The sequence below is a fragment of the Palleniella muris genome, from assembly GCF_004792655.1.
Taxonomy (GTDB): Bacteria; Bacteroidota; Bacteroidia; order Bacteroidales; family Bacteroidaceae; genus Prevotella; species Prevotella muris_A.
The window spans coordinates 1-57,671 of record NZ_SRZC01000014.1 but is presented as its reverse complement, the minus strand read 5'-3'; the positions used below and the strand labels follow the sequence as shown (position 1 = coordinate 57,671).

General features: G+C 46.9%; 46 protein-coding genes and 1 tRNA gene. 31 read left to right on the top strand and 16 right to left on the bottom strand.

All coding sequences use genetic code 11. The annotated features are described in order from the left end of the window. The first annotated feature begins 292 nt into the window (after positions 1–292). Positions 293–1,009, top strand: coding sequence for an HAD family hydrolase (locus E5358_RS09350; protein ID WP_135939928.1), 717 nt, complete (start codon positions 293–295; stop codon positions 1,007–1,009). Between the two features lie 710 nt (positions 1,010–1,719). On the opposite strand, the gene rprY is transcribed toward E5358_RS09350, so the two are convergent. The 8 genes from rprY to E5358_RS09310 form a co-directional block, all read right to left on the bottom strand. Then, positions 1,720–2,418, bottom strand: a complete 699-nt coding sequence (gene rprY, locus E5358_RS09345) for a response regulator transcription factor RprY (protein WP_135939927.1) — start codon at positions 2,416–2,418, stop codon at positions 1,720–1,722. 136 nt (positions 2,419–2,554) lie between these two features. Further along, positions 2,555–4,048: a sensor histidine kinase gene (locus E5358_RS09340; protein ID WP_135939926.1), complete on the bottom strand. Its 1,494-nt coding sequence runs from the start codon at positions 4,046–4,048 to the stop codon at positions 2,555–2,557. 193 nt (positions 4,049–4,241) lie between these two features. Then, complete coding sequence (locus E5358_RS09335) at positions 4,242–5,906, bottom strand: dipeptidase (protein WP_422121072.1); 1,665 nt, start codon at positions 5,904–5,906, stop codon at positions 4,242–4,244. A 58-nt stretch (positions 5,907–5,964) separates the two neighbouring features. Further along, positions 5,965–6,450: a thioredoxin domain-containing protein gene (locus tag E5358_RS09330; RefSeq protein ID WP_135939924.1), complete on the bottom strand. Its 486-nt coding sequence runs from the start codon at positions 6,448–6,450 to the stop codon at positions 5,965–5,967. A 47-nt stretch (positions 6,451–6,497) separates the two neighbouring features. Continuing rightward, on the bottom strand, positions 6,498–8,036 hold the full coding sequence (locus tag E5358_RS09325) for a carbon starvation CstA family protein (protein ID WP_135939923.1): 1,539 nt from the start codon (positions 8,034–8,036) through the stop codon (positions 6,498–6,500). 94 nt (positions 8,037–8,130) lie between these two features. After that, entirely contained in the window at positions 8,131–9,450 is a 1,320-nt protein-coding gene (gene serS, locus E5358_RS09320; RefSeq protein WP_135939922.1) for a serine--tRNA ligase, read from the bottom strand. Positions 9,451–9,546: 96 nt separating this feature from the next. Next, the gene (gene secA / locus E5358_RS09315) at positions 9,547–12,948 is read right to left on the bottom strand and encodes a preprotein translocase subunit SecA (RefSeq protein ID WP_135939921.1); all 3,402 of its coding nucleotides are present in this window, start codon (positions 12,946–12,948) and stop codon (positions 9,547–9,549) included. Between the two features lie 432 nt (positions 12,949–13,380). Continuing rightward, positions 13,381–14,571 (bottom strand): Lnb N-terminal periplasmic domain-containing protein, encoded by a 1,191-nt coding sequence (locus tag E5358_RS09310; RefSeq protein ID WP_168354626.1) that lies wholly within the window; start codon positions 14,569–14,571, stop codon positions 13,381–13,383. 116 nt (positions 14,572–14,687) lie between these two features. On the opposite strand from E5358_RS09310, the gene bamG reads away from it, so the two are divergent. The 17 genes from bamG to E5358_RS09225 all read left to right on the top strand — a co-directional run bounded on the left by bamG (position 14,688) and on the right by E5358_RS09225 (position 32,132). Continuing rightward, positions 14,688–15,968, top strand: a complete 1,281-nt coding sequence (gene bamG / locus E5358_RS09305; RefSeq protein WP_135939919.1) for a BamG family beta-barrel-assembly machinery protein — start codon at positions 14,688–14,690, stop codon at positions 15,966–15,968. 40 nt (positions 15,969–16,008) lie between these two features. Then, entirely contained in the window at positions 16,009–16,668 is a 660-nt protein-coding gene (locus E5358_RS09300; protein ID WP_135939918.1) for an LPS export ABC transporter periplasmic protein LptC, read from the top strand. 54 nt (positions 16,669–16,722) lie between these two features. Continuing rightward, positions 16,723–17,997 (top strand): hemolysin family protein, encoded by a 1,275-nt coding sequence (locus E5358_RS09295; protein ID WP_135939917.1) that lies wholly within the window; start codon positions 16,723–16,725, stop codon positions 17,995–17,997. Positions 17,998–18,117: 120 nt separating this feature from the next. After that, positions 18,118–18,190, top strand: a tRNA-Thr gene (locus tag E5358_RS09290). Between the two features lie 24 nt (positions 18,191–18,214). Further along, the gene (gene mce / locus E5358_RS09285) at positions 18,215–18,619 is read left to right on the top strand and encodes a methylmalonyl-CoA epimerase (RefSeq protein WP_135939916.1); all 405 of its coding nucleotides are present in this window, start codon (positions 18,215–18,217) and stop codon (positions 18,617–18,619) included. Between the two features lie 111 nt (positions 18,620–18,730). Beyond that, positions 18,731–20,296 (top strand): acyl-CoA carboxylase subunit beta, encoded by a 1,566-nt coding sequence (locus tag E5358_RS09280; protein WP_135939915.1) that lies wholly within the window; start codon positions 18,731–18,733, stop codon positions 20,294–20,296. Positions 20,297–20,434: 138 nt separating this feature from the next. Then, the gene (locus tag E5358_RS09275; protein ID WP_422121071.1) at positions 20,435–20,848 is read left to right on the top strand and encodes a biotin/lipoyl-containing protein; all 414 of its coding nucleotides are present in this window, start codon (positions 20,435–20,437) and stop codon (positions 20,846–20,848) included. 274 nt (positions 20,849–21,122) lie between these two features. Further along, positions 21,123–21,923 carry a glycogen/starch synthase gene (locus E5358_RS09270; RefSeq protein WP_135939913.1) on the top strand — a complete coding sequence of 267 codons (801 nt, stop codon included), beginning with the start codon at positions 21,123–21,125 and terminating at the stop codon, positions 21,921–21,923. 107 nt (positions 21,924–22,030) lie between these two features. After that, on the top strand, positions 22,031–23,485 hold the full coding sequence (locus tag E5358_RS09265) for a DUF4270 domain-containing protein (RefSeq protein ID WP_135939912.1): 1,455 nt from the start codon (positions 22,031–22,033) through the stop codon (positions 23,483–23,485). Positions 23,486–23,494: 9 nt separating this feature from the next. Beyond that, a complete protein-coding gene (locus E5358_RS09260; protein ID WP_135939911.1) occupies positions 23,495–23,623 on the top strand; it encodes a dehydrogenase in 129 nt (42 codons plus the stop codon). Between the two features lie 286 nt (positions 23,624–23,909). Beyond that, positions 23,910–24,890: a chitobiase/beta-hexosaminidase C-terminal domain-containing protein gene (locus E5358_RS09255; RefSeq protein ID WP_135939910.1), complete on the top strand. Its 981-nt coding sequence runs from the start codon at positions 23,910–23,912 to the stop codon at positions 24,888–24,890. Positions 24,891–24,974: 84 nt separating this feature from the next. Next, positions 24,975–26,297 carry a DUF5123 domain-containing protein gene (locus tag E5358_RS09250; protein ID WP_135939909.1) on the top strand — a complete coding sequence of 441 codons (1,323 nt, stop codon included), beginning with the start codon at positions 24,975–24,977 and terminating at the stop codon, positions 26,295–26,297. A gap of 201 nt (positions 26,298–26,498) precedes the next feature. Then, the gene (locus E5358_RS09245; protein ID WP_135939908.1) at positions 26,499–27,488 is read left to right on the top strand and encodes a head GIN domain-containing protein; all 990 of its coding nucleotides are present in this window, start codon (positions 26,499–26,501) and stop codon (positions 27,486–27,488) included. A 70-nt stretch (positions 27,489–27,558) separates the two neighbouring features. After that, positions 27,559–28,092, top strand: a complete 534-nt coding sequence (locus E5358_RS09240; protein WP_135939907.1) for an RNA polymerase sigma factor — start codon at positions 27,559–27,561, stop codon at positions 28,090–28,092. Continuing rightward, the gene (locus E5358_RS09235) at positions 28,089–28,754 is read left to right on the top strand and encodes a hypothetical protein (RefSeq protein WP_135939906.1); all 666 of its coding nucleotides are present in this window, start codon (positions 28,089–28,091) and stop codon (positions 28,752–28,754) included. The genes E5358_RS09240 and E5358_RS09235 overlap by 4 nt, the downstream gene beginning before the upstream one ends. Positions 28,755–28,789: 35 nt before the next feature. Then, positions 28,790–29,722 (top strand): hypothetical protein, encoded by a 933-nt coding sequence (locus tag E5358_RS09230; RefSeq protein ID WP_135939905.1) that lies wholly within the window; start codon positions 28,790–28,792, stop codon positions 29,720–29,722. A gap of 199 nt (positions 29,723–29,921) precedes the next feature. Further along, positions 29,922–32,132: an outer membrane beta-barrel family protein gene (locus tag E5358_RS09225; protein WP_135939904.1), complete on the top strand. Its 2,211-nt coding sequence runs from the start codon at positions 29,922–29,924 to the stop codon at positions 32,130–32,132. 433 nt (positions 32,133–32,565) lie between these two features. Here the strand turns inward: E5358_RS09225 and E5358_RS09220 are convergent, their stop codons facing one another. Further along, the gene (locus tag E5358_RS09220; protein WP_135939903.1) at positions 32,566–34,035 is read right to left on the bottom strand and encodes an ATP-dependent DNA helicase; all 1,470 of its coding nucleotides are present in this window, start codon (positions 34,033–34,035) and stop codon (positions 32,566–32,568) included. Positions 34,036–34,126: 91 nt separating this feature from the next. On the opposite strand from E5358_RS09220, the gene E5358_RS09215 reads away from it, so the two are divergent. From E5358_RS09215 to E5358_RS09200, 4 genes are all read left to right on the top strand, one after another. Beyond that, on the top strand, positions 34,127–34,924 hold the full coding sequence (locus E5358_RS09215) for a DUF3822 family protein (protein WP_135939902.1): 798 nt from the start codon (positions 34,127–34,129) through the stop codon (positions 34,922–34,924). 12 nt (positions 34,925–34,936) lie between these two features. Next, positions 34,937–35,467 carry an RsmD family RNA methyltransferase gene (locus tag E5358_RS09210; RefSeq protein WP_135939901.1) on the top strand — a complete coding sequence of 177 codons (531 nt, stop codon included), beginning with the start codon at positions 34,937–34,939 and terminating at the stop codon, positions 35,465–35,467. Between the two features lie 72 nt (positions 35,468–35,539). Further along, a complete protein-coding gene (gene dnaG, locus E5358_RS09205) occupies positions 35,540–37,573 on the top strand; it encodes a DNA primase (RefSeq protein WP_135939900.1) in 2,034 nt (677 codons plus the stop codon). Between the two features lie 56 nt (positions 37,574–37,629). Next, positions 37,630–38,268, top strand: coding sequence for a DUF6621 family protein (locus tag E5358_RS09200; protein WP_135939899.1), 639 nt, complete (start codon positions 37,630–37,632; stop codon positions 38,266–38,268). A gap of 61 nt (positions 38,269–38,329) precedes the next feature. Here the strand turns inward: E5358_RS09200 and E5358_RS09195 are convergent, their stop codons facing one another. The 3 genes from E5358_RS09195 to E5358_RS09185 all read right to left on the bottom strand — a co-directional run bounded on the left by E5358_RS09195 (position 38,330) and on the right by E5358_RS09185 (position 40,208). Continuing rightward, entirely contained in the window at positions 38,330–38,887 is a 558-nt protein-coding gene (locus E5358_RS09195; protein ID WP_135939898.1) for an NADPH-dependent FMN reductase, read from the bottom strand. 53 nt (positions 38,888–38,940) lie between these two features. Beyond that, positions 38,941–39,240: a thioredoxin gene (gene trxA / locus E5358_RS09190; protein ID WP_135939897.1), complete on the bottom strand. Its 300-nt coding sequence runs from the start codon at positions 39,238–39,240 to the stop codon at positions 38,941–38,943. A gap of 242 nt (positions 39,241–39,482) precedes the next feature. Continuing rightward, positions 39,483–40,208, bottom strand: coding sequence for a DUF5020 family protein (locus E5358_RS09185; RefSeq protein ID WP_135939896.1), 726 nt, complete (start codon positions 40,206–40,208; stop codon positions 39,483–39,485). 256 nt (positions 40,209–40,464) lie between these two features. On the opposite strand from E5358_RS09185, the gene E5358_RS09180 reads away from it, so the two are divergent. The 5 genes from E5358_RS09180 to E5358_RS09160 all read left to right on the top strand — a co-directional run bounded on the left by E5358_RS09180 (position 40,465) and on the right by E5358_RS09160 (position 46,263). Continuing rightward, positions 40,465–41,412 (top strand): aldo/keto reductase, encoded by a 948-nt coding sequence (locus E5358_RS09180; RefSeq protein WP_135939895.1) that lies wholly within the window; start codon positions 40,465–40,467, stop codon positions 41,410–41,412. Between the two features lie 41 nt (positions 41,413–41,453). Continuing rightward, the gene (locus tag E5358_RS09175) at positions 41,454–42,374 is read left to right on the top strand and encodes an amidohydrolase family protein (protein ID WP_135939964.1); all 921 of its coding nucleotides are present in this window, start codon (positions 41,454–41,456) and stop codon (positions 42,372–42,374) included. 70 nt (positions 42,375–42,444) lie between these two features. Further along, positions 42,445–43,464 carry a zinc-binding alcohol dehydrogenase family protein gene (locus E5358_RS09170; RefSeq protein WP_135939894.1) on the top strand — a complete coding sequence of 340 codons (1,020 nt, stop codon included), beginning with the start codon at positions 42,445–42,447 and terminating at the stop codon, positions 43,462–43,464. A gap of 188 nt (positions 43,465–43,652) precedes the next feature. Then, positions 43,653–44,201 carry a hypothetical protein gene (locus E5358_RS09165; RefSeq protein ID WP_135939893.1) on the top strand — a complete coding sequence of 183 codons (549 nt, stop codon included), beginning with the start codon at positions 43,653–43,655 and terminating at the stop codon, positions 44,199–44,201. A 139-nt stretch (positions 44,202–44,340) separates the two neighbouring features. Beyond that, positions 44,341–46,263 (top strand): RelA/SpoT family protein, encoded by a 1,923-nt coding sequence (locus E5358_RS09160; RefSeq protein ID WP_135939892.1) that lies wholly within the window; start codon positions 44,341–44,343, stop codon positions 46,261–46,263. Positions 46,264–47,148: 885 nt separating this feature from the next. Here E5358_RS09160 and E5358_RS09155 read toward each other — a convergent pair. Together E5358_RS09155 and E5358_RS09150 are read right to left on the bottom strand one after the other, a co-directional pair. Further along, positions 47,149–48,129 carry an aldo/keto reductase gene (locus E5358_RS09155; protein ID WP_135939891.1) on the bottom strand — a complete coding sequence of 327 codons (981 nt, stop codon included), beginning with the start codon at positions 48,127–48,129 and terminating at the stop codon, positions 47,149–47,151. A gap of 60 nt (positions 48,130–48,189) precedes the next feature. Then, entirely contained in the window at positions 48,190–48,918 is a 729-nt protein-coding gene (locus E5358_RS09150; protein ID WP_135939890.1) for a WGR domain-containing protein, read from the bottom strand. A gap of 307 nt (positions 48,919–49,225) precedes the next feature. Between E5358_RS09150 and dnaK the strand changes: the two genes are divergently transcribed. Next, positions 49,226–51,136: a molecular chaperone DnaK gene (gene dnaK / locus E5358_RS09145; RefSeq protein WP_135939889.1), complete on the top strand. Its 1,911-nt coding sequence runs from the start codon at positions 49,226–49,228 to the stop codon at positions 51,134–51,136. Between the two features lie 112 nt (positions 51,137–51,248). On the opposite strand, the gene E5358_RS09140 is transcribed toward dnaK, so the two are convergent. Continuing rightward, on the bottom strand, positions 51,249–51,620 hold the full coding sequence (locus E5358_RS09140; protein ID WP_168354625.1) for a beta/alpha barrel domain-containing protein: 372 nt from the start codon (positions 51,618–51,620) through the stop codon (positions 51,249–51,251). Positions 51,621–51,667: 47 nt separating this feature from the next. Continuing rightward, positions 51,668–52,393 (bottom strand): tRNA1(Val) (adenine(37)-N6)-methyltransferase, encoded by a 726-nt coding sequence (locus E5358_RS09135; RefSeq protein ID WP_135939887.1) that lies wholly within the window; start codon positions 52,391–52,393, stop codon positions 51,668–51,670. A gap of 238 nt (positions 52,394–52,631) precedes the next feature. Here E5358_RS09135 and lon point away from each other — a divergent pair, with 238 nt between their 5' ends. From lon to E5358_RS09120, 3 genes are read left to right on the top strand one after another with little or no spacing between them, the layout of a single operon-like run. Further along, positions 52,632–55,127, top strand: a complete 2,496-nt coding sequence (lon, locus tag E5358_RS09130) for an endopeptidase La (RefSeq protein WP_135939886.1) — start codon at positions 52,632–52,634, stop codon at positions 55,125–55,127. A 36-nt stretch (positions 55,128–55,163) separates the two neighbouring features. Continuing rightward, on the top strand, positions 55,164–56,291 hold the full coding sequence (gene tgt / locus E5358_RS09125; RefSeq protein ID WP_135939885.1) for a tRNA guanosine(34) transglycosylase Tgt: 1,128 nt from the start codon (positions 55,164–55,166) through the stop codon (positions 56,289–56,291). Continuing rightward, the gene (locus E5358_RS09120) at positions 56,249–57,421 is read left to right on the top strand and encodes an LptF/LptG family permease (protein ID WP_135939884.1); all 1,173 of its coding nucleotides are present in this window, start codon (positions 56,249–56,251) and stop codon (positions 57,419–57,421) included. The genes tgt and E5358_RS09120 overlap by 43 nt, the downstream gene beginning before the upstream one ends. Positions 57,422–57,671 lie beyond the last annotated feature (250 nt).

Here is a 57,671-nt window from a genome sequence, read left to right as displayed (position 1 = left end):
CTAAAAACTAATTTCAATAAATACGGGATACAAAGGTAAGAATTATTGGTGACAAAACCAAACCTTTGTATGGCTTTTTAAATATTTTTCATTTCAAAGCCAATACTGTAGAGTATGACAGAAAGTGGGAAATTCGGAGTGTTCTTTTCAGTTTTTCATCCACATAGGGCTATAATTTCAGGATTTTTATGTAAATTTGCAGTGATATGGCTACATTACAGAAAAACCAGCCATATACCTGCAAAACATTTCTGAAAAACAAGAATTCAATACTTTCAAAAACAAATATGCTATGATTAAAGTTGTGATTTTTGACCTTGGTGGCGTCATTGCCAACCTGAAAACAAAAGAATCATTCATGAAATTTGCCGAAATGGGGCTTCCTTTGCCAAAGGAAATGCTCACTAAGGACGGACCGCTGAACGGTATTCCAAGCGAAATCCCACTCCTTGACTACATCCACAAAATGGACAAAGGCGAGATGACAGGCAAGGAATTCCTGCATGCCGTACAACAACAATGCAATCCCGGCACAAGCTACGAGCAGCTACTCCATGCCTACAACGACCTCATCGAGGTTCCCGTCAACAGACTTGCCTTCCTGAAAGAACTGAGGAAACGGCAGCTGCCATCCTCCACACAAGGCAATCCAACACAAACCTGCTGTGAAAACAACCATGGCACCCAGTCACTGCAAGTGTTCCTGCTCAGCAACATCGGCGACCTCCATTGGGAGGCTTTCAAAGAGATTTGCTCAGGGCTTGGCATGCCTGTAGAGGAATGCTTCGACCGCATGTACTGTTCCTATCAGTTAGGTATGGCAAAGCCTGACCCACGCATCTTCAGGCATCTCATCGAGGACTCCGGCATCAATCCCACCGAAGCCCTATACATCGATGACTTCACCGCCAACATTGAAGCAGGAAAAGCTGTCGGGCTACAGACTCTGCACATTGACGCAAACACTCTGGATGAACATATCGATGCGATACGCCAACGGCTGGAATAAGCAAAAAGACCGGTCATGAACATTAGCCGGTGGTTTTTATTCAGCATGTTGCCACTGCATTCTACCGCTAACATGGTAGTTGTGCGAGCACCCATTGTTTCCCGGAAGTCATCAATAATCACATGTTGTTTGACCCTAAAAACAGTATATTTTCACACAAAGAAATTGCATAAGTTTTCAAATGTTCTGTTTATCATAATCGGAAAAATATTGCTTCTCCTTGCAAAAAGCCATGCTGCGCAATATCAATAATAGCATTTTGCTGCGCGAGAAACAGCACTTTATATGGATAAAGATAACGTTTTACATAGCAAAAGCTAACACTTTGCTGTGTAAAACGTTACCATTTATACCATAAAAGGTAATGAAATGATGTGTTTTTTTGTATACGCAAGTACAACAAAGATAATAACATATTGATTTACAACATAGTAACAGAAATGGAAATCCATGCGTTTTTCCGGTTCTCCATTTTAAAAAGAATCTACACGCGATTCTCAGAGGGCAAAAACGCCTTGGGTTTCCTAATTTTTTCTTTTGCCATTGGGAAATAAGAACTGCCAAAAATCGCAGATGTCATCATCCATGCCGATTATATTAATCAGTGTTAAGGACAGTTCTACCGTACGACCAATAAAAAACAATGCTTCCCCTTGTCAACGACTTGGGAAAGCATTGTCTTATTCTTTTTAATCCGTGAAAATGGAAACTTAGTCCTCTGAAGGGATTATGAGTTTGTAGCCTTTGCCATGGATGTTGATGATTTCGATCTGTGGATCATCCTTCAAGTGCTTGCGGAGCTTGGTGATGTAGACATCCATTGAGCGTGCATTGAAATAGTTGTCGTCAATCCAGATTGTCTTCAAGGCAAAGTCACGCTGAAGAATCTCGTTTGCATGGCTGCAAAGCAATGCAAGCAGTTCGTTCTCCTTTGTGGTGAGCTTTGTCTGCTTCTCTCCTATCTGCAGAAGCTGCTTCTGGGTGTCGAAGGTGAAGTTTCCTAGTTTGTAGACAGAAGTGTCTTTGTTCTTCTTGCCACGTACACGGCGGAGGATAGCCTCAACGCGGAGCACAAGCTCTTCCATTGAGAATGGTTTCGGGATGTAGTCGTCAGCACCGATCTTGAAGCCCTCAATGATGTCTTCCTTCAACTGTTTTGCTGTCAAGAAGATGATAGGCACATCGACATTTGACTGGCGGATTTCCTGGGCAAGAGTGAATCCGTCTTTCTTAGGCATCATCACATCGAGGATGCAGATGTCAAACTTCTGCTTTGTGAAAGCGCGGTAGCCAGCCTCTCCGTCAGGATACAGTTCTGTAGTGAATCCCTTTGCCTGAAGATACTCACGAAGCAGCATACCGAGGTTCTCATCGTCCTCGCACAGCATAATTTTAATGTTCTCGTCCATAATGATTAAGTTTTATGTTAAACAATCTCTTATTAATTATTTCCTTATATTTGTTGTTTATCCGTCTGCTCTATGTTTGCAGAGTCTTTGACCGAAAGGAATGTATGACACATGCCATTGGGAATCACCCTGTTGGTTATTCATCGATAATCGGGAGCTGTATGACAAACGTTGTCCCTTCGCCAAGCACAGACTCTACGCTTATTTTGCCGTTATGGAGCTCCACAATCTTCTTCACATACGCCAGTCCGAGACCGAATCCTTTGACATCATGGCGGTTGCCGGTGTGGGCGCGGTAGAACTTGTCCCAGATTTTCCTCAGCACCTCTTTCTTCATTCCCAGACCTGTGTCACGGATTGAGAGGTAAAGATGATTCGCATCATTCCATGTGCGAAGATAGATGTAAAGTGGCTGGTCAGGCTTGGAATACTTCACAGCGTTGTCCATCAGGTTGAAGATGGCGTTAGTGAAATGTATTTCGTCGACAAGCAGTGCTGAATCTATTGCCTCAATCTCTGTGTAAATCTTGCCTCCTGTATGCTCAACGCGCAGTTGGAATGACTGTGCTGCGTTTTCAACCATCTCGTTAAGATCCAGTTCCTTTGGCTTGAAAATAGCTTTCTGGCGGTCGAACATTGACATTTGAAGCACTTTCTCAACAAGGAAACGCAGACGTTTTGATTCATCCTGCACCACCATTCCAAGATGAGCCATCATCTGTGGAGATTTCGTTACTGCCTCGTCTCCAAGCATTTGTGCTGCAAGGGAGATGCTGGATATAGGCGTTTTCAGCTCATGGGTCATATTGTTGATGAAATCATTCTTTATTTCTGTGAGTTTCTTTTGACGGAACACGATAAAGATTGTGAATATGAACGTTACGAGCAGGATGCAGGAGAATGCCAATGCCGGTATCATGAATCTCACGCTTGAGAAGATATAGCTGCCCATATTAGGGAAATGGATATGCACGACACCCATCTTCTGTTGTGGGTCGTTACGGAACAGAATCTGCGAGTAACTGTTTTCCTCACCATCATCTGTATAGTCAGAACAACGGTAGACCTCACGTCCGTCCTGTGTTGTAACACTGAAATGATACAGTATGTTTATGCCATTGTTCATCAATTCTGCTTTCAGATCCTGGTCAAGCAACTTGAAATTGATACGCTCGCGCAATGGTTTGTCAGACGCACTGTAGAGGAGTGAGTAGACGACTTCGTCAAGCAATGCCTTCTGATAGACATATCGGTTACGGACCATCTCCTGCATTGCCTTGGACGCCTGCGATATTGTTCCCTTGTCATTGCGGAGAATCATCGCCTTAGGCATCTGTGAAGGCTTTGTCGTCACGGTGCTCAACTCAAACGAAGAGAACGGTGTGACAGATGACAGTGAATCGCGGCGCGCCTTGCGCTCTATCTCGTTGATGTCCTTTTCCAAATAACGCAGAGTCTCATTGACTTCCAGATTACGCGATACCTGATAAAGGGCACGATTGACAGACTCGTCGAATTGCTCCTTCTTCATCTTGACCATCTCCTTCATATACATCACCTGTACGTAGATGAGTCCGAGAAACGAGATGCCCATTATTACGGCTATAATCCATATCGTTTTTTTCTTCATCGGTTTTCTTTCACATTTAGATGTATGTTTTATTTACGTCTGCAAAGATATGAATAAAAAACAAACGAGCGACAGATAAGTTAAATTATTTGTCGCTCATTTGAGATTATTAACAAGAAATACCACCTGTAGTTCTTATTTTGAAATTATAGACAATCTGCTTTAATTAATATTTTCATCAATATCAAACATATTATTTCTCTGTGTCCTTTGGTACGATATACCTTTCACCTGTCTGCTTTGCAATAGCCTTGCGTACAGACTCGGTATAGCCGGGACGCTTCACCGTGGCTCCGATACCATGAGGAGTAAGTTCAAACTTTCCGTCCTTTTCCGGCTTTACCGCCATGTCATTGTATTTGACAATAAGGTATATGGCAAGTTCACGCCATTGGCGCAACATGTCTTGCGCTTCACGCACACTGTAATCATTAAGATACTTTGCACATGCCTGCTCGCCTTTTTCTGTAAGGATTCTCTGTGCTTCATCCTCTATAGCTTTCTGCTGGGAGAGATATTTATTATCAAGACGGTCACGCAGTTCCTTGAGAGAGGGGAACATCATGGAGTAGCGAGGATAAACCATGTTGCTCACCCAATTGCATACCCAATAGGCATTGTCCATGGAGAAATGCAGCGCATCGGCACCAGGAGTGTTGTAACACTCTGGCTGTACCGTCATGGAGCAGTAGCAGGGAGTGAACGCAACCATATTCGCATCGTCATTGCCAAACCACAATATGCCGCCTATCTGACGCGGAAGCCAAGAACGCATCTGTGCAATAAAGGTGAAACCCGACTGCTGTGTGGAAATCGGACGCTCATTGAAATATGTCACACCGTCAACGTCATACGACAAAGGTGTAGGACGGTAAGGGGCAGAATACAGTCCCTGTCCCGGGTCATTGTCACAGTCAAGGCGCAAAGGCGTACCTTCATAATGGTCGCGCATTGACGCTTCAAGGTCTTCAACGCCAAGCTTTTGCTTTGCCTTTATCCACAACGGCATAGGTTTGGCATCCTTGTCCTTGCCGAGAGCCCAAGGAAGATACTCATCAAAACCTCCTTCTGCCCAACGGTTGAAGAAAGACCAGACACGTGCATCACAATATCTGCGGCCGCCAAAATCCGCCGGAGCATAGGCGTCTGCCCAAGAGAACTCACTGTCCTTGCCAGAGAACCACCCTTTTTCACGTGCGAATTTCACGACATCTTTTGAATACATCACATTCTTTTTGTCCTTCATGTCGAACTGGCGGATGCGGCTCTGGTTGGCATGTGCACAGATAGCATCGTCAGGAATGCGCTGGGCAACCCATACAACGCTCTTGGAACCCGGACCCTTGCCTTGCATTTCCATAATCCAAGCCTCATTCGGGTCACATATTGTGAATGTCTCTCCCTCAGAATTGAAGCCATATTTCTCAACAAGAGAGGTCATGACCTTTATAGCCTCGCGTGCTGTCTTGGAACGCTGAAGACCTATATATATAAGGGAACCGTAATCAATCAGACCGGTAGAGTCACACATTTCCTCACGGCCTCCATAGGTTGTCTCTGCAATGGTCACCTGCCATTCGTTGATGTTTCCTATTACATTGTATGTCTCCAGAGCTTCAGGAATCTCACCCCAATACTTGTTTGTGTCCCAGTCGTATATCTTCCTCATCTCTCCGGGCTTATGCTTGCCGGCGGGATAATGGCAGAGTCCGATGAACATTCCATAGGAATCGGCAGAATAGCTGCATAGCACAGAACCGTCCTTGGAGGCTTTCTTGCCAACGATAAGATTGGTACATGAGAACGAAGGGAGAGAGGACACTGTCAATAGTGTCAATAAGATTATGTATTTTTTCATCATTATAAAAAATTAAAGGCATAGAAAAACATATATTTCCCTATGCCTGTATGTATTTTTAGAAATAGAATCCCATACCTACACGTGCTCCTATTGTGGAGAAGTTGCCATGGTCTTTGAATGATTGGTCATAGTAAAGCGCCGGTTCTATTGTGACATGCTTGTTCACAAAGAAAGCATAACCAATCTCGATTTCGGGAACAAGGTCATTATAGTTGTGTGCATGCTTATACTGTGCGTTCAAACCCAAATACAACCCGTTCTGAATAATATAATATCTTGCACCGGCACCTAAGGAAAGGACGGTATTGCCGGACGACTCCTTTGTCTGTGTGGAGAATCCAGCTTTAGCAAGAACCATCCAGTTGTCAACAATGAAGTAACCTGCTTGTGCCGAGACACCGAATTTCAAGCCACTTGCACCATTGTAACTCACACCAAGACCATCCAATGAAGCGTTGGTATAGAACTTTCCTTCTTCAAACTGTGCACTTGCTGTGAGTGCCATTGCCAGTGCTACAAGCACCATACAGATTTTTTTCATAACTTTAAGTTTATAATGAATACTTATAACTTCCTGAATAAAACATGTCAATCATGATTACAGGATGTCATGTTCTTGTTCCTCCAACGCAGGAAAACGATAAGAGAACAAAGTCCCGCAAGCCCGCCTATAAGATATGACACCTCAGCATTCAGACCTATTGCCTGCTTGGATATGAACAGGAATGTAGTGCATACCACTGTCATGAACACCGCCGGAACAAGGCTTATAAGGCAGTTCTTTCCTTTCAACGTTAGATATACGGTAATAGCCCATAAGGTAAACACTGACAATGTCTGGTTTGCCCAACCGAAATATTTCCATATAATGTTAAAACCGTCCTTGTTTTCCATCTGCCATACAAGAATAGCGATGGTAAGAATGAACATCGGAATGCATATATACAGACGCTTCATCACAGGCTTCTGATCCATACGGAGAGACTCCGCGATAATCAATCTTGCAGAACGGAGTGCCGTATCCCCACTTGTTATCGGGGCTGCAACCACTCCAAGGACGGCAAGAATGCCACCTGCAGCACCAAGCCAGCTGTTGCACATTATCATAACGACCTCTGCCGCATTTCCGAATACCTGGGTAATGTTCGCTCCTTCCTGTAACTGACGCTCCACAACGGCTATCTGTTCCGGAGCTGTGGCTGCAAGAACATCACGCCAACCGTCAGCATAGAAGAAATAGCTCGATACCGTAGCCCATACCAACGCGATGATTCCCTCGGTAATCATTGCACCATAGAATATCGGACGGCACATCTTCTCGGACTTCACACACCTTGCCATGAGTGGTGTCTGTGTGGCATGGAATCCACTTATGGCACCGCAGGCAATAGTGATGAACAGAGCAGGGAACAATGGATCCGGGTCTTTAATGCCTAATCTGTCAACACCCATGTTGCCAAGACCGTCCCATAGCTCCGGCAATGCCGGGAAATGGACAAACAGCATAATCATCAGCCCTATAGCCATGAATATCAGCGCAATGGCAAAGACAGGATAAATCTTGCCTATAATCTTATCCACCGGCATCATTGTGGCTATGACATAGTATGCGAATATCACAACAATCCACAGCAGAAGATTATCAAATGCACCGTCATACACATCTCTGCAAAGAGTGGCAAGCAATGAAGCCGGACTGAGAACGAACACCGCACCTACCATAATCAGAAGCAGGACAGAGAAAAGGAGCATCACACGCTTTGCTTTTTGTCCAAGATAAATCCCTATTATCTCAGGAAGACTGCATCCGCCATTGCGTATAGACATCATGCCCGACAGATAATCGTGCATCGCACCGGCAAAGATGCAACCGAAAACAATCCACAGATAGGCGGCAGGTCCATACCAGATTCCCATTATCGCTCCGAAAATAGGTCCTGTACCGGCAATGTTCAGGAACTGAATCATGAATATCTTCCAACCCGGCAGCACAATATAATCAACACCATCGGCTTTTGTCACAGCCGGTGTCGGACGGTCATCCGGACCGAAGGTCTTCTCCACAAAGCGCCCATAGGCGCAATAGCCGATGACAAGAAGCAATAAACTGAGAATGAATGTTACCATAAGAACTGTTCCATGTCCCTTTCTTACAAAGCCTCAGCTATGGCAAGAAAGAGTGCCGCCCCATGATTCGGGGCGGCTGTCTGTTATATGTTTGTTAGTCAATCATGTCACAGCCCATATAAGGAACAAGTGCAGCAGGAACCTTTATACCGTTCTCTGTCTGGTTGTTCTCCAATATGGCAGCAACGATACGTGGAAGAGCGAGTGCGGAACCGTTAAGTGTGTGACACAGTTCTGTCTTCTTTGTCTCCGCATTGCGATAGCGGCACTTCAGGCGGTTAGCCTGATATGTGTCGAAATTAGATACGGAAGACACCTCCAACCAACGGTGCTGAGCCTCTGAATACACCTCAAAGTCATAGCAGATTGCTGACGTGAAGGAAGCGTCACCACCACACAGACGCAGTATGCGGTATGGAAGTTCGAGCTTCTTCAGCAGTCCCTCGACATGCTCAAGCATTTCCTTATGGCTCTCCTTTGAATGCTGTGGAGTATCGATGCGAACAATCTCTATCTTGGAAAACTCATGCAGGCGGTTCAGACCACGCACCTCCTTACCATAAGAGCCAGCCTCACGGCGGAAACACTGTGTGTATGCGCAGTTCTTTATAGGCAAATCCTTCTCGTCAAGAATGACATCACGATAGATGTTTGTCACAGGAACCTCCGCTGTAGGGATAAGATAGAGATCGTCAAGATTACAATGATACATCTGTCCTTCCTTGTCAGGAAGCTGTCCTGTACCGTATCCGGAAGCCTGATTGACGACTGTAGGAGGAATAATCTCCGTATATCCGGCCTTTCCAGCTTCAGCAAGGAAGAAATTGATGAGCGCACGCTGCAGGCGTGCTCCCTTTCCTATATAGACAGGGAAGCCTGCACCTGTAATCTTAACACCGAGATCAAAGTCAATCAGATTGTACTTCTTTGCCAGTTCCCAATGAGGCAGCTTTGCTTCGCCATTGTCAGGATTGCAATCCCAGTTGCCTACAGTATCCTGTCCAAGGACACATTCTTTGAGATTGGATTTCACAACCCAGTTATCTTCTGCACATATTCCTTCCGGCACTTCGTCATAAGGAATATTAGGGATTGTGCACAGATGTGCATTCAGTTCGTCCTGTGCGGCAGCTTTCTTCTGCTCAAGTTCAGCGGCAACAGTCTTCAGTTTTGCCACCTCTGCCTTTGCCTTTTCAGCTTCCTCCTTCATTCCCTGCTTCATCATCTTGCCGATTTCAGCAGCGAATTTCTTGCTTTCCGCCAATATAGCGTCAAGCTGGGTCTGTGCATCGCGACGTGCCTTGTCTATGTTTATTGCCTTATCGACAGCCTCTTTTGCACCTTTGAAGTTCTTTTTCTCAAGACCGCTGACCACGCGGTCATACTCCTCTGTTATTTGTTTTAATGTAAGCATTGTATTTTATATTAATCTTTCACACCTTATTATATATATGCCATCACAGCATATCCGGATATGCCGGACACCCTTCACCAGTGTCCGGCATACCGGTTAAAGTCCTTTACCGTGGCACTTCTTGAATTTCTTGCCTGAACCGCAAGGACATGGGTCATTAGGGCGAGGCATCTTGTCACGCACAACAGGAGTGTGGTTCACCTGCTGTTGCTGCTGTACCGCCTGGCGCATCTGCTGCTGAGTCTCCGACATCTCGTTCTGTCCCGGATTGTCCGCGTCATCCTTAGACTCCTGGAAGCGCTGCTGATGCTCCTCAGGTGCAGCCTCACGAACCTGTTCCGGGTTCTGCTCCGGCAGCTGTCCTCTCATAAGGATTGATGCCATACGGTCGTTCATGTCATTAATCATGTTGTCCCACAGCTTCACACTCTCAAGTTTGAATACGAGAAGCGGGTCTTTCTGCTCGTAACTTGCGTTCTGTGAAGAGTGCTTCAGTTCATCAAGCTGGCGCAGATTCTCTTTCCATGCGTCGTCGATGATACGGAGCATTGTTGTCTTCTCAAACTGCTTGACGATGGAAGCGCACTCTGTCTCGTAAGCCTCCTTAAGGTCGCAAGGCAACTGGTAGACAAATTTGCCGTCAGTGACAGGCACAACGATTCTTGTATAGATATGTCCCTGCTCCTCATACACAGCCTTGATTGTAGGCCAAGCCTGCTCGCGGATGCGTGTTGTCTTACGATTGAATGACTCCATGGCAGCCTGGAAAGCACGCTCCTCCAGTTCTGCAAACTTTCCTGACTTCAGTTCATCCTCTGTGAACGGACATTCTATGGCAAGAACCTTAAGGAACTGCTCACGGCAACCCACGTAATCATTGTTCTCTGTGATAGATACGACACGATCCCAGATAAGGTTTGCGATGTCCATACCTATACGCTCGCCCATAAGAGCGTGACGGCGCTTCTCATAGATAACAGTACGCTGCTTGTTCATCACGTCATCATATTCCAACAGACGCTTACGTGTTCCGAAATGATTCTCCTCAACCTTCTTCTGCGCACGCTCGATTGCGTTGGTAATCATTGAGCTTTCGATACGCTCACCCTCCTTGAATCCGAGGCGGTCCATTACCGATGCGATACGCTCGGAAGCGAAAAGACGCATCAGTTTGTCCTCAAGAGAGACATAGAACACGGAAGATCCCGGGTCACCCTGACGGCCGGCACGGCCTCGAAGCTGACGGTCAACGCGGCGGCTCTCATGGCGTTCCGTACCGATAATTGCCAGACCACCTGCAGCCTTAACCTCTGCGGAGAGCTTGATATCGGTACCACGGCCAGCCATGTTAGTGGCAATGGTCACCGCACCGAGAAGACGCTCCTCCTGCTTGCCGTCGATAGTGACAAGTCCCTTTGTCGACTGACCTGCAAGGGCGACAATGTCCGCCTCCTTCTGATGCAGTTTCGCGTTAAGCACCTGATGCGGTATGTTGCGCATTTTGAGCATACGTGAGAGAAGTTCAGATATTTCCACGGATGTGGTACCCACAAGTACCGGGCGTCCGGACTCACGCATCTCGACAACCTCGTCTATGACAGCATTGTATTTCTCACGCGCTGTCTTATAGACACGGTCTTCAAGGTCAAAGCGGGCAATAGGACGGTTTGTAGGAATCTCCACAACATCAAGTTTGTAGATGTCCCAGAACTCACCGGCTTCGGTAGACGCTGTACCGGTCATACCTGCCAGTTTGTGGTACATGCGGAAATAGTTCTGCAGAGTGATGGTGGCGAAAGTCTGTGTAGCCGCCTCCACTCTCACATGCTCCTTTGCCTCGACAGCCTGATGAAGTCCGTCAGACCAGCGGCGTCCTTCCATGATACGACCTGTCTGCTCGTCGACAATCTTCACTTGTCCGTCTATGACAACATACTCATCATCCTTGTTGAACATGCAGTAAGCCTTAAGGAGCTGCTGCAGTGTGTGCACACGTTCTGACTGTATGGCATAGTGCGCCATCATTGCATCCTTCTTCTCCAGACGCTCCTCCTCTGAGAGATTCTTCTCATTCTCCAGTGCAGAAAGTGCGGAAGTTATGTCAGGAATGACAAAGAGGTCTTCCTGCTTAACCTCTCCTGCAAGCCATGCAGTACCCTTGTCGGTAAGGTCACAGGAGTTCATCTTCTCGTCAACAACGAAGAACAGTGGCTCAACAGCCTCAGGCATCCTGCGGTTGTTGTTCTCCATGTAATGCTCTTCGGTCTTCAGCATACCTGCCTTTATACCTTCCTCGGAGAGATATTTGATGAGCGGCTTGTTCTTAGGAAGAGCCTTATAAGAGCGGTACAGTGAGAGGAAGCCCTCGTCACAAAGCGCATTGCCCTCGTTTTTCTTACCCTCCTCAAGAAGTTTTGTGCCTTCAGAGATTTTCGCCTTAGCCTCGGCAAGATACTGTGTGGCAAGCTGACGCTGCACATTCACAAGTCGCTCGACAAGAGGCTGGTACTCTTCGAACATCTGGTCATCGCCCTTAGGTACAGGACCGGAGATGATAAGTGGAGTACGCGCGTCGTCGATGAGCACGGAGTCGACCTCGTCGACTATGGCGTAGTTGTGGCGGCGCTGCACGAGGTCAGACGGAGAGAGTGCCATATTGTCACGAAGGTAGTCGAAACCGAATTCATTGTTCGTACCGAAAGTGATGTCAGCGTTGTATGCCTTGCGGCGCTCGTCAGAGTTTGGCTGATGCTTGTCTATACAGTCAACGGAAAGACCGTGGAACTCATAGAGAGGTCCCATCCACTCGGAGTCACGCTTTGCAAGATAATCATTGACAGTGACCACATGCACACCGTTGCCTGTCAAGGCATTAAGGAACACTGGGAGCGTTGCAACGAGTGTCTTACCCTCACCGGTAGCCATCTCGGCAATCTTTCCCTGATGAAGCACCGTACCACCGAAGAGCTGCACATCGTAATGCACCATCTCCCATTTCAGGTCGTTTCCGCCCGCTGTCCAATGGTTGTGGTATATGGCTTTGTCACCGTCGATGGTCACAAAGTCGTTAGCCGGATTGGCAGCAAGCTCACGGTCAAAGTCTGTGGCTGTGACAATGGTCTCCTCATTCTCGGCGAAACGGCGTGCAGTCTCCTTCACAATGGAGAATGCGACAGGCATAACCTCGTTAAGAGCCTCCTCGTAAAGGTCAAGCACCTCCTTGTCCAGTTTGTCAATCTCGTTGAAGATTGGCTCACGCTCATCAATAGGTGTCTGCTCGATAGACGCCTTCAACTGCTCTATCTGTTTCTGCTTCTCCACGCCTTTCTCATGGATAAACAACCGGAGTTCATTTGTCTTGGCGCGGAGCTGGTCGTTGTCCAGCATGCGGACTTCCTCATACGCCACCTTCACCTTCTCGACGTAAGGCTGTATGAGTTTCATATCGCGTGTCGACTTATTACCGAACAGCGACTGCAAAATTTTTGTAAAGTTCATTTTATGTTTTTTGTTTTTGTTTCCGTTTCAACTGTTATCTGGCAACATCCATGCCAATATCAACAATTAGGTGCAAAGTTAACAAAAAAAATCCAAACGGCAAAGACGTCAAAAAGGCAAGCATACATAATTAAATATATTTAAGTTAGTTTTATCCGACACAATGTTATGACATGGCGTGAAGCACGATACCCGGCATGCCAAAGTGGCATGCCTCACCTGAAACATACACCCGAAATCCGCTTAATGACAGCATGTACAGCAAATCCAATATTCAGCAACAAAACGCAAAGCAAAACGTCCATTTTACTTTACCTAAAACCTAACACATGTTAAATAACGACAGGCTTAGCAAAAGGTTACACTTTGCCTTGTGAAAGGTAACGATTCACACGGTCAAAGGTAACACTTTGCACGACAAAAGGCAACTTTTCACTTTGTCACCCTATACGCCTTCATTTTCGCTCCGCAACGTACAAGGGCAGAAAGGGCAAGGAGGCGCACCGACATGTCTATCCACTGGATGCCGAAACTGTAAACGACAAGCAGCAGGCAGACAGAGATTATCTGCACAAGCCACAACCAATGTATCTTCCTTTTGCGCCAGAAACGTATCGCACGCACCGCAAACAGCGGGACAAGCGGATTGAACAAAAGTATCTGCGCATTAAGGCTCACCGTTGGATGTTGGGAGAAAAGCATTGCCACCATCACAATGCTGCACAACGCCAAGCCACCCTCCAAAACTGCATCATACAACCATAGGTATTTGCCTGTGCGCCACTCGGCAAAAGAAACAAGCAAAGTCACCACAAGAAGTACGCCCGCACACTGCACAGGACTCAACGGAAAGCCGCCTTCAGAAACCTGGACACCGGCTTCAACAACTTCACTTTCTTGCTTTACAAACTTTCTTTTATTACCATGTTTATCAATAATATATGCATCATTCGCAGAAGAAAGCATTGAATGTGGCAGAAACTGATATTCCGACATACTAAGTTCCCTGTCGGCACCCACACCAAGAAGCAGGTCATTGCCGAGCCTCGCCCACTGCCAATCACCGTTCATGCCATGAATCATCGTGCGGAACGTTGTGCCTTTTGGCACCTCACCGCCATAGACAACCCTGCCGTCGATGCAGGATTCCACGATGTCACGCACACGAGTTGTGCAGTTGTCGTAGAAATAATTGTAACGATAGACTCTGTTTTCGGGCTGCCAGTTCTTGTTCAAGGCTGCAAGCACGCGCAGCTTTTCAGAAGCCGTGAGATTCATTTCCTGCTGGACGACACTGCTTCCGTGATACATGTACTCACGCTTGAACACTTCAAAAGGGCACACACCCATCTCGTAGTCCGTAAGACCGAACACGAAGCGGAGCACGAAAAACGGCTTGTCGAAATTGAACATACCATAGTTCACGGCAATGTCCTCACCCGTCCGGCGGTTCTCGACACGCATTGCAGAATGCCCATAAAGGCTGTACACCTCCTGATGCGGCGAGCACGTCAGGAGATAGATGTGGACAGAATCCGGCTCCACCCCACCCTGCGCAAACCCTTTCGCAGGGACAAAAAGCAGCAGAAAAGCTGCCACAAAAATCGCATATAAATGTTTCACGATGCAAAAATAACTTATATTTCTTATAAAACGTGCATTTATATCCAAAAAAAATGGTAAATTTGCAACAAATTTTGATTTTACATCCTAATTTAAAGGATAATTTGACAATATTTATGAAGAATCTACTCCTTCCGTTCCTGCTCCTCGCCCCTTTGGCGACAATGGCGCAGAGCGGCACAAACTCACCATACAGCCAGTTCGGTGTCGGAACACTCAACGACCAAGCCACGGGCTTTAACAAGGGCATGAATGGTGTTGCACAGGGCTTCCGCGACGGAAACCAAGTGAACTACGCCAACCCGGCTTCTTACTCGAACGTCGATTCGCTGACATTCATCTTTGATGTCGGCGCGTCACTGCATGTGACAAACTTCAACGAGAACGGCACAAAGCGCAACGCCTACAACTCAAATTTCGACTATGCCGTCATGGGATTCCGTGCGGCGAAAGGTCTTGGCATCAGTGCCGGCATACTGCCATACTCCAACGTTGGCTACAACTACCACGCAAACGGCAAGTCTGTCGGTCCTAACGCACCGGACTTTATGACGACATACAATGGCAGTGGCGGCATCAGGCAGTTCTATGTCGGAGCGGGCTGGCAGACACCTTTGAAGGGTTTGTCAATCGGTGCCAACATCGCGTATGTGTGGGGCACGCTGTCAAAGAGCGTTATTGAGACCTTCGCCGAGACAAGCAACAGCACGACAAACAGATATTACAGCAGCACGGCAAGAAGCTACAGGCTTGATGTCGGCTTGCAATACGAGGTGAACATCGACAAAAAGAACGCCGTGACTGTCGGTGCATCGTTCACACCGGGACACAATCTCGGCGGAAGTGCAGACATGAGCCAGATACATACCGACAACTCAACGGGCATTGCGGATACAACGCAATATTCAATCGACAAAGGTCTCTTCCTTCCGACACAGATTAATGCCGGTTTGACATATTCTTACGGCAAGAAACTGAAAGTCGGTGCCGACTACACCATGCAGCAATGGGGCAAGAAACAGTTCCCTGACCTTGTGCAAGGCAGCTACGTCCTTGCCGACAATGTCCTGAAAGACAGGCACAAAGTGACGCTTGGCGGTGAGTTTGTCAACAACATCATGAGCCGAAAGTATCTTGACAGGGTACGTGTGCGCGCAGGAGTGAGCTACGCAACACCCTACACAACAATCAACGGACATGACGGTCCGAAGGAGCTTTCCGCGTCTATCGGCTTCGGACTCCCTATCACCAACGCTTGGAACAACCGCTCCATACTCAACATTTCTGCACAATGGTGCAACACATCTGCCAACGGTTTCATCAAGGAGAACACTTTCCGCATCAACCTTGGCATAACGTTCAACGAACGCTGGTTCATGAAGTGGAAGCTCGACTAACCCAAACAGAGAACATATTGGAAACAAACACGAACGGGCTATGAAGAGGATATTATATCTGTCTTTGCTCTTCCCTCTTGTTCTGGCTTGCCAAGGCGAGAAAGAGCACACGGCAGCAGCCATCTATGACAAGGACTCCGTGTCCATGATGACAAGCTACGGTGTGAACACTCTCATCTCCGACTCCGGCATAATGAAGTACAAGATTGTGGCAGAGGAATGGGAGGTGAACACCGTAAGGAACCCGTCGCGGTGGATTTTCACAAAGGGGCTCTTCATGGAGCAGTTCGACAAGAAATTCAACATACAGGCTTTCGTGCAATGCGACACGGCATATTACTACGACCAGAAACGGCTTTGGGAGCTTCGCGGAAGGGTCCGCATCCGCACTGCTGAAGGCCTGCATTTCTCCAGCGAAGAACTCTTTTGGGACCAAGTGGCACACGAGTTTTACAGCCACATGTTCTCTCATGTCGTGACACCTGAAAGGACGATGCAAGGCTCGTATTTCCGCAGCAACGAGAACATGACAAAATACATGGTGACAAACTCAAAAGGCTCGTTTGAAAGTGCAGACATGGGAATGGGAGAAGAAGAGAGCGCACCGGCAGACAACAGCGCAACGCCGGCAGACACCACCATGCAGCCAAAACGTTTGCAGACTGCTCCCACAAAGAAATCTTCCGCACCACAATCCTGAATGGCCACAAATACACAACCAACAAAGACATATACTAAAGTATAATATATTAAGGTGTACACTTTTTTAATCATCGCAATACTGGTTATAATGCTGTGCTCTGCATTCTTTTCCGGAATGGAGATAGCATTTGTGTCCTCCAACAGGATGTTGCTTGAAATGGACAAGGAACGCGGTGCCATAGCCAGCAAGCCTTTGGAAATATTCTACAAGCATCCCAACAATTTCGTGTCGACAATGCTTGTCGGCAACAATATTGCACTTGTACTCTATGGCATACTCTTCGCAAAACTGTTTGACACAACACTTTTCGCCGATTTTGAACCAGAAGTGAGAGTGTTCCTTGACACGATTGTGTCAACACTGATAGTACTGTTTACCGGAGAATTCCTGCCAAAGACAATATTCAAAAGCAACCCAAATTACTTGCTAAAGTTCTTCGCCTACCCGGCATTGTTCTTTTACATAATATTGTGGCCAATATCACGGTTTGCAACAATGCTCAGCCGCATTTGCCTCCGCCTTGCAGGAATCAAGATTGAAAGCGGACAGCAGGATGATGTTTTCACAAGAGTAGACCTCGACTACCTCGTCCAATCGTCAATCGACCATACAGAAACTCCGGAACAGCTGGAGACAGAGGTGGAACTGTTCCAGAACGTGCTTGACTTTTCCGACACCAAGGTAAGGGACTGCATGGTCCCGAGAACAGAAATCACGGCTGTCGACGTAGACTGCACACAGGAGGAACTGATGCAGAAATTCATAGAGAGCGGCAAATCCAAGATTATAGTCTACCATGAGGACATCGACCACATCATCGGCTACATACACTCTTCCGAGATGTTCCGCGCCCCTTCCGAATGGAGAAAGCACCTGCGCGAGATGCCTTTCGTACCGGAAACAATGGCGGCAAAGAAGATGATGCAGATGTTCCTGCAGGAGAAGAAGAGCATCGGCATTGTCGTCGATGAGTTTGGCGGCACTTCGGGCATCGTATGTCTTGAAGATATTGTGGAAGAAATATTCGGCGAGATAGAAGACGAGCATGACAATGCGAAATACATTGCGAACAAAATCTCGGACAATGAATATGTCCTTTCGGCACGACTTGAGATAGACAAAGTAAATGAAATGTTCCAGTTGGAACTGCCAAAAAGCGATGAATACATGACCATCGGCGGACTGATTCTGCACGAATACCAGAATTTCCCCAAGCTCAACGAAATCGTGAAGATAGATTCCTACTCCTTCAAGATTGTCAAAAACACCATGACAAAGATTGAGCTTGTACGACTGAAAGTCGATGACGCTAGAAAAGAGCGGTAAGCAACCGCCACTTCCGGCAAGATTGGCCAAATAAAAGGATTTTGGGTTAAGAAATCCTAATTATTGGCAGGAATCACTACGTTCTTACGCAAAAATGAGTAATTTTGCAACGATTTATCGGCCGATATAGCTCAGTTGGTAGAGCAACGCATTCGTAATGCGTGGGTCACGAGTTCGAGTCTCGTTATCGGCTCAACACAAAAAATCTAAACTAAACATGAAGATTTCACACATTGAGCATTTGGGCATAGCTGTCCAAAGCATTGAGGAAGCACTTCCTTATTTCACAGACGTTCTCGGACTTGAATGCTACGCTACAGAAGTAGTTGAAGACCAGAAAGTAAAAACAGCATTCCTTCGCTGCGGAGAGGTCAAACTGGAGCTTCTTGAGCCAACATCCCCGGAATCAACAATACAGAAGTGGCTTGACAAAGGCAACAAAGGTGTACACCATGTTGCATTCTGCGTTGAAGACGGCGTGGCAGACGCTCTCGCCGAGTGCGACGGCAAAGAGATTCGCCTTATCGACAAAGCTCCACGCAAAGGCGCAGAAAACCTTAACATAGCTTTCCTTCATCCGAAGTCAACTTGCGGAATCCTGACAGAACTCTGCGAGCACTAATATAACAGAAACTGCCGTTTCCGACATTTGTGCCTGGAGACGGCATATTCTGTTTATATGGAACATTAATTTGAGATTAATTTATTTTACTTATAATAAACATTCACAACAATGTCAGTACAGGTAGAAAAAATAAAGGCGCTGATAGAGAAGCGTGAGAAAGCACGCCTCGGTGGTGGCGAGAAAGCCATTGACAAACAGCATCAGCGCGGAAAATATACGGCTCGTGAGCGTATCGACATGCTCCTTGACGATGGCTCTTTTGAAGAGTATGATATGTTCAAGCTCCACCGTTGCACAAACTTCGGCATGGAGAAGAAGCAGTTCCTTGGCGACGGTGTCGTTGTAGGCTCAGGAACAATTGACGGACGCCTTGTCTATGTCTTCGCACAGGACTTCACTGTAAACGGCGGTTCGCTCTCTGAGACTATGGCACAGAAAATCTGCAAGGTCATGGACATGGCTATGAAGATGGGGGCGCCATGTATCGGCATCAACGACTCCGGCGGTGCACGTATCCAGGAAGGCATCAACGCTCTTGCAGGATATGCTGAGATTTTCCAGCGTAACATTGAGGCATCAGGCGTTATCCCACAGATTTCCGGCATCTTCGGTCCTTGTGCCGGCGGTGCGGTCTACTCCCCTGCCCTCACTGACTTCACACTGATGATGGAGAACACGTCATACATGTTCCTCACCGGTCCTGCCGTCGTAAAGAGCGTGACAGGTGAGAACGTTGACGCAGAGCACCTTGGAGGCGCAAGTGTGCACTCCACAAAGTCCGGTGTGACACATTTCACAGCGAAGACAGAGGAGGAGGCACTCGCCATGATCAAGCAGCTCCTCAGCTACCTTCCTTCAAACAATATGGAAGAGGCTCCACGTGTAGAGTGCAACGACCCGATTGACCGCATGGATGACATCCTCAATGAAATCATTCCTGAAAATCCTAACGAGGCTTACGACATGTATAAGGTCATCTCGGCAATCACCGACAACGGCGAGTTCTTCGAGGTGCAGCCTAAATATGCAAAGAACATCATTGTCGGCTTCGCACGTTTCAACGGCCAGTCTGTTGGTATCGTAGCCAACCAGCCTTCATCCTATGCAGGCGTGCTTGACTGCAACGCATCACGTAAGGGTGCACGCTTCGTACGCTTCTGCGACGCATTCAACATTCCTATCGTTTCCCTTGTCGACGTTCCGGGCTTCCTTCCGGGTACAGGACAGGAATACAATGCAGTTATCCTCCATGGCGCAAAGCTCCTTTACGCTTACGGAGAGGCTTCTGTGCCAAAGATTACTGTCACTCTGCGCAAATCTTACGGCGGTTCACATATCGTAATGGGTTGCAAGCAGTTGAAGACAGACCTCAACTTCGCTTGGCCTTCTGCAGAGATTGCCGTAATGGGTGCTTCCGGCGCCGTTGCCGTCCTTCAGGCTAAGGGCATCAAGCAGATAAAGGAAGAAGGTGGTGATGTTGCTGCATTTATTGCAGAAAAGGAAAAGGAATACTCAGACCTCTTCCAGAATCCATATCAGGCTGCAAAGTACGGCTACATTGACGATGTCATCGAGCCACGCAATACACGTTTCCGCATCTGCCGCGGACTTGCACAGCTTGCCACAAAACGTGAGACACGCCCAAGCAAGAAACACGGATGCATGCCAACATAATGCTTTTCAGTACGAATACTGTACAAATATGGACAATGAAGTGAACGCTGCCATCGCTATGGCACTGTATGAGGCTTTCGGATACTCGTCACACGACGAGGAATCCGGAAAGCTCACTATCAACAAGAAAAATTCATTATGGAATTTAAATATACAATTAATGGCAACAAATACGAAGTAGCCGTCGGTACTGTTGAAGGTGACAATGTAGAAGTCACTGTCAATGGAGAGACATACAACGTAGAACTTGAGCCAAAGCCACAACCAAAGCCACGCCCTGTAGTAAAGGCTCCGGAACCAAAAGCGGCACCGAAAGCCGAACATGAAGGTCCGAACCTTCAGGATGCGCTGAAAGCCCCACTGCCGGGAACCATCATTGATGTTCTTGTCAAAGAAGGCGACGAAGTAAAGGAAAACCAGCCACTCGTCATTCTGGAAGCAATGAAGATGAACAACAATCTCGTTGCAGAACGTGATGGCAAAGTGGCACAAATCCTTGTGGAAGCAGGCGAGGCTGTCATGGAGAACACCCCACTTGTGGCTTTCGAGTAATCAAAGCGCAACAATCTCCCTGACAAACACATACGGCAGTTTTGTTTGACAATTACTGCACAAACACAACATTCAGCTTTATTATGACATGACAGTTGAACAAACCCACAACCAACTGCCAATCATAATAAAGCTGTTTTTTATGTCCCCTCTATTTACAAAGTTGAATTAATCCGCATCTAAACTTAATTAATTATAAAACATTTGATGTAAATGATTATTTATGAATAATTTTCAGTAACTTTGCGAGGAAATATTTCGCACTAATTTCTATATGGAAGTCAAAAAAATTCTTTTCATCAACACAGAAACCGTCCCATACGTCCCAGAGAACAAATTATCTGCAATGGGAAAGCTCGTTCCGGAGAAGATACAGAGCAACGGCTATGAAATCAGAACCTTTATGCCCAAATGGGGCTGTATCAACGAGCGACGCGGCATGTTGCATGAAGTCATCAGACTTTCCGGCATGAACATCATCATCGATGACACAGACCACCCACTGATAATCAAAGTAGCATCAATCCCGGTTTCAAGACTGCAAGTGTATTTCATCGACAATGACGACTATTTCACTCGCAAAGGAATCGAACATGACGAAAATGGCGAGACATTCTCTGACAACGGAGAGCGTGCCATCTTCTTTGCACGAGGCGTACTTGAAACCGTCAAGAAACTGCGCTGGACTCCTGATGTGATACACTGCCAGGGGTGGATGTCATCAATCGTCCCACTGTTTGTCAAAGAAGCATACAGAGATGAGCCATGCTTCCGCGACTGCAAAATAGTGTCAAGCCTCTACAAGTCCGACATGACAGGCATCATCGGTGAGAACTTCAAGAATTGCCTGACATTCGGAGACATCACCAAGGACACTCTCAGCAGTTACAATGACAATTTCGACCTTAAGGAACTGGAGAAACTTGCCATAGATTATTCTGATGGCATCATAGAATCTGATTCCGACATAATGCCTGAACTGAAAGTTTATGCACAGGAGAAGAACAAGCCATACCTTTCTTATCCCGGCGAAGATTTCATTGAAAGCTACAAGGCATTCTACAACACTCTGTAATCTGCAAAAACATCAAGGTGTAGTACAAACGAATCAGAGATAAAGGTATTTCGACAGCTAATTATCGGCATAACCTAATCCAAAAAGAACTGATTAGCAAACAAACAATGAAGAAAAAAGGATTTTTCCATTTTCACGCAACATTCGGCTCATTGCTCGCCGTCCTCCTGCTGACGACAGCATGTGATGACACAACAGAAACCCTCGGGTCATCCATAACAAACATAGAGGATGTGATGTCTGTCTCTGACGCTGTTTACAGAGTAACATCACAGAGCGTAAGGGTTGACTCTATCATCGCACGCAGTTCCACACGTGCCCTCGGTATTGTGAAAGACCCTGAGACAGGAACTTACATACAGAGCAACCTCCTGACACAATTCCATGTCATTGAGGATGATTACGAATATGATGAAGACTCCGTGGACACCAAGGCATTGTCCTGCGGAATAACTTTCAACTGTAACGCATTCTATGGAGACTCATTGCAGACTATGAAAGCAACGCTTTATGAGTTGAGTATGGATAAGACACTGGAAGAAGGAAAGACATATTATTCAAATCTTGACCCTATCAAGAACGGCTACATACGCAACGACGGAATAAAAGTTTCAAAAGTGTTCTCAATAGTCAACTGTGATGACTCCGACTCCGTACGACAGGCAAACAATTACAGCAAGTTCATATATTTTGAGCTCAACAAAGAATATACCGACACCAAGGGCAACAAATACACAAACTATGGTGAATATCTCTTGACAAAGTATTTTGAGAGCCCTGATAATTTCAAGAACTCTTACAATTTCATTCACCGTGTATGCCCGGGATTCTATATCAAAATGGATAACGGTCTCGGATGTATGGCATATATCAATTCCGCACAGCTCAGTGCCACTTTCCAGTATGGAAAAAACAAAGTGACAAAAATATTCCCTATATATGCCACCGACGAGGTCAAGCAGGTCACAGAGGTGATAACCGACACAATAACAACAAAGGAGCTTGTCAAAGACAACAACTGCACTTACATCAAGTCTCCGACCGGCATTGCAACATTACTCACACTTCCTGTTGAAGAAATCTGCGAAGGGCACGAGAATGACTCCATAAACTCAGCAAAAGTGGTAATGAGATGCTACAGCAGTGACATGGACAACAAGTATACTTTCCAAAAGCCAGCCACGCTGCTAATGCTGGAAAAGGATTCACTCACATCATTCTTCACGTCTGGAAAGATTGCTGACAACAGAAAAAGCTATGTGGCTTCATATTCCGGCACAACAAACGGATATACATTCAACAACATCGGACAGTTGGTAAAAACCATATACAAACGCCTTCCCGCCGATGCTGTTGCACGGGAAGAATACAAAAGGAAATACCCGAATTGGGACAAAGTACTCCTTGTGCCGGTAACCGCAAACTATACAACGTATAATTCGACATCAATCCTCAGCAGTGTAACGCCTGACACCTCGCTATCTACAGCAAAACTTGTCGGAGGACCGAACAATCCTGATGCAATAGAGATAAGCGTTGTCTACAGCAGATACACAAGATAACAGGACATTATGGCAGACAATTTCTTGGAAAACCACTACGAAGATTATCTGAAGAAAAAAGCCGAATGGCTACGCAAGAAAAAACATCTTCCAAAAACAAATAGACAATTAGAGCGCCCGGCTGACGAGGCGCTCTAATTTGTTTTTATACCTCATATATTAACGTGAGTTCGACGAATTTGCTGTATCTGATAAAAAAAGCAAAAATGCTATTATAAGCAACTGATGAAACTGCAGTATATAATCCACAACCATAATATCCACGAAAACAACATGTTTCTCTAAACATTATTCCTTTTAACATCGATTTTTATAATTTATTGTTAATAATCCTTATTTTGTCTTTGCAGTCACAATATTTATGCTTACATTTGCAAAACGAGATAAATAACATAATTTCATTAACCTAAAACCAGAAACTATTATGAAGAAAAAACTACTCATGCTTTGGGCATTTCTTCTACCTTTTGTAGGTGGCAGTATGTCTGCACAAGAAGTGACATTGGACTTCACTACAAATGGTTGGGAGCTCCCAGAAAAAGCCAATCAAGGAAAAGCTCAGCAAACATTCACTAATGGCACTTACAGTATTACATTGGAAGCTGCATCAAGTGGTTATTACTACAACACAGATGGTTATCTGATGCTCGGAAAGAAAGATGCCACACTCACATTCCCTGCATTTAATTTCGATGTTGAAAAAATAGAGGTTGTTGGCAGAACTGGAGCTTCTGGTTCAACCATGCAAAACATCTATGTAGGCGAAACAGCTGTAAGTACAGAAACTAAAGGCTCGGTAGCAACCAACACCTACGAGATAGATGCCAACTATCAAACAGCAGGTAACATCTATGTGTTGAAAGTGACCTCTAGTCACAACACCCAAATTACTACAATCAACATCTACAAGAAGGCTGCTGCCGGAGATGTTGCAGCTCCATCCATTACAGGCGATGCAACAGATTTTGGAAAAGCAACAGTAACATTGGCTTGCGCAACAGACGGTGCATCTATATACTACACAACAAACGGTGACGAGCCAACAGCAGAAAGCAAACTTTATACAGAACCATTCGAGGTAACAGCCACAACTACTGTAAAGGCAATCGCCATCAAAGATGAAAAAGCAAGTTCTGTCATCTCAAAAGAAATCGTTGTTAATCCAATCATTACAACAGTTGCAGAACTTAATGCCGTTGCCGACAAGACAGCATTCCGCTTTGACGGTGAAGCTCTTGTGGTTGCAAAGCAGACAAAGTCTGGTAAGAATGGACCACAGAACTATGTGTATATCAAGGACGCTACAGGTGCAAGCCTTGTATATGACAATGGTGGCGAGAAGACTGCTGATATCCTTGTAGGCAAGACTATCAATGGCGGCTGGACAGGTAAGGTTGATGTATAAAACAAACTGTTTGAGGCTGTACCAGACGCAGCACTTACAGTAAAGGAAGGTGACGCTGTTGAGGTAACTTACGAAGAAGCAGCTTTGGCTGATGTCAAGGCAGAGAACATGAACAAGGTCGTTACTCTTAAGGGAGTGACATACACAGTTCCGGACGAAAAGAACAATTTCACTATTGCCAAAGGCGAGGAGAATGTTGCCGGATACAACCAGTTCGCCATTGAAATCGCTGCTCCTGCAGAAGGCAAGACATACGACATCGTTGGTGTAATAAGCGTATACAACGATAACATACAGTTCCAGCCAATCACCATCACTCGTACTCCTGAAATCATAGCAGCAACTATCGAGCCGACAGAAGGCGACATCGCAGCAGCGGTGGCAGCAAAGAAAGCAGAGATTGAAGCAGCAGGTGACAAGATTGGTGACATCACTATCAATCTTGCAAAGGATGCAGCATACACTCTTGGTTCTTCTATCGAAACAGCAGGAAGCCTTATCATCAACGGTAATGGTGCAACAGTCAACGCTGCAGCAAATGCAGCAGCACTCATATCTCTGACAGGTGGTAAAGCCGGAGAGAACGATTACCTGATGATTGACCAAGTCAAGATTGACGGCGTGACAATCAAGGGCATCAAGAGTTCTGTACTCTATGACAACAACGTGAAGATTTGTCTTGTTGACCTTACTGTCAACAACTCTGTACTTGAATTTGCTACAGAAGCTGTTGACAATGAAGCACTCATCTCATTCAAGGCAGGTGGCGCAAAGGACATCAACATCACTAACTCAACATTCTACGGAAACAATGCTGTTGCTAAGTATTTCGTACGTTACAACAACTTTGCACGCCTTGACCGTTATGGATTCGATACAGCGACAGAACTCATGGTGATGAACTATCAGAACAACACATTCCATGGTCTTCTCAAAGCTGATGGACAATGGGGCAACTACAGTGCAATTTCAGGACAGAAGTATGTAAAGTTTGATATTAAGAACAACATTTGGTACAACTGCGGCAATGACATCATCCGCCGTATGGCAGGTGGCCGCTTTAACGGCAGCAACCCTATGGAGTTCGCTAACAACACATATTTCAACGAAGGCGTTGACAAGTCTGAAAGCGAAGCCAGTTATGACAAGAGCGGTTCTATCCTTACAACCGACCCTTCATTCAAAGATGCAGCCAACGGTGACTTCACTATCGGTGCAAGCACACAGCAGGCTAAGCTCAAGACCGGTGACCCACGTTGGCTTGTTCCTTATGTAGAGACAGGCATCTCTGACATCACAACAGAGGATGACATCAACGCTCCTGCATACAACCTCGCAGGTCAGCGCGTGACAAACAGCACTAAGGGCATTATCATCAAGAACGGCAAGAAGTACATTGTAAAATAAGTCATAAAGCATAGTCTGCTTTAACGACAATCATAACAAGAGACTACCCGAAAATGGGTAGTCTCTTTCTTTTATCCTAAAAATAAGTTAAAATACAGGTTCTCAATGTTGAGAAATACTATGCTCGTACGTTTATATAAGTGTAAGCGTCGTACGAACTTAAACAATCAATAAGAACAAACAACATTAATACAGACATCCATGAACATAATCAAACAAACACTATGCCTTGCAGCAGCATTGACATTCTCTGCATTCATTCCTCAAACTGTGGACAACTACGCTGTGGCAACAGCAGCCCGTTCCAATGACATGACAGAAACAAAAATTCCTGTTGGCAATTTCACGGAAGTGACACTGATAGGCCATTACAAAGTAATCTACACACAAGGCAAATCATGCCAGGTAACGATAAGAGCACCAAGAAACACTGACATTATGCAAGACATCAGTGCAGAAGTCAAAAAAGGCGCACTTACTGTTAGCACAAAACAAATCGCCGGTGTCAGAGTAATCAACAACAACCGAAGGGATTCCATTACAGTATATGTCACCTCGCCTACACTGACAAAAGCTTCACTAATCGGCAGCGGAGACTTCATCGCCAATAAACCCATCGACGCAGACAGATTGCAGATTGTACTCCACGGCAGTGGCGATATAAAGTTCAATACAATCAACTGCAACAGCATCAATGCAAGCCTTAACGGCAGTGGAGACATTTCAATGAAAAAAGTGGAGACCGGCACGAAAGCCATCATCACGCTTAACGGCTCAGGAGATTTCGACATAGACTGCCTTACAGCTGTCAATGCCGGCGTTTCTCTCAATGGTTCAGGAGACTTGAACCTCAAAAACCTCGAATGCAGCAATGCAAGCATCAATCTCAACGGTGTCGGTGACATGAAGGTTGCAGCCGTAACGACACAGAATGCAAGCGCAAGACTGCACGGCAGCGGCAACCTTTCCATTCATCTCCAGGAATGCGACAACCTTGACACCGGCATGACAGGAACAGGTGACATAACCCTGTCCGGCACAACAAACACTTACCGCAAAACAAAAAGCAAAATGGGAGACATCCATGACAGCAGACTGAAATACAACAAAATCGTTGATTCCCAAAGCTACAAGAGCTCCAAAACCACAAAAACTCCCCATTCTCCCGGAAAGATTGAGGCACAGCCATAAACAGAAAACAAGGAACATCCCACAGCAGCTCACACTGACAACACTTACACAAAAGGAACAATCAACAAGCATGAACCAAAAAGAGTTTGAGAAGATAGCAGGCGTCCTGCGACAAGAAGCATTGAAGACAAGCATGCACATCCTGCATGCCAACGATGCTGACGATGTCGCACAAGACACTATGCTGAAACTGTGGGCTATACACAATGACCTTCATGACAAGGAACATGCCATAAGACTTACGGCAACCGTCGCAAAACATCTCACCATCGACACTCTGCGCCATACCCAACGCACCTCAACCCTTATGGTAACAATGGAAAAGCACACCGGAGAGGACACCACGGAATGGCAACCACCTGACACAAAAGCCATATCTCCACACCGCAAACTGGAAATCAAGGAGGACGAACAATGGCTGCTTGAACGCATTTCAGCACTGCCTAACAGAGAAATGCAGGTGATGAGGATGAGGCAGACAGAAATGAAGTCCAATGATGAGATAGCGGCACTCATGGGCATAACCACTGCCTCCGTGGCGACAATGCTGTCATCTGCCCGAAGAAAGATATTCGAAGAACTTAAAAAGCGTAACCGACAATGAAGGTAACCGACAAAAACATAGCACTGTTCCTACAGAAATACATGGACGGACTGACATCTGTCGACGAGGAACGCATGCTTGCTGATTACTTCAGGAAGCATGGTGACAAGCCCGCTCCTGAAGGCATTGATGGCGAAGACTGGCAAGTGTACAGGGAAATGTTCGCCATGTTTGAACCCAAACTGCAAGCAAGACACAATTATGTCCGACACCTCATTGCTGCCTCCGCCACCATCCTGCTTGCTTTCGGAGCATACTTATGGCTTAATAACAGCAATAACCCGATGCAGCCAATCCCCGATCAATCCTTCACCGCCATTGCAGAGCAAGATGACAGCACCAATGTGGAAATCCCGGAAGATACGTTGAACATTGAAATAGCTCCTGCTTCACCACCGGCTGCAAAACCAAATACACGAAAGAAGATAAACATCAACCGCTATCGCGACACTCCCCCACCTCCACGCTACTATATGGCACAGGCATCCGCACCGGCTGACAGCGCCGATGCCATTGACCTTGAAGAGGCAGCACGCCAGGCGGACTTGCTGATGAAAGCCGTCTATGTGCAACAGCAAATCGACCTCTACGACATCATGAGCCAATATGCTGCCATTGCAAACATAGACTACATGAGCGAAGAAGAAGAGGTCTACTACTAACAACCATATATACACAAACAATCATCATTACATATATGAAACAGATTACAATACTGACAGCACTGATGCTGATAACGGCCAACGCCATTGCACAAAACAATGTCAAACGAACAATGGAGGCGTTAATCAATAATTCGAATGTCAAGAAGGTCATGACGAGCAACTATGACGACAGTGACAAAGGAGGCTCAATAACAACCTACTGTTACTTCACCGAACTGTACTTTACAAAAGACCAGCAGCGGATGATAAACCGATTGGAAGATGCATTCGAGCAAGACGCTGCCAAAGGCTACAAATACATCCATCAGACTCCTGAGATTAAGGCAGAGAAGTCCAATGTCGTCTATGGTCCGAACTTCAAGTACAATGTCGCCTTCTGCACAAGACCAACCCACAACTATCGCCTGCTGTTCGTCAATGACGAGAACAATGCCACCAAACGCTATGTCTATGCCATGGTTTGGTACAAAGAAGGCAAGGGCACACGATGTCTGCTCTACCGCATCTACGGCGACAACCCTGCAAAAGTGACAAAACTGCCTGCCATAGCAGAAAACATCGTACCCCCAACTCCTCCCATCACCTCGTCAACAATGACTATCCTTGATGAGAACGGCATACGCATCATTACGAACAAGGACGAGAACGGAAAGGTCATCAGCACCATAAAGACCACAAAAGACGCAAACGGTATTGCCATCGGCACAAGTGCCATACACCGCTTCGGCAACCTCCGCATCGCATTCCTCGAGGCTATCAAGAACCAGGATCAGAAATCCTTGCAGACAGGCATCGTCATGAACATAGTGGAACTATGCAAGAAACATAGCAATGAGTTCAGCCAGAACGAGCGCAACACCTGCAAGACAAGCATTAACGAAATGCAGAACATCATGAAAAAGACAAACCCTGACACGTTCCTCAACGGAATGCTTGACGAGGCCTATCAGTCTTTAGGCAGATAAAACGAAACCTGAATACCTTTCCCACAGGACAACCATTGGGCAACCAATCGGGAAAAATAATTTTCTTCTCAACCCGTCTGCTGACGACAGCCCGCGGGACACGCTTTTCATAAATAAGCAAGTGGGCATCGCCGCCCTTTCTCTACAGACCGTAAGCAACGGCATCGCCCACTTGCACCTTTATCATTACCAATCAATCATGAACAAATCATTCATATCCGCCCTGCTGATTCTATGTACATTGCCATGCACAGCACAGACAACCAACAAGGCAAAACAGAGCACAACAGACACACTCGGCGTACATTCAAACGTAGAACTCGGCGAGGTGGTGGTGAAATCCCAACGCCAACTGATAAAAAACGAGATTGACCGCACGACCTACAATGTGCAGGCTGACGAGGAATCCAAGGTCAAAACCGTAATGGACATGCTCCGCAAGGTGCCACTTGTCACCGTCGACGGACAGGACAACATACAGGTCAACGGCTCTTCCGACTTCAAAATCTTCAAGAACGGCAGACCTGACCCTACAATGACCAAGAACCCGAAAGAGGTTCTCAAAGCCATGCCGGCAACAATGGTTAAGCGCATTGAGGTCATCACCGAACCGGGAGCACGCTATGACGCAGAGGGAATCTCCGCCATTCTCAACATTGTCATGATGGACAACAGCCGCTTCGGTGGCATTGTCGGTTCGGTAAGCACAGGAATGAATGACCATTACGACCCGCATGCCAACGGATACATCACAGCCCAGACCGGCAAACTCATCCTTTCCGCCAACTACGGCTACCAGCATCAGGGCGAAGCCATGTCCTCTTCCACCTCCGAAAGTGAGACTTACTACAAGGACAGCGGCAACACTATGCACGACACAAGCCGTAGCAACAACAAAGGTGATATCCATTATGGCAACCTCGAAGCAAGCCTTGACCTCGACACGCTGAACCTTCTCACGCTCTCCGTCAGCGGTTTCGCCTACGACATCGGTGTCAACAGCTTCGGCAACCACCGCATGTCCGACCCTCTTGGCAACACACTCTATGCCTATGACGCCCGGACATGGTCAAACGGAGGCTTCCGCTACCTCGATTTCTCGACACGTTTCGACTACCAGCACAAGACACACGTGAAGGACGAAGTGCTGACTTTCTCCTATCTCATGTCACTGGAAAACAACAAGAGCCCGCTCTCTTACGAATACAGCAACGCCATAAACCTCCCTGTCAGCTATACAGGCTACGACAATTTCAGCAAGCAGAAATTTGCCGAACACACTTTCCAGCTCGATTGGGTGCGTCCGTTTGCGAAACACCATAAGTTTGAGACCGGCGCGAAATACATCTTCCGCCGTAACAAGAGCGACAATTCACAGACATTCTACGGAAATACGCCGCCCACATCCACCCTCTTCAACCACGACACACATGTCGCAGCACTCTATCTGCAATATCTCCTGCACCTCGGAAGGTGGTCTGCCATGGCAGGACTGCGCTACGAATACAGCCGTGTCAGCGCGGATTATCCGGACGGAAGTGCCGAAGGTTTCTCCAAGAACATCTCCGACCTTGTGCCGTCGGCAACAGTAAAGTACAAGATTTCCGACTCTGACAACATCAAACTGAGCTATTCCGCAGGCATCAGCCGACCGGGAATAAGCTACCTGAACCCTGCTGTCACGGAGAGCGTGACGAACATTTCCTATGGCAACAGCAGCCTTAACAGCTCACGCAGGCATACTCTCGGACTGACCTACCAGCACACAGGAGCCAAATTCACATACAACGTAGCACCGTTCCTCCGCTACTGCAACAGTGGCATAGGCGGCATAAAGTACACCGACGGTGACAAAATCGTCAGCACTTATGCCAACAACCTGAAATCCATTGCCTACGGAACAAGGCTCTATGTGCAGTGGACAATCATCGACGGCACAAGTTTCAACATCAACGGGCAGGTCGGAAAGAACATCCATGAGAACGAGAACATGCAGCTGAAGATAAGCAAATGGTCAGCCTACTACTATGGCAACCTGCGGCAGAAGCTGCCTTGGAAACTATTCTTCGCACTGGGTGGTGGCGGAAACGTAGGCAAATCACCGAACAGTGTCTATGGATATTACTCCTCAAACTACAATTACTACTACCTTTCCCTGCAACGCTCATTCCTGAAGGACGACCGCCTGACGGTGAACCTCTCGGCCAACAACCCGTTCGGAAGCAAGTACAGTGACTTCAAGTCGTATGTCACTCAGGGCGATTATCTCTCCGAAAGCCACAATTACGGTCCACGCCGCAGCTGCCGCCTGTCTCTCAGCTACCGTTTCGGCAAGTTGAATGCCAGCGTGAAGAAGGCTGACCGCTCCATCAGCAATGACGATGTCGAGGGCGGAGTAAGCAAGAAATAATCCTTCTCCCCTATTACAAAAGACTCCGTCCCATAACGATATGCCACGTTATGGGACGGAGTCTTTCTTGTGATTTTTCTGTCTGAGTTTTCTAATGTTTTTTCAATCACAAGGTGAGAAATAACGCTTTTTTTGCCTGAAAATATGCTTTCACAACGTAAAAGATAACATTTTACAGTGAAAACGGTAACCTTTCACAATGCAGAACGATACGAAAAACACTGCAATTCGTTACCGTTTAGCATGTTTTTGGTAACTAATTGCAGTGTCTTTATGCATAATTTGTTCTGCTCAAAATTATAAATAATTGATTCACAACTACATAACAAAACGCAAAATTCATGCGATTTTCTTGACTTTTCTTCTTGAATTTATTTCTACGCGATTCTCAGAGGGCAAAAATGTGGTGAGTTTTCTAATTCTCGCAATTACCTTAAAGTTTCCGTTCCGTCTGCTCCTCACGCCAATTTACAAGGTAGAGATGCTCCGTGGCACGCGTGAACGCCGTGTACAGCCAATGTATGTAGGACGGTGAAAGCATGTCATCGGTCATGTACCCTTGGTCGACATAGACATGCGCCCATTGCCCACCCTGCGCCTTATGGCAAGTGACGGCATAGGCATACTTTATCTGCAAGGCATTGAAATGCTTGTCCTGCTTCAATGCCTTGAACTTATCCTGCTTGCGTGACATGTCCGCATAATCCTCAAACACACCGTTAAAGAGCGTCTCCTGCTGCTCACAGGTCAGTGCGGGAGCCTCACTCTGCAAGGTGTCAAGCACTGTTGTCGCCTGAATCTCCAGCCCGTCATAGTCAGGAAACTCCAGCCAGACATCGGCAAAACGGAAGCCGAAAAGTTCGCGAGTGTTCCTTACGCGCCGCACCACGCAACGGTCGCCATTGGCAAGGAACGGCGGCAGACTGTCATTCTCCGCCTCTTCCTTTCCCATTTCGGCTTTTATGGTCTCCGTCCAGAAATAGTTGTTCTTCACAATCATCACCGAATCGCCGGACGACAACTCTTCCTCACGGTCAAGCACTTGGTTCCTTATGCCGAGATTGTAGACATTGGCGCGCTTGTTGCTACGTGTTATGACTATCGTCTCGTCCATTCCCACACGGCTGTAGCTCGACCCAAGCGAGTCTATCAGCTCATTTCCGGGACAGACTGTTATGTCGGCAAAGCCGTCAAACCTTATCTTCGGCAGCTCGGTCATGTCATCATGAGTGATAAGGTTGCGCAGCATCGTGGCGTTCCACAGTATGCCCGACTCCTGCGATTGGCGCAGCACCTCCGTCAAGTCGTAATCGTAGACCGTCAGACCGTAGCCTGCAATGTAGTCAGAAACCAGTGCAGGAGCCTCCTCACAACCGACAGGCGGTAGCTGTGCAGTGTCGCCTATGAGGACAAGGCGGCAGTTCCTGCCCGAATAGACATAGCGCACAAGGTCGTCAAGCAGGTTGCCTGCCCCGAATGCTCCGCTCACTCCAAACTCCGAAGTGTTGATCATCGAAGACTCATCGACCATGAAGATTGTGTCCGTATGCATGTTTTCGGCAAGCGTGAACGCATCAGACATGTACGCCCTCTGCCGGTAAATCTTGCGGTGGATGGTGTAAGCGTGAAGCCCTGTGCCGTCGAGTCCTTGTTCAAAAACCTTTGCTGCACGACCTGTGGGAGCAAGGAGCACAACCTTCTGCTTCATTGCGGTCATGGCGCGTACTATGGCGCGGGCGACACTTGTCTTGCCCGTACCGGCAGAGCCACGCAGCAACATTGCCACATCGGTACTCGCATCAGTCATGAAACGGCTGAAGACCGCCACCGCCATGCCCTGCCCCGCCGTCGGCGAGAAAGGCAGGCGGCTTTCTATCCGGTATGCCCATTCTTGTTCAATCATGATTGCAAAATTACTTAAAATTTATCACTATACCAAAAATTCATGAGTATTCTTGTGTCATTTGTGGCTAAAAATAAGTACCTTTGCATTTATGAAGCAACCACGAACAATCATACGCATCGGACAACAGTCCCTCGCATTCATGTCTCCGGAAGGCACTTATGAGCCTTACACCGTGAAGAGCGGCATGTCCATGGCTGCCAATCTGCGCGAGGCTTTCCGTGACAGTGAGACACTGACGAATGCAGGCGACAGGGTGCAGGTCCTTATCGATGCCAACATATTGCTCATTCCGATGGAGGAATACGATGAGAGCCTGACAGAAATCTTTTACAACCATACTTTCCCGGAAAGCACGACAGCCAACGGACTGAACATCAGTTCCGGCAGGGCTATCGTCAGTCATGTCATGCCGGAGCTCAACTGTGTAGCCGTTTTCGCCATGAACAAGGACTTGAAGATGGTCATCAGCGACCATTTCAGTGACGTTCGCATAGCACCGCTGCTTGCACCGGTATGGCAGCATCTGCACCAGCGCAGCTATGTAGGACAGACAAAGAAGCTGTTTGCGTACTTCCACGACCGCCGTTTGGCTGTGTTCGGGTTCAACAAAAACCGCTTCCGGTTCATGAACGAGTTCCGGGCGACATCAGTAACCGATGCGGCTTATTTCATACTTTATGTATGGCAGCAGCTTGCAATGAACAACAAGAAGGACGAACTCTACATCGTTGGTGACATGCAGGAACCGGATGCGCTGCGCGAAGAGCTGCGGAAGTATGTCAGCAACGTGTTCCCTATCAACCCGTCTGCGGAATTCAACCGTGCTCCGGTGACAAAGATTCCGAACGTGGCGTATGACATCGTGACATTTTCCATGAACGCTTAGGAGACAGAGACAATGAGAATAATAACAGGAATTTACAAAGGCAGGAGGTTTGACATTCCTCGCACGTTCAAGGCACGGCCTACAACGGATTTTGCAAAGGAGAACATCTTCAATGTCATTCAAGGCTATCTTGACCTTGACGGCGCACTCGCACTTGACCTTTTCGCCGGCACGGGAAGCATTTCTTTGGAGCTTATTTCAAGAGGATGCCGCCAAGTGGTGAGCGTGGAGGCAGACCGCGACCATGCTAATTTCATACGCCAGTGCCTGCAAAAATTGGACACTGACGCGTGCAACCTTGTGCGTGGCGATTCGTTCCGCTTCCTCAAGTCATGCCGCCAGCAGTTTGATTTCATCTTTGCCGACCCTCCTTATGCGTTGAAGGAACTGCCTGAGATTCCTGACCTTGTGCTTGGCAAAGGGATTCTTGCCGAGGGCGGAATCTTCGTTTTTGAGCATGGGAAGCAGTATGATTTCTCCGACCATCCGCGTTTCATGGAACACCGCTCCTACGGCAGTGTGAATTTTACGCTGTTCAGATAGCCTGCAAGCCAATAATGTCAATATTGTCAGTACTGTCAGTATTGTCGATAATGTTTATCCAGCATATTCCCGATGATTGACAACATTACAACTGCCAAGATTCTTGAAGCGGCAGACATCGTCGATGTCGTGTCAGAGTTTGTCACACTGCGTAAGGCAGGCGCGAACTACAAGGGGCTGTGCCCTTTCCATGATGACAAGACGCCGTCGTTCTCGGTGTCGCCTGCACGCAATTACTGCCACTGTTTCTCATGCGGCAAGGGAGGCACACCGGTGGGATTCATCATGGAGCATGAGCAGATGACTTACCCCGAGGCACTGCGCTGGCTGGCAAAGAAATACCATATTGAGATAAAGGAGCGCGAACTCACCAACGAAGAGAAACTTCAGGAGAGTGAACGCGAATCGATGTTCATTGTCAATGAATGGACGGCAAAATACTATCATGACATCCTGCACAATGATGCCGACGGCAGGGCAGTAGGCATGCAGTACTTCCGCTCGCGAGGATTCCGTGACGACATAATAGAGAAATTCCGCCTGGGCTTCGCCCTCCCTGACCGCCGGGCTATGCCACGTGAAGCCATAGCAAAAGGTTACAAGGCGCAATTCCTGTTAAAAACAGGACTGTGCTACTCCAAAAACAACGACAATAATCCGGGCAAAGAGACTGACCCGGAATCACTTGTCGACCGTTTTGCAGGCAGGGCGATATTCCCATGGATAGGAATGAGCGGCAAAGTCGTCGCTTTCGGCGGCAGAAAACTTGACAAGGAGACAAAGGGAGTACAACAGAAATATGTCAATTCGCCGGACTCTGACATTTATCACAAAGACCATGAGCTTTACGGTATCTATCAGGCTAAGAAGCAGATAAGCAAGGAGGACCGTGTGTTCATGGTGGAAGGTTACACGGATGTTATCTCCATGCACCAGTGTGGCATAGAGAACGTTGTGGCAAACTCCGGCACGGCGCTGTCCATCCATCAGATTCACATGCTTCACCGCCTTACAAAGAACATCGTACTGCTCTACGACGGTGACGCTGCAGGTATCAAAGCGGCAATGCGAGGTACAGACATGTTGCTCTCCGAGGGCATGAACATCAAGGTACTCGCCCTCCCTGACGGCGACGACCCTGACTCTTTTGCAAAGAAACATACACCGGAGGAGTTCAGAAAATATGTCGAAGAGAACCAAACAGACTTCATCCAGTTCAAGACAGATGTGCTGATGAAGGACGCAACAGACCCTGTGAGGCGTTCTGATGTCATCTCCTCTATAATAAAGAGTGTCTCCGTCATCCCTGATCCGATTATCCGTGCGGCATATCTTCAGGACTGTGCGACACGACTCCGTATGGATGAGAAGACCTTGCTCACAAAGATGAACAGGTTTATCAGTGACGACATCAAGGAGCGTGACAAACGTAGGGAGCGTGAACGGTCTGCCACTGCCCCACAACCGGAGCCGACTCAGAACGTGTCTGTCGGCAATGACTTTCCGCCGGAAGACCTTCCCGACGAGGCTTTCGCCCCGGCTGCACCAAAGGCTACGGTCAAGAAAAGCAGTGTTTCGGAGTCCATCGAACGACTGATAATGCAGGCTGTCGTGCGCCATGGCGACAAGATAATCCTTGACGATGTGGAGACAGAGGACGGTGGCACCATGTCATTGAACGTTGCACAGTTTGTCTACTACAACCTGACATCAGAGGAACTGTCGTTCTCCAACCCTCTCTACAACAGGATGCTGGAGGAAATCATCTGCAACGCGGCACAGGAAGAGTTCCGCTCCTCAACATTTTTCACGAAACATCCTGACATAGAGATAAGCAAGACCGCCACCGATTTGGTCATGGAGCGCTACACCCTGTCAAAAAGCCTTGAACTGAAATACACGAAAGAGGGACTCCGCAGCCATGTCGAAAGACTCCTTTTGGAATTCCGCCGTGACATTGTGGACGCAAGACTGGATGAGCTGCTACAGCAGATAAAGGCTTTCGGCAACGATATGGAGAAGGCTTCTGAACTGCTGACGGAATACAGTGAGCAGAAACAACTGTCTGCCGCCATAGCGAAACAGCTCGGCAACAACATCAGATAACCAACACTCTGACAAATGTCACAAATTGTTTCATACATAGAAGACACAATAACAATATGGATAATAAAAGAACATCAGTGATTATCGCTGACGCTGAATACATTGACAGTGTGGCTTTCAACCTCATTGTCAACTTCGAAAGAATGATAGGTCGCCACATTCCACAGGCGGATATGGCGCAATGGGTGGAATGCATAGCCATGGACGGCGGCGTGCGTCGTGTTGCCGAAGTGGACGGAGAACAGAAAAATAAAGACATTCCCGAATGCAGTGTCATCCTTGTTCATGACAAAAAGAATGACGAAATGAACAATTTCAACCCGGGAAAGTTCACCACCGAGCTTAACAACCAGGCTTTCAAGGGCGACCTCGGAGAGTTTGTCTTCAACGCTGTGGGTGCTGAAGAGGGCACGGAAACCATGTCAAAATATGACATTCTCACAGACATCCTTGCCGCAATGGTCGACGAACCGCAGGTGAAAAACATCATGGTCATCCCAAACCTTGATTCAAACGACAACGGAGTGATGGAGCGTCTGCTGCCAGTCCTTCGCCATATCGACCGCGAGTGTCCTGAAAAGCGAGTGACATTGTTTGCCATGCAGCCACTCAGCGGTGTCCCTTGCCGCACGGAAATCCTTGGCTACTCCCTTATGGCAGCCCTCGGAATACGCGCCGATGAGATAAAAGACTGACTGTCTGCATATACAATGACCGGCAAGTACTATCCACTTAAGTACTTGCCGGTCAATTATTTTACCCGATATAGTTCAAGAAAGCATCAACTTGCTGTGCCAAAGCCTCTTCCTGTTCTTGTGCCAGAATCATGTTGCCATGAGTCCATGCCTCAACTCCCAGCACGATTCCGGTCTGCGGTTCCCTCATAACATCCGCATTGATGAACGGCAATGTCAGAAGCTCCGTCAGCCTTGCACGGCAGTTGGCAGTAGCCATCCCACCGCCGGCACCGCTCAATGCCACTTTCTTCTTGTTTATGGCAAGCGGAGAAGTGTGGTCATCTGCAGCAATAGGACGTGAAAGCCAGTCGATGAGGTTCTTCAGATGACCGGGATAACCGGAATTGTATTCCGGCGAGAATATCCATAATCCGTCAGCCTCCGCTATCTTTCTGCGAATCTCAGCAACAACTTCCGGAACCGGAAACTCTATGTCCTGGTTCATCATTGGCAGCTCTGAATAGTCCAGATACTCCACAACGGCACGTCCGGAAATGAGTTGTTCCACACGGTTTGCAAGTTTTCTGTTGAACGATTCATTACGCAAGGAACCTATTATGAACAATATCTTTTTCATGTTTGCTCTGCTTTTTCATTATTCAGCATAAAGGTGATAAACTATGTTTTTCATCACTTCAGGAATGGGTCAATGACAGCAAGCAAATCTGCCTTTGACATAGCTCCACTCTGACGCCATAGCATTTCACCATTTCTGAACAACATGAGCGTCGGCACTGAACGTATCTGATACTCACCGGCAATGTCACCTTGCTGGTCAACATCCATTTTTATGATACGTATACGGTCACCAAGCACATCCTTAACCTGGTCAAGAATCGGATGCATCATCTTACATGGCTGACACCATGTGGCAAAAAAATCCACCAAAACAAGTTGGTTGCCTGAAATTACGTCTTTGAATGTTTCCATACTCGATAAATTTTAATGTTAATAAAACAATTACATGCCTTGGGTAAATCACATTACCTGTCAGGCTTTGAGTGACTCTTTGTCTGTAGTTCACGGTGCAAAGATACCGCAATTTCCTTGAAACACAACCCTCACTTAAATGAAAATAATATTTTTTTAGGTAAAATAATACGGGTCACATGGAACATTCAACCATGTGACCCGTACGTTATATTATCGTTAAATAAATAGCTATCAACCTTTTACAGCTTGCACTTTACAGCGATTGTTGGATTCCAGTACATCTTTGAATTGTCTGAATAGAAGCCGCTATAGAACTCCATCTCTGTACCGATAGAGATTGGGCATTTCTTAAGTCCCTTGATCGAGTTGAGGTTAAACCACAACTGTGGCTCGGAGATGAACACAAGTTTGCCATGACCGTTAGCCTGCTCGTCACGCCAAAAGTCGAACACACCGGCGAAAGTCAGCGCATCGTGAGCGAAAGTAGTGCTCCATACGCCCGTAAACTGGCAGGATGGGAACGCATGGTTATAAGTGCCTTTGAAGAACTGCTTGTACATGACCTGAAGGGAGAGGGTCTTCTTGTAGTCAGCAGAGTGCATGTTGTAGGCAGCACCAAGGAGAGCAGCCTGCTGATAGCGTGCTGAGAATGACTTCTTGGAGCAGAGACCGCCGTCATACTCGATGTGAGCGGCGAAACCTTTCTTGCCGATGTTGAACTCACGGCTCAACTCAACATACGCTCCGGCAGCACCGTCGTTATAGAAATCCATATCGATGAAATAGAACCATGTTCCAAGTCCGTCGGCAGAAAACTGCTCAAATGTGCCGGTAACCTTAGGACGCTCAGCCTGCTCGTCCGGATAAACATTGCGACCAAAGTCATAGTGAAGCTGGAGATTACCCTGCGCCATACCTGTGATGGCTGAAAGCATCATCAATGATGCCAAAACAATCTTTTTCATTTTTTGTTTGTTAAATACCTATACGTTTATAACGTGAATTATAAAATATGGGTGCAAAATTACAAAAATAATATTAAATGTCGAATAAAAAACACGAAAATGTGCAGTAATTCCGATAAAATTGTTAATTTTGCATGAAAAGGCGCAGGATTGGATTGGCTACACATAAATATTATATATATACGCGCACAAAAAGCAGCCAATGTCAACCGACTAAGATAAAGTAACCATTGAACACATCAAACTACTAATAATTATGAACTACTACGAGATTGGCAAGACAGGCATGAAGGTTTCTGCACTGTCTTTCGGAGCATCATCGCTTGGCAGTGTCTTCCGTGAAACAAAACTGGAAGAGTCTCTTGAAGCTGTATACACAGCAATAGACTGTGGCATGAATTTCATAGATGTCTCTCCATATTATGGGCACTATAAGGCTGAAACCGTGCTCGGACAGGCATTGAAGAACATCCCACGTGACAAATATTACCTTTCTACAAAGGTCGGAAGATACGGCGTAGACGGAAAGAACACATGGGATTATTCGGCAGAGCGTGTCACACGCAGTGTCTATGAAAGTCTGGAGCGACTGAACATCAACCATATCGACCTCATCAATGTACACGACATAGAGTTCCAGGGCGACCTTCCGGGCGGCTTGCAGAAGATTGTCGACGAGACTCTCCCTGCACTTGTGAAGCTGCGCGATGAGGGTGTTGTAGGTCATGTCGGCATAACAGACCTGCAGCCGGAGAACATCAAGTGGGTCATCGAGCACTGTCCGGAAGGCACAGTGGAGGCAACATTGTGCTTCTGCCACTATTCCCTGAACGATGAATTGCTGAACGACTACTTTGATTTCTTTGAAAAGCATAATGTCGGCATAATCAACGCCTCTCCTTTGTCCATGGGACTCCTCTCCTCACGTGGCGTTCCGGCATGGCATCCTGCACCAAAGTCGCTTGTGGATGCTTGCCAAAAGGCTGTCGCTCATGTCAATGAGAAAGGCTATCCTATCGAGAAACTCGCCATACAGTATGCTATCAGCAACCCTCGCATAGCAACAACACTGTTCTCTTCCGCCAACCCTGCGAACGTGAAGAAGAACTGGGAGTATGCCGAGGCTCCAATCGATTGGGAGCTTGTCAAGGAGGTTCAGGACATCATTGGTGACCAGATGCGTGTAAGATGGAAAAATTCATAAGTGAGGCAGAATGCCGTGAGCGGTACTATAAGTCCGGCAATATGCAGGTTATCATCGATGCACATTCCCATTTGTGGCTTTGGCAGCATACTGTTGTCAACGGCAAACGGATAGAACAGTTGCCGAACGGCAGGAGTTCGTTCATGGGCAATGAGGTGCAGATGATGAATCCATGGATGCGGGACAACTACAATTCTGCCGAGAAGTTCCTTGCCAACATGGACTTTGCACAAGTTGGTGGAGCGGTTGTGACACAGGAGTTCATCGACGGACTGCAGAATGACTATCTCGAGTATGTCGGCAGACGGTGGCAGGACAGGTTCTTCGTGTTCGGAATGTGTGAGTTCCGCAAGCCAGGCTTCCTGATTGAAGTACAGGTTCTTCTGCGCCGTGGATTCAAAGGCATAAAGATTCCGGCGGCAAGACTGGTTGATGACCATATCAACATACGGTTTGACACGGAGGAGTTCATGCAGATGTTCCGACTCATGGAGGAAAATGGCATGATTCTTGCTATCGAACTTGGTGAGGGAGCATGCCAAAACGAGCAGTTGGAGACTGTCATCAAGGAATGCCCGAACCTTAAAATCGTTCTCGGACATTTCTGCATGGTCAACCGAAAAGACTGGCAGAAGCAGATGGCGCTGTGCTCCCATGAGAATGTCTATACTGACATGGGAGGCATAACGTGGCTGTTCAACGATGAGTACTACCCATATCCTTCCGCCATAAGTGCCGTAAAGGAGGCTGCGGACTTGGTAGGCATGGAGAAAATCCTGTGGGGTTCGGACTATCCGCGTACCATTTCAAACATCACATACCGACAGTCATACGACTGGATATTGAAATCCACGGAGCTGACCGACACAGACAAGCGCATGGTTCTCGGCGAAAATGCCAAGAAAGTGTACGGATTTGAAAGCATACCGGTGTTGCCGTACATCCCAAGCATGAGTGAGTAGCACAACAATAACAAACACTCAACCAATATATTACAATAACATCAAACAACAAAGACATAAAGATAAAAAGATGAAAGCAATTCAGATTCCGGGACTTCAGCAAATGGCTGTTGTCGAACTGCCGAAGCCGGAGGCAAAGGCAGGTGAGGTACTTCTCAAAATGGAGTATGTAGGTTTTTGCGGTTCAGACTTGAACACATTCCTCGGCCGTAACACTATGGCAAAAGAAAATGTAATTCCGGGCCACGAGATAGGTGCTGTAATAGAAGCTGTCGGTGAGGGCTGCCCTGACACACTGCAGCCGGGCATGGTCGTGACCGTCAATCCATATACCAACTGTGGTCACTGTGCGTCCTGCCGTAACGGGCGTGTAAACGCGTGCCAGCACAATGAGACTCTCGGCGTTCAGCGCGACGGAGCAATGCGCGAGTACATGGCACTCCCTTGGCAGAAGATTATTCCCGTAAAAGGTGTTAACACTCGCGACGCCGCTCTCATAGAACCGATGTCAGTAGGTTTCCACGCTGTCGACCGTGGTCAGGTGACAGACATCGACACTGTTGTCGTGTTCGGCTGCGGCATGGTAGGACTCGGCGCCGTTGTGCGTGCCGTGCAACGTGGTGCGACAGTGATTGCCGTTGACCTTTCTGCCGAGAAACTACAGATTGCCAAGGACCTTGGCGCAAAGTACGGCATAAACTCCAAGGAGGAGAACCTCCTCGAGAAAGTCATGGAGTACACCGACGGCTACGGTGCTGACTGCGTAATCGAGGCGGTAGGATCCCCTATCACCTACACAGCTGCCATCGACATCGTCAGCTTCACAGGCCGTGTGGTCTGCATCGGCTATGCAAAGAGCGGCGTGGAGTTCCAGACAAAGTACTTCGTACAGAAGGAGTTGGACATCCGCGGCTCACGTAACGCCAACCCAAGTGATTTCCGTGCAGTGCAGAAATATCTGGAGAACGCCAGCATTCCGATGGACCGCTTTGTGTCAGGAGTCTACACTCCGGAGACCGCAAAGGATGGCATGGAGGCATGGGCAGCAGCACCGGCACAGGTGTTCCGCATCCTCGTAGACTTCAGATAACACCACCCACATTACGGAGAAAAAGGAGAATCCCCCTCAACAATATGGATTTCCCCTTTTTCTCTTCAGATATTATCCGTAATTTCGCAACCACAAAGAAGGTTACGTATAGATTGCGGAGACGGTTACGGTCGTCGTTAACATCAAAGGCGGACGGAGTCTGTCAAGGCAAAAAAGACAGAAAAGTTATGAAAAAGATTACATTCCTTGCATTGTCAGTCCTTGTTCTGATAAGCAGTTGCAGCTCCTACACAGCTACAGGAGCCGGTTTCGGCGGAGTCATAGGCTCAGCTATCGGAGGTATTGCCGGTGGCTACCACGGTCGTGATGTGGGCACACTTGTCGGCATGGCAGCAGGTGCGGCAACCGGTGCTGCCATTGAGAATGCCAAAGAACAGCAGTACAGGAACCGTGTGGCTACGGCTGTGGAGAACGACGGTGTCTATTACGACAGCAACAACAATGGCTACGGCTCTTCTTCACGACGTTACGGCACTCCTAACAATGACGCCAAGTCAAGGCGCATAAAGAGATACCATGACAATGTGGAACGCAGAGGAACCCACAAATCCACCTACTCCACCAAGGAACACTACAACGGACAAAGCAACGGGTTCCACCTTGAGCCTACGGATGACAGACGCCTGACGGAACAGAAAGTTACCACTACGGAGTCGGTGAACGACTCCGGATACTCCAGCACGGCAAAATACGATGACCGTATTGAATTGGAATGACGCATAAAACGAAAAGGTAAAAAGCTGAGGTCATAACCCTCCGCTTTTTACCTTTTGTCGTTTATGCCCAAGCCACAAACCCATTTCGCCCCTGCACTCCTTTTATCTGTCTATCAACCACCTATACACCTGACCAACTATGGAAGACAAATACGAAAACATGATTATCGAGACAGCGGAAAAAGTGTTCAACTCCATGGAACCGCGCGTCTCCCCACGGCAACTGAAACAGCTTCACGACGCTTACGAATTCGCATACAACGCACATAAGGAGCAACGCAGGAAAAGCGGAGAACCGTACATCATCCACCCAATCTCCGTCGCTCTAATTGCAGCAAAAGAACTGATGCTTGACACCAACTCCGTCACAGCATCATTCCTTCATGACATCGTAGAGGACACCCCATATACCATTGACGACATACGCGAGCGTTTTGGCGATGATGTGGCATTCCTTGTCGATGCCGTGACCAAACGCAAGAAATCAAAATACAAATTCTCCAAGCAGGTGGACAACTACCAGCAACTGCTCTCATCCATGCAGTTTGACATCCGCGCACTTATGGTGAAAATCGCCGACCGCCTGCATAACATGCGCACACTGTCGTCCATGCGACCGGACAAACAGATGAAGATTGCCGGCGAGACGGACTATTTCTATGCTCCTTTGGCAAACCGCCTCGGTCTCTTTGATGTAAAGACGGACCTTGAGAACCTTTCATTCAAGTACCGCTGCGGCATGGAATACACTGACATCGTCCTCAAACTTGACAAGGATAAGAAGGACAACAGTGCACGACTGAAACTCTTTACGGACGACATCGAGGCGATACTCCATGAGGCAGGCATCGATGCAAAGGCCACTGTCTATTGGAGAGCACCTTATTCTATATGGCGACGCATGAAAGCCTCCAACAAGGATTTCATACACCTTGACAACCGGTACTATATCCGTGTGACATTCTCCGGATGCAACGGCAGTGAATTGTCTGAAAAAACAATATGCCTGTACATCTACTCCCTCCTCACAAACAAATACAACGAGAAGCCGGGCTCGTTCCAGAACCTCATCGACCAAGGCAAGGAGAACTCCTACAAGTCCATCAACGTGATGCTTCTCTCCCACGAAGGCATATGGGAAGACGTGCAAATCTGCTCAGACAAAATGGTCGAGGCATCACGGTTCGGATGCATGGCGGAGGTGGCGGAACGCGCCGAGACACGCAACTGCGGAAACAATGTGTCACTGCAGAATGTACGCAAATGGATAGAGAAATTCCGGAAGATACTCAAAGAGATTGCCGCAGAATCACAGACACAGGGATTTATCGAGAGCATAAAGTCATCCCTTTACTATGATGACGTCCTCGCATTCACACCAAAGGGAGAAGCCATCATACTGCCGAAGGGTTCGACCGCACTTGATTTCGCATTCGAACTGCACACAGACATCGGACTGCACGCTAAATACGCCCGCATAAACAGCAAACTAATGTCCGTGCGCACGGTGCTCAACCGTGGCGATGTAGTGGAAATCGGAATGGAAGACGATGCACTGCCAAAGGCTGAATGGATGCAATATGTGCAGAGCTACAAGGCGAAACGCAGTCTACGCTCCTATTTCTCCAAAGAACTTGCAAAGCAACAGTACCAGCGATGCACATGCTGCCTGCCTCTGCCGGGAGGAGAGACAATCGGCTTCCGTGAGGAGGACAACTCCATAACGCTCCACCGACGCAACTGCCCGGAGGCGATACGGCTCGCATCTAAGTTCGGTGACAACATCATCTACATGGAATTCGACGAAAGCCCTGACAGAAAATACCCTGTGACAATATACATCAAGGCAATAGACCGCTATCACCTGTTCATCGACATATTGTCGAAAATCACCAACGACCTGCATCTGTTCATCGACTCACTTAAAACAGAGACCAATGACGACATAACGGACCTCACCGTGACATTCTACGTTCACTCCATCCGAGAGCTCAACTCTGCCATACAGTCCCTGTACAGCATCCCCGGAGTGGATGAGGTGCGACGGGTGCAGAACCTGTAAATCATAACCTATACCAATGACAATAATCCATCCGCCACCCTATCATGAGTGGCGGATTTTTTTATTTTGCAAACCTTATATGCACCGCCGGAGATAAGGCAGAAAAACCATTTTACAAAAGAAAACTCACAGCTTTTTTGCCCCAAAATACTCGCATAAAAACAAAAAACATTCTGTAAGCTGTGAAATTCGCAAAATCTCACAATTTCACCAACTATCTGTTATTCAATAGTTTATGCATTTATAAATATTTCTTGGCATTATCTATTATTGCAAAAGGTTACACTTGACTTTGTGAAAGGTTACCTTTCGTAATACAGAAGGTAACATTTCGCAATGCCAAAAGCTACCTTTCTTGTGCTTTTTTGACAGAAAAACACAAGAAAACTGCCAATACAGGCATTTTCAAACACTACAAAAGACTGTTTCTAACAGCATTCTGCCTATTATGATAAATAGAGAATTGGAAAACTCATGCATATTTTTCAGAGATTTCTCAACATGCGCAACTCCTGCCCGCCAACCACAAAAACTGCTATCGGAAGTGCCAAAGCGCGAGTGCAACAATGACAACACACACTTCCGACAGCAAGCATTTTCAATACAGGAAAATGCAAGCATTATATTATTGCAGTCGTCCGGTAAACATCCACAAGTAGTTGTGAAACCACACTTGCATAAGAAATATTTTGCATAAAATGTGGCTCTGCCACACTTTGTATGAAAATATTGGCAATAAGGAATAGGAGTTTTCGCAATTCAATTTTGCTTGACTATAATAAGTTTTACAATCCGTTGCAAACACTACATTCATAATACAAAAAAAACTCCCACAGTCTTTTTGTTGATTGTGGGAGCTATGTATCAATAGCAGCGAATTTCCTTTTACCAGTTGCTATGCACGGATTCACGGATATAGCGGTCGTAAATCGCAGCGACACCGTCCATTTGCTCCGGTGTCAGTCCTGGAAGTTCGGCAGCCCTCACATTGGACAGCACTTGTTCATGCTTGCTCGCACCGGGAATGACAGTGCTCACAGCATCGTGCATCAGAATCCAGCGCAATGCATAAGGGATAAGGTCCTCAGTATGGAATAACTTCTTCAGTTCCCCTACTGCCTGCAATCCGAGTTCGTAATCCACACCGGAGAAAGTCTCGCCCTTATCGAACGCTTCGCCGTTTCGGTTATAGCTACGATGATCCTCCTTGCCAAACACAGTCTCCTTCGTGTATCTGCCCGTAAGCAGTCCGCTTGCCAAAGGCACACGAGCCAGAATGCCCACATCATTTGCCTTTGCAGCCGGGAAGAGCTCCTCCAATGGTTTCAGGCGGAACATGTTGAAAATCACCTCCATGGCAGCGATAGGATATTCCATCGCCTGCAAGCCTTCGGAGACCTTCTCTATGCTGACACCGTAGTGGCTGATTTTCCCTTTCCGCACAAGATTTTCCATGCCCGCAAACAGTTCGTCCTTTCGGTACACGGATGTTGGAGGGCAATGGAGAAGCACAAGGTCCAATTGCTCAACACCCATGCGTTTCAGGCTGCCGTCGATAAACCGCTCCATGTTTTCGGCAGTATATCCCTCAGCTGTGTGAGGATTCAATCCTCTGCCACACTTGGTTACAACAAAGAAATGGTCTTTGTGTTTTGCAATGAACTTGCCGATAGCGAGTTCACTGTTGCCACCATTGTAAATATCGGCGGTGTCAATCAGGTTGATTCCACTTTCATAACTCGCCTCCAGGATTCTTTGAGCTTCCGCCTCGTTAAAAGGCTCGCCCCACTTAGTGCCAAGCTGCCAGGTTCCAAGACCTATTTCACTGACCATGCGGTTTGTTTTGCCAAATTTTCTTTGATTCATAATTTTCCATTTATTATTAATGTATGTTTTATTACGACATTTCCTTCATCAAAGAGCTTCTTAAACCGTAAAGCTGAATGACATGAGGTCGTCTATCATCTTTCTTTGGATTTCATTCTCATTCCAAGGCATCCCATCTATCAATGACAGTCTCTTGATAGCTTGGATGCCACGTTCCTTCAGCCCGGATGAGATTAAGCCGGTTATCTTTATCTGCGCAAAAGCGGTGGCGTAAGTGACAATGTCGCTTTGAACCATATTCATCTCAGTCATCATGTCTGATGACATTTCTTGAACTTCCTCTGCATCAAGAGTGTCTGCCGCGACATACGTCATCCCACATGCCTCTTCAATGAATTTCCGTGGAAAAGCGTCAAAGTCAAAATCAGGCATTTTCCTTATGTATTCATATATGCCGGTTAATGTGTCATGTCCCTCGTCACTACCAAACGGAGCCTCCTCATCGCATTCCGAATAATAGAAATCCTCACGGAAATGCTCGGCAAATCGCGGGTGAGAAGTCTTAGGGTTCAGTCCGTACTCTTCATTGTCAAGATATAATCTGTTGACAAAATCAAAGTTTTCATCCTCAACATAGCCTTTCTTTATCTTTGAACGGATAATCTTTTCAGCTTCCTTCCTACACTCTTCCTCTGTGTCAAATTCCTTCAAACCGAATGTTCCTATACGGTCACATCTGCCGTAGCCTACCGCAAAACTGCAACCACTGTAGTCTATCCACCAAAACTTATGTGTCTTGTCGTCCTTATACACAAAGCCTCTTTTCATATCACTCTTGTTTTTAATTAGTTATCATAGGTAGTGAAACAACTGTTTCGCCTGAACAAGTACAAAGGTAACAAAAAAAACAGACAAACAATAATTTTGGAAGTCTTTTTATGCCAAAGAATCATATATTATGAGGTTTTCGCCCAAAGGGACTGACAGACACTGCCAAAGTGGCAGACTGTGGCATATTTTATCTGTTGGCACGGTCATTGTAACTTTATAGGCAGCGGGGCATCCTAAAACACAAGTTCCCGCAAAACAAGAACGAAAGTATAAACATTAAAAATATAAAGAAAGGAAACAAATTATGGGAAAGATTATCGGTATTGACCTCGGAACAACAAACTCCTGTGTCTCTGTGTTTGAAGGCAACGAGCCGGTTGTTATAGCAAACAGCGAAGGCAAGCGCACAACACCTTCTATCGTAGGCTTCGCAGAGAATGGTGAGCGCAAGGTGGGTGACCCTGCAAAGCGTCAGGCAATCACCAACCCTAAGAACACAGTCTACTCTATCAAGCGTTTCATGGGTGAGACTTATGAGCAGTCAGCAAAAGAGGCTGCACGCATGCCTTACTCTGTAGTCAATGAAGGTGGCGTGCCACGCGTTGACATCGACGGCAAGAAATATACTCCACAGGAGATTTCTGCAATAGTTCTTCAGAAAATGAAGAAGACTGCTGAGGATTACCTCGGGCAGGAAGTGACAGAAGCTGTCATCACCGTACCGGCTTATTTCTCAGACTCACAGCGTCAGGCAACAAAGGAGGCAGGTCAGATTGCAGGTCTTAACGTTAAGCGTATCGTCAACGAGCCGACAGCGGCAGCTCTCGCTTACGGTGTTGACAAGGCAAACAAGGACATGAAGATTGCTGTATTCGACCTCGGCGGCGGTACATTCGATATCTCAATCCTTGAGTTCGGCGGCGGTGTGTTTGAGGTTCTCTCAACAAACGGTGACACACACCTCGGCGGTGACGATTTCGACCACGTGATCATCGAGTGGCTTGCCAACGGTTTCAAGGCAGACGAGGGCATCGACCTCACAAAGGATCCAATGGCTATGCAGCGTCTTAAGGAGGCTGCCGAGAAGGCAAAGATTGAGCTTTCAAGCACTACTTCAACAGAAATCAACCTGCCTTACATCTCAGCAGAGGGCGGTGTGCCTAAGCACCTCGTGAAGACTCTCACACGCTCACAGTTCGAGCAGCTTGCTCACTCCCTCATCCAGGCTTGCCTCGTGCCTTGCCAGAACGCAGTGCGTGACGCAAAGATTTCAACATCAGACATTGACGAGGTTATCCTCGTAGGTGGTTCAAGCCGTATCCCTGCCGTGCAGGAGGTTGTCAAGAACTTCTTCGGCAAAGAGCCTTCAAAGGGTGTTAACCCTGATGAGGTTGTGGCAGTAGGTGCTGCTATCCAGGGTGCTATCCTTGCCGGTGACGCAGGTCAGGACATCGTGCTCCTCGACGTTACACCTCTTACCCTCGGTATTGAGACAATGGGTGGCGTGATGACAAAGCTTATCGACGCAAACTCTACAATCCCTTGCAAGAAGAGCGAAGTGTTCTCTACCGCAGCTGACAACCAGACAGCCGTTACTATCCACGTTCTTCAGGGCGAACGCCCGATGGCATCACAGAACAAGTCCATCGGCAACTTCAACCTCGAAGGTATCGCACCGGCACGCCGTGGTGTTCCACAGATTGAGGTGACATTCGACATCGATGCCAACGGTATCCTCTCCGTATCTGCAAAGGACAAGGCAACCGGCAAAGAGCAGTCTATCCGCATCGAGGCTTCATCCGGTCTTTCAAAGGAGGACATCGAGCGCATGAAGGCAGAAGCAGAGGCTAATGCTGACGCAGACAAGAAGGAGCGTGAGAAGATTGACAAGCTCAATCAGGCTGACTCCATGATTTTCCAGACAGAGAACATGCTCAAGGAACAGGGTGACAAACTTCCTGCTGATGTGAAGTCAGAGATGGAGGCATCTATCCAGAAGCTGAAAGATGCTCACAAGGCTCAGGACATCGCTGCTATTGACACTGCAATCGCAGAGCTCAACACTGTCGCACAGAAGATGTACCAAGCCGGTGCTCAGGCTGGCCCACAGGCAGGTCCGGACATGAACGGCGGCTTCAACGGCGGTGCTCAGAACAGCAACACCGGCTCCAACTCTTCGGACGCTCAGGACGCAGATTTTGAGGAGGTGAAGTAAGAGCAACAGCATATAACAACAGAAAGGAGTGTAACTTAGAATGTCACACTCCTTTCTGTTGTTATATGTAAATAAACACTATATTATCGTTATGCCAGATTTTATCTTTATATTAGCAAACAACTACATCAACCCAATCAATATAATTGGAGACTGCATCTGTTGATTGCACCACCTTGATTATCTTGATGTCCGGAGAAATATCCGGAACGAGCGTGCGCTTGATGTTCTCAATGTATGTCACGGTTTCGTTTCCACAGAATTTTATGTAGGAAAGCTTGTAATTATATACGCGTGTGACAACATTCTGCGGCATGTCATCAACGAAAATGCCGACACGCTTTACGGAAGATTCTGGAGACGACAAAGTGGAATTGTCCGCCCTGTCAGGAAGAGTCCCGCAACAGGATGGTAATTGTTTAATATACAGCGGATTATTCCTATCAAATACAAGTTCTACAATATCCTGATTCAACTCTGACATATCATGTATGATTCGTGCCTTTCCCATAACTTAACAACTCCATCTGTTTATAAATAAAACTCCTTCATAATCTCCTGATACCATTCACTCCGTGAGCCATCGGCATTTAAGAGACAACATATCTCTTCAACAGGTTCACAGTGCATTCCTTTCTTGAACACAAGGATGAAACGTTTCGGCTGTTTTCGTGGCACTGTCTTTATGGCATAGCAGTGCTTCATGCAGAATCCTGTTATCAGACATTCGGCAGTGAACCGTTTAAAAGCTTCCACCGGTATACTTGCAGAAAAAAAACCACCGTCTTCCAGCAATGAATATGCACCACTAACAAGGTCATGGAAAGAAAGGCTTGAAGTGTGCCGTGCCCTTGTCCTCCCTTCGTCCGGATTCTCAAAACTATCATCATAGTACGGCGGATTGCTCACAATACAGTCAAAGACAGGTTTTTCCTGCCCATGCCACAAACTCTCGTCAGAAGAGAACTTGCTGAAATTCCCTTTCACAAGCGTTAGTCTGTCAGCAAAAGGAGAAGCTGCGAAATTGTCATAAGCATCCAAATATGCATTATCGTCAATTTCTATCGCCGTCACTTGTGCGTCAGGAAAACGCTGTGCGAACATCAATGAAACAACACCTGTCCCCGCACCGATGTCAAGCACTCTACTACCACCTTCGCCCAAAGTACCGAGAAGCACTCCGTCTGTTCCCACCTTCATAGCCGCACGAGGTTGACGGACAGTAAATTGCTTGAATTGAAAATAATCATTGCTCATTAATTGTTCCTTTAGAATAACAGTTTTGATAATACGAATGAACAGCAAACCATGCATAAGACAACTGCATTTCAACAGTCTGCTTACTATAAGTAACTATGAAAAGCCTTAATTATTGTAATAATTAAAGAAAACTTTCGATTGTTCTAATATTTTTTCGTAATTTTGCACACTCAATAGCCTAAAAATTAAGGACAAAGAAAAAAACAACCAACTTACGAATTCTGACAAAGATTATATGAACGAGAACTCACAGATACAAATGATTGCCGACTATGAAGGCGATATAGAGACTTTATTTGACATAAATTTTGATGGAGTTATCCCTATCCTTGCCACAAGGAATATCGTGATGTTTCCCGGGGTAATCTGCCCTATCCTTATCGGACGCGAACAGAGTGTAGGTCTCATTGACGCAATGAGAGCAAACCCTAACCGCATATTCGCAGTGTTCTGCCAACGCAATTCCGACGTAGAGATTCCGTCAAAAGAGGATGTGTACACTACCGGAGTATATGCCAAACTGGTGAAAGTCATTGACCTGCCGGGAAACCAAAAGACAGCAATTGTGCAAGGCCTCAGCCGTTGTACGCTTGATGATTTCTATTATACACCGGCATATTTTGAAGGCAAAGTAAGTGCCATGCCGGAATTGCTGCCAAAAGCAGACGACACGGAATTCAACACTGCCGTAAAAACCATGCGCCGCAGCATGGAGGAATACATACAGAAAAACGATGAATTCCCTAACGAGTCTGCTTTCGCACTGCAGAACATCTCAAACAACATACTTGTTACAAACTTCTCGGCAACCAACCTCCCTATTTCCATTACCGAGAAGATGGGGCTTTTGGAGACACAAAGCATCAAGGAACGATTGTTCAACCTTCTGAGAATCCTCAGCCGTGAAATACAATTCCTTGACCTGAAACTCAACATACAGAACAAGACACACGAAGACATTGACGAGCAGCAGCGTGAGTATTTCCTTCACCAGCAGATGCGCAACATCCGCGAGGAACTTGGTGGCAGCGAAGGCTCGCCTGAGAAGAAAGCGCTGAAGGACAAAGCCGCAGCACAGAAATGGAGCGAAGATGTCAAGAAAGTTTTTGAAAGGGAATATGACAAGCTGGACAACTACAATCCTCAGTCTCCGGACTATCAGATCCAACTGACTTATCTCCAGACATTCGTATCCCTGCCATGGGGTGAAAAGACCGTCGATAACCTCGACCTGAAGCATGCTGAGAAAGTTCTGAACTCTGACCATTATGCCATGGAAAAGGTGAAGGAGAGAATCCTTGAATTCCTTGCTGTCATGAAGCTACGTTCAATGGCACGCCAGAACAATGAGGAAATAAGGCACAAGTCACAGATTATCTGCCTTTTCGGCCCTCCGGGAGTAGGAAAGACCTCACTCGGCAAGTCCATTGCCAAAGCTATCAACCGAAAATATGCACGCATATCTTTGGGCGGAATGCACGATGAGAGCGAGATTCGCGGTCATCGCCGTACATACATCGGAGCAATGCCGGGACGCATCATCAAGGCACTGCAGAAGGTTGGCTCATCGAATCCTGTATTCATCCTTGACGAGATTGACAAGGTAACACAGAAAACAATAAACGGCGACCCGACATCAGCACTCCTCGAAGTGCTCGACCCGGAACAAAACTCCACATTCCACGACAACTATCTTGATGTGGACTATGACCTCTCCGACGTGCTGTTCATTTGTACGGCAAACGACCTCGGCACTCTCCCGAAACCATTGCTTGACCGTATGGAAATCATAGAGATCACAGGTTATACCACAGAAGAGAAGTATGAGATTGCAAAACGCCATCTCGTCAAGCGCGACAAACAGGACAACGGATTTGCAGGAAAGGAATACAAAGACCTGAAATTTGACAAGAAGGCGCTCATAAGAATCATTGAGCAATACACACGCGAAAGCGGTGTGCGCCAGCTTGACCGTCAAATCAACAAGGTTCTGCGCAAACTGGCGGTGGAGATGCTTACAAAAGAAAGCGAAGAGACCGGCTTGGAGAAAATACAGGTTGACGATATTGAGAAATATCTTGGCAAGCCGTTGGTTACCCGTGAAATCTATCAGGGCAATAATTACGCCGGAGTCGTTACGGGACTTGCATGGACAAGTGTAGGTGGAGAAATCCTCTTTATCGAGACATCCCTTTCAAAAGGCAAGGCTGGAAAGCTGACACTGACAGGAAACCTCGGCGATGTCATGAAAGAGTCTGCCGTTCTCGCACTCGAATACTGCAAGGCTCACTCTGACCTGCTCAACATCGACTATCGCATTTTCGACAACTACAACATCCACATCCACGTTCCTGAGGGTGCAACCCCAAAGGACGGTCCGTCAGCCGGCATCACCATTGCCACTTCCATCGCCTCTGCACTGACACAGCGTAAAGTGCGCAAGAACACGGCAATGACCGGAGAGATTACCCTACGCGGACGTGTCCTCCCGGTCGGAGGAATAAAGGAGAAGATTCTTGCAGCAAAACGCGCAGGCATCACCGACATCCTCCTATGCCATGAAAACAGGAAGGACATTGAAGAGATTGCTGACTTCTACCTTACCGGCCTGGAGTTCCATTATGTGGAGAATGTCAAGGATGTTTGGGATTTTGCCCTGACAGATGAGAAGGTTGACAATGCAATAGAGTTCACTATCGAACCTGAAAAAGACAAGACACAGACGGCATAAGCCTGATGTGTCTTGCCATATAAAAAAGATTATCACATGAAATTCAAATTAGAATATACTGACAACGCTTCTGACGCAAGAGCGGGAACAATAACAACTGCTCACGGAGAGATAAAGACTCCTATCTTCATGCCCGTCGGCACATGCGGTGCCGTAAAGGGCGTACATTTCTCGGAGCTTCGTGAACAGGTGAAGGCACAGATTATCCTCGGCAACACTTACCACCTCTATCTCCGCCCCGGACTTGACATACTGCGAAAGGCAGGCGGTCTGCACGGATTCAACGGTTGGGAACGACCAATACTGACTGATTCCGGAGGCTTTCAGGTCTTCTCACTCACCGGCATAAGAAAGCTGAAAGAGGAGGGATGCACATTTCAGTCGCACATCGACGGCTCACGCCACATCTTCACTCCTGAGAATGTCATGGACACCGAGCGCATAATCGGCGCTGACATCATGATGGCGTTTGACGAATGCGCACCGGGAGAGGCAGACTTTGAGTATGCAAAGAAGTCCATGCAGATGACCCACCGCTGGCTTGACCGCTGCCTGAAACGCTTCAATGAGACCGAACCTCTCTATGGATACGAGCAGACACTCATGCCTATCGTGCAGGGATGCAAATATCCGGAACTGCGCCGTGAATCAGCTAAATTCATAGCAGATAAAGGGGCTGATGCCAATGCTATCGGAGGACTTGCCGTAGGCGAACCTACTGAAATCATGTACGAGATGATTGAAGTTGTCAACGAAATACTTCCTAAAGACAAGCCACGCTATCTTATGGGAGTGGGCACTCCGCAAAACATCCTTGAAGCCATAGAACGTGGTGTCGACATGTTTGACTGCGTGATGCCGACACGCAACGGGCGCAATGCAATGCTCTTCACCTACGAAGGCACAATGAACATGAAGAACAAGAAATGGGAGGATGATTTCTCACCTATCGACCCGGACGGATGCGATGTTGACAGGATTTACACAAAGGCATATCTTCATCATCTGTTCAAGGCACAAGAGCTCCTTGCCATGCAGATTGCCTCAATACACAATCTTGCATTCTACCTACGCCTCGTCACCGACGCACGCGAACATATAATAAAAGGTGATTTCACACAATGGAAAAACTCCGTAATCTACAATCTCGGCTTAAGAAGATAAACCTGCCCGGGATAAACAAAAGGACAATAAGAGGACTATTGGGACTGAAACGTCTTGACACTTACATCATCAGTAAGTTCATCGGAACGTATTTCTTCTCAATATTCCTCATCATCTCCATTTCCATTGTCTTCGACTTCAACGAGAACCTTGCAAAATTCACACAGTACCACGCACCATGGCAAGCCATAGTCTTCGACTACTATGCCAATTTCGTGCCATATTTCGCAAACCTCTTCTCACCGCTCTTCTGCTTCATTGCCGTGATATTCTTCACGTCAAAGTTGGCAGGCAACTCGGAGATAATCGCTATCATTGCTGCAGGAGTAAGTTTCAAGCGACTGATGCGCCCATATATGATTGCATGCGTACTTATCAGCGCCATGTCATTCTATCTCGCATCCTACATCATTCCGAAAGGAAATGTCGTGCGACAGAATTTCGAGTCTATGTACAAGAACAACAAGAAGAACACTTCCGCCGACAATGTGCAGCTGCAGGTGGACAAAGGCGTCATCGCGTACATAAAGCATTACGACAACATCCACAAGACGGGATTCGGCTTCTGCCTTGACAAGTTCGAGAACAAAAAGCTTGTCTCCCACATGACAGCATCCAGCATCCAGTACGACACACTCGCAAACGCCAAATACCACTGGAAAGCGACAAACTGGAAAATCCGTGAGATGAAAGGCATGCGGGAATACATCACCAGTGGCAATGCCTTGGACACACTGATACAGATGGAGCCGATTGACCTCGTGTTCTCCAAAGGACAGCAGGAAACCTTCACCTCCCCACAGCTCAAAGAGTACATCAACAAGCAGATTGACCGTGGTTCGAAGAACATCGTGCAGTACGAAGTGGAGTACCACAAGCGTATAGCCTCATCCTTCGCCTCATTCATTCTCACCATCATCGGTGTCTCACTGTCCTCACGCAAGCGCAAAGGCGGCATGGGCATGTACCTCGGTATCGGTCTGGCACTCAGTTTCATATACATCATGCTTCAGACCATCAGCGCGACTTTCGCCATAAATGCCGGTGCCCCTCCTGCCCTCGCAGCATGGATGCCGAACTTCATCTTTGGCGCAGTAGCGTACTTCTGCTACAGGCATGCACCGAAATAAAATATTTGAATAATTTCAAAGTCAACCTTTGCAAAGAGATTTGTTGATATAGAAATTTGACATACTTAAAAAGTGTATGTGTGTCAAAAATAAGATGACAATTTCAATAACTTACACCCCCTAACTACTAAAGTTGAAATAGCCGTATAAAACTCTATTTCGAGTAATAATACGGCTATTTTTGTATTTTTAGAGATGAACTTGTTCAAACTAATTTATATTCGTTAATTATTCGCTAAAATACAAAAAA

Excerpts from the sequence above, each read along its gene's own strand:
- dnaK (WP_135939889.1), top strand. The coding sequence starts at position 49,226 with ATGGGAAAGATTATCGGTATTGACCTCGGAACAACAAACTCCTGTGTC.
- E5358_RS09265 (WP_135939912.1), top strand. The coding sequence starts at position 22,031 with ATGAAGAAAAAAGGATTTTTCCATTTTCACGCAACATTCGGCTCATTG.
- E5358_RS09270 (WP_135939913.1), top strand. The coding sequence starts at position 21,123 with ATGGAAGTCAAAAAAATTCTTTTCATCAACACAGAAACCGTCCCATAC.
- E5358_RS09220 (WP_135939903.1), bottom strand. The coding sequence starts at position 34,035 with ATGATTGAACAAGAATGGGCATACCGGATAGAAAGCCGCCTGCCTTTC.
- secA (WP_135939921.1), bottom strand. The coding sequence starts at position 12,948 with ATGAACTTTACAAAAATTTTGCAGTCGCTGTTCGGTAATAAGTCGACA.
- E5358_RS09280 (WP_135939915.1), top strand. The coding sequence starts at position 18,731 with ATGTCAGTACAGGTAGAAAAAATAAAGGCGCTGATAGAGAAGCGTGAG.
- E5358_RS09245 (WP_135939908.1), top strand. The coding sequence starts at position 26,499 with ATGAACATAATCAAACAAACACTATGCCTTGCAGCAGCATTGACATTC.
- E5358_RS09300 (WP_135939918.1), top strand. The coding sequence starts at position 16,009 with ATGAAGAGGATATTATATCTGTCTTTGCTCTTCCCTCTTGTTCTGGCT.
- E5358_RS09255 (WP_135939910.1), top strand. The coding sequence starts at position 23,910 with ATGAAGAAAAAACTACTCATGCTTTGGGCATTTCTTCTACCTTTTGTA.
- E5358_RS09215 (WP_135939902.1), top strand. The coding sequence starts at position 34,127 with ATGAAGCAACCACGAACAATCATACGCATCGGACAACAGTCCCTCGCA.
- rprY (WP_135939927.1), bottom strand. The coding sequence starts at position 2,418 with ATGGACGAGAACATTAAAATTATGCTGTGCGAGGACGATGAGAACCTC.
- E5358_RS09160 (WP_135939892.1), top strand. The coding sequence starts at position 44,341 with ATGGAAGACAAATACGAAAACATGATTATCGAGACAGCGGAAAAAGTG.
- bamG (WP_135939919.1), top strand. The coding sequence starts at position 14,688 with ATGAAGAATCTACTCCTTCCGTTCCTGCTCCTCGCCCCTTTGGCGACA.
- trxA (WP_135939897.1), bottom strand. The coding sequence starts at position 39,240 with ATGGAAACATTCAAAGACGTAATTTCAGGCAACCAACTTGTTTTGGTG.
- mce (WP_135939916.1), top strand. The coding sequence starts at position 18,215 with ATGAAGATTTCACACATTGAGCATTTGGGCATAGCTGTCCAAAGCATT.
- E5358_RS09150 (WP_135939890.1), bottom strand. The coding sequence starts at position 48,918 with ATGAAAAGAGGCTTTGTGTATAAGGACGACAAGACACATAAGTTTTGG.
- E5358_RS09210 (WP_135939901.1), top strand. The coding sequence starts at position 34,937 with ATGAGAATAATAACAGGAATTTACAAAGGCAGGAGGTTTGACATTCCT.
- E5358_RS09135 (WP_135939887.1), bottom strand. The coding sequence starts at position 52,393 with ATGAGCAATGATTATTTTCAATTCAAGCAATTTACTGTCCGTCAACCT.
- E5358_RS09155 (WP_135939891.1), bottom strand. The coding sequence starts at position 48,129 with ATGAATCAAAGAAAATTTGGCAAAACAAACCGCATGGTCAGTGAAATA.
- E5358_RS09330 (WP_135939924.1), bottom strand. The coding sequence starts at position 6,450 with ATGAAAAAAATCTGTATGGTGCTTGTAGCACTGGCAATGGCACTCACA.
- serS (WP_135939922.1), bottom strand. The coding sequence starts at position 9,450 with ATGCTTACATTAAAACAAATAACAGAGGAGTATGACCGCGTGGTCAGC.
- lon (WP_135939886.1), top strand. The coding sequence starts at position 52,632 with ATGAACGAGAACTCACAGATACAAATGATTGCCGACTATGAAGGCGAT.
- E5358_RS09340 (WP_135939926.1), bottom strand. The coding sequence starts at position 4,048 with ATGAAGAAAAAAACGATATGGATTATAGCCGTAATAATGGGCATCTCG.
- E5358_RS09350 (WP_135939928.1), top strand. The coding sequence starts at position 293 with ATGATTAAAGTTGTGATTTTTGACCTTGGTGGCGTCATTGCCAACCTG.
- E5358_RS09260 (WP_135939911.1), top strand. The coding sequence starts at position 23,495 with ATGGCAGACAATTTCTTGGAAAACCACTACGAAGATTATCTGAAGAAA.
- E5358_RS09225 (WP_135939904.1), top strand. The coding sequence starts at position 29,922 with ATGAACAAATCATTCATATCCGCCCTGCTGATTCTATGTACATTGCCA.
- E5358_RS09200 (WP_135939899.1), top strand. The coding sequence starts at position 37,630 with ATGGATAATAAAAGAACATCAGTGATTATCGCTGACGCTGAATACATT.
- dnaG (WP_135939900.1), top strand. The coding sequence starts at position 35,540 with ATGATTGACAACATTACAACTGCCAAGATTCTTGAAGCGGCAGACATC.
- E5358_RS09185 (WP_135939896.1), bottom strand. The coding sequence starts at position 40,208 with ATGAAAAAGATTGTTTTGGCATCATTGATGATGCTTTCAGCCATCACA.
- E5358_RS09180 (WP_135939895.1), top strand. The coding sequence starts at position 40,465 with ATGAACTACTACGAGATTGGCAAGACAGGCATGAAGGTTTCTGCACTG.
- E5358_RS09165 (WP_135939893.1), top strand. The coding sequence starts at position 43,653 with ATGAAAAAGATTACATTCCTTGCATTGTCAGTCCTTGTTCTGATAAGC.
- E5358_RS09195 (WP_135939898.1), bottom strand. The coding sequence starts at position 38,887 with ATGAAAAAGATATTGTTCATAATAGGTTCCTTGCGTAATGAATCGTTC.
- tgt (WP_135939885.1), top strand. The coding sequence starts at position 55,164 with ATGAAATTCAAATTAGAATATACTGACAACGCTTCTGACGCAAGAGCG.
- E5358_RS09235 (WP_135939906.1), top strand. The coding sequence starts at position 28,089 with ATGAAGGTAACCGACAAAAACATAGCACTGTTCCTACAGAAATACATG.
- E5358_RS09275 (WP_422121071.1), top strand. The coding sequence starts at position 20,435 with ATGGAATTTAAATATACAATTAATGGCAACAAATACGAAGTAGCCGTC.
- E5358_RS09170 (WP_135939894.1), top strand. The coding sequence starts at position 42,445 with ATGAAAGCAATTCAGATTCCGGGACTTCAGCAAATGGCTGTTGTCGAA.
- E5358_RS09140 (WP_168354625.1), bottom strand. The coding sequence starts at position 51,620 with ATGTCAGAGTTGAATCAGGATATTGTAGAACTTGTATTTGATAGGAAT.
- E5358_RS09175 (WP_135939964.1), top strand. The coding sequence starts at position 41,454 with ATGCAGGTTATCATCGATGCACATTCCCATTTGTGGCTTTGGCAGCAT.
- E5358_RS09230 (WP_135939905.1), top strand. The coding sequence starts at position 28,790 with ATGAAACAGATTACAATACTGACAGCACTGATGCTGATAACGGCCAAC.
- E5358_RS09240 (WP_135939907.1), top strand. The coding sequence starts at position 27,559 with ATGAACCAAAAAGAGTTTGAGAAGATAGCAGGCGTCCTGCGACAAGAA.
- E5358_RS09120 (WP_135939884.1), top strand. The coding sequence starts at position 56,249 with ATGGAAAAACTCCGTAATCTACAATCTCGGCTTAAGAAGATAAACCTG.
- E5358_RS09335 (WP_422121072.1), bottom strand. The coding sequence starts at position 5,906 with ATGAAAAAATACATAATCTTATTGACACTATTGACAGTGTCCTCTCTC.
- E5358_RS09325 (WP_135939923.1), bottom strand. The coding sequence starts at position 8,036 with ATGGTAACATTCATTCTCAGTTTATTGCTTCTTGTCATCGGCTATTGC.